The sequence below is a fragment of the Streptomyces sp. ISL-43 genome, assembly GCF_018614195.1.
Classification (GTDB): domain Bacteria; phylum Actinomycetota; class Actinomycetes; order Streptomycetales; family Streptomycetaceae; genus Streptomyces.
In genome coordinates this window covers 1-57,671 of sequence record NZ_JAGGOT010000061.1, presented here as the reverse complement: position 1 = coordinate 57,671, position 57,671 = coordinate 1, and the positions used below count along the sequence as shown (strand labels likewise).

The 57,671-nt window shown below is 71.3% G+C and carries 44 protein-coding genes and 4 pseudogenes; 29 read left to right on the top strand and 19 right to left on the bottom strand.

Annotated elements, in window-relative coordinates; all coding sequences use genetic code 11:
• Positions 1-96: 96 nt before the first annotated feature.
• Positions 97-669: pseudogene (locus J7F03_RS42445) on the top strand (dsDNA nuclease domain-containing protein); the annotation flags it as partial.
• Positions 670-729: 60 nt separating this feature from the next.
• Here the strand turns inward: J7F03_RS42445 and J7F03_RS31835 are convergent.
• The 4 genes from J7F03_RS31835 to J7F03_RS31820 form a co-directional block, all read right to left on the bottom strand.
• Complete coding sequence (locus tag J7F03_RS31835) at positions 730-1,548, bottom strand: hypothetical protein (protein WP_214955656.1); 819 nt, start codon at positions 1,546-1,548, stop codon at positions 730-732.
• On the bottom strand, positions 1,545-2,078 hold the full coding sequence (locus J7F03_RS31830) for a SigE family RNA polymerase sigma factor (protein ID WP_214955654.1): 534 nt from the start codon (positions 2,076-2,078) through the stop codon (positions 1,545-1,547). The genes J7F03_RS31835 and J7F03_RS31830 overlap by 4 nt, the downstream gene beginning before the upstream one ends.
• 124 nt (positions 2,079-2,202) lie before the next feature.
• On the bottom strand, positions 2,203-3,108 hold the full coding sequence (locus J7F03_RS31825; protein WP_251072785.1) for an expansin EXLX1 family cellulose-binding protein: 906 nt from the start codon (positions 3,106-3,108) through the stop codon (positions 2,203-2,205).
• 150 nt (positions 3,109-3,258) lie between these two features.
• Positions 3,259-4,059, bottom strand: a complete 801-nt coding sequence (locus J7F03_RS31820; RefSeq protein WP_214955684.1) for a helix-turn-helix transcriptional regulator — start codon at positions 4,057-4,059, stop codon at positions 3,259-3,261.
• 182 nt (positions 4,060-4,241) lie between these two features.
• Here J7F03_RS31820 and J7F03_RS31815 point away from each other — a divergent pair, with 182 nt between their 5' ends.
• Complete coding sequence (locus J7F03_RS31815) at positions 4,242-5,021, top strand: phytanoyl-CoA dioxygenase family protein (RefSeq protein WP_214955681.1); 780 nt, start codon at positions 4,242-4,244, stop codon at positions 5,019-5,021.
• Positions 5,018-5,365 carry a hypothetical protein gene (locus tag J7F03_RS31810; RefSeq protein WP_251072784.1) on the top strand — a complete coding sequence of 116 codons (348 nt, stop codon included), beginning with the start codon at positions 5,018-5,020 and terminating at the stop codon, positions 5,363-5,365. The genes J7F03_RS31815 and J7F03_RS31810 overlap by 4 nt, the downstream gene beginning before the upstream one ends.
• Before the next feature lie 53 nt (positions 5,366-5,418).
• On the opposite strand, the pseudogene J7F03_RS31805 reads toward J7F03_RS31810, so the two are convergent.
• A pseudogene (locus tag J7F03_RS31805) lies at positions 5,419-5,775 on the bottom strand (sugar ABC transporter permease); the annotation flags it as partial.
• Between J7F03_RS31805 and J7F03_RS42805 the strand changes: the two are divergent.
• The 5 genes from J7F03_RS42805 (at position 5,750) to yicI (ending at position 13,887) form a co-directional block, all read left to right on the top strand.
• Positions 5,750-5,911 carry a hypothetical protein gene (locus tag J7F03_RS42805; RefSeq protein ID WP_374104417.1) on the top strand — a complete coding sequence of 54 codons (162 nt, stop codon included), beginning with the start codon at positions 5,750-5,752 and terminating at the stop codon, positions 5,909-5,911. The pseudogene J7F03_RS31805 and the gene J7F03_RS42805 overlap by 26 nt on opposite strands.
• Before the next feature lie 148 nt (positions 5,912-6,059).
• Positions 6,060-8,915, top strand: a complete 2,856-nt coding sequence (locus tag J7F03_RS31800) for a glycoside hydrolase family 3 C-terminal domain-containing protein (RefSeq protein WP_308380040.1) — start codon at positions 6,060-6,062, stop codon at positions 8,913-8,915.
• A 155-nt stretch (positions 8,916-9,070) separates the two neighbouring features.
• Positions 9,071-10,126: an acetylxylan esterase gene (locus J7F03_RS31795; RefSeq protein ID WP_214955651.1), complete on the top strand. Its 1,056-nt coding sequence runs from the start codon at positions 9,071-9,073 to the stop codon at positions 10,124-10,126.
• Positions 10,127-10,207: 81 nt separating this feature from the next.
• Complete coding sequence (locus J7F03_RS31790; RefSeq protein ID WP_214955648.1) at positions 10,208-11,608, top strand: GH1 family beta-glucosidase; 1,401 nt, start codon at positions 10,208-10,210, stop codon at positions 11,606-11,608.
• Positions 11,605-13,887 carry an alpha-xylosidase gene (yicI, locus tag J7F03_RS31785; RefSeq protein ID WP_214955646.1) on the top strand — a complete coding sequence of 761 codons (2,283 nt, stop codon included), beginning with the start codon at positions 11,605-11,607 and terminating at the stop codon, positions 13,885-13,887. The genes J7F03_RS31790 and yicI overlap by 4 nt, the downstream gene beginning before the upstream one ends.
• Before the next feature lie 118 nt (positions 13,888-14,005).
• On the opposite strand, the gene xylA is transcribed toward yicI, so the two are convergent.
• On the bottom strand, positions 14,006-15,178 hold the full coding sequence (xylA, locus tag J7F03_RS31780) for a xylose isomerase (protein WP_214955644.1): 1,173 nt from the start codon (positions 15,176-15,178) through the stop codon (positions 14,006-14,008).
• Between the two features lie 93 nt (positions 15,179-15,271).
• On the opposite strand from xylA, the gene xylB reads away from it, so the two are divergent.
• Positions 15,272-16,702 (top strand): xylulokinase, encoded by a 1,431-nt coding sequence (gene xylB / locus J7F03_RS31775; protein ID WP_214955642.1) that lies wholly within the window; start codon positions 15,272-15,274, stop codon positions 16,700-16,702.
• 13 nt (positions 16,703-16,715) lie between these two features.
• The gene (locus J7F03_RS31770; RefSeq protein WP_214955640.1) at positions 16,716-17,936 is read left to right on the top strand and encodes an ROK family protein; all 1,221 of its coding nucleotides are present in this window, start codon (positions 16,716-16,718) and stop codon (positions 17,934-17,936) included.
• Between the two features lie 52 nt (positions 17,937-17,988).
• On the opposite strand, the gene J7F03_RS31765 is transcribed toward J7F03_RS31770, so the two are convergent.
• The 4 genes from J7F03_RS31765 to J7F03_RS31750 form a co-directional block, all read right to left on the bottom strand.
• Positions 17,989-18,690, bottom strand: coding sequence for a FadR/GntR family transcriptional regulator (locus J7F03_RS31765; RefSeq protein WP_214955638.1), 702 nt, complete (start codon positions 18,688-18,690; stop codon positions 17,989-17,991).
• An 87-nt stretch (positions 18,691-18,777) separates the two neighbouring features.
• Positions 18,778-19,821 carry an ABC transporter permease gene (locus tag J7F03_RS31760; RefSeq protein ID WP_214955636.1) on the bottom strand — a complete coding sequence of 348 codons (1,044 nt, stop codon included), beginning with the start codon at positions 19,819-19,821 and terminating at the stop codon, positions 18,778-18,780.
• 2 nt (positions 19,822-19,823) lie between these two features.
• Entirely contained in the window at positions 19,824-21,476 is a 1,653-nt protein-coding gene (locus tag J7F03_RS31755; RefSeq protein ID WP_214955634.1) for a sugar ABC transporter ATP-binding protein, read from the bottom strand.
• 141 nt (positions 21,477-21,617) lie between these two features.
• Positions 21,618-22,667, bottom strand: a complete 1,050-nt coding sequence (locus tag J7F03_RS31750) for a sugar ABC transporter substrate-binding protein (protein WP_214955632.1) — start codon at positions 22,665-22,667, stop codon at positions 21,618-21,620.
• Positions 22,668-23,154: 487 nt separating this feature from the next.
• Here J7F03_RS31750 and J7F03_RS31745 point away from each other — a divergent pair, with 487 nt between their 5' ends.
• The 12 genes and pseudogenes from J7F03_RS31745 to J7F03_RS31690 all read left to right on the top strand — a co-directional run bounded on the left by J7F03_RS31745 (position 23,155) and on the right by J7F03_RS31690 (position 33,540).
• Positions 23,155-24,006 carry a fumarylacetoacetate hydrolase family protein gene (locus J7F03_RS31745; RefSeq protein ID WP_214955630.1) on the top strand — a complete coding sequence of 284 codons (852 nt, stop codon included), beginning with the start codon at positions 23,155-23,157 and terminating at the stop codon, positions 24,004-24,006.
• A gap of 14 nt (positions 24,007-24,020) precedes the next feature.
• Positions 24,021-25,358: an L-fuconate dehydratase gene (locus J7F03_RS31740; RefSeq protein WP_214955628.1), complete on the top strand. Its 1,338-nt coding sequence runs from the start codon at positions 24,021-24,023 to the stop codon at positions 25,356-25,358.
• Positions 25,355-26,113 carry an SDR family NAD(P)-dependent oxidoreductase gene (locus J7F03_RS31735; protein WP_214955626.1) on the top strand — a complete coding sequence of 253 codons (759 nt, stop codon included), beginning with the start codon at positions 25,355-25,357 and terminating at the stop codon, positions 26,111-26,113. The genes J7F03_RS31740 and J7F03_RS31735 overlap by 4 nt, the downstream gene beginning before the upstream one ends.
• Entirely contained in the window at positions 26,110-27,186 is a 1,077-nt protein-coding gene (locus J7F03_RS31730) for an aldo/keto reductase (protein ID WP_214955624.1), read from the top strand. Before J7F03_RS31735 ends, J7F03_RS31730 begins: the two co-directional genes overlap by 4 nt.
• Positions 27,183-27,494, top strand: coding sequence for an L-rhamnose mutarotase (locus J7F03_RS31725; protein ID WP_214955622.1), 312 nt, complete (start codon positions 27,183-27,185; stop codon positions 27,492-27,494). Before J7F03_RS31730 ends, J7F03_RS31725 begins: the two co-directional genes overlap by 4 nt.
• Positions 27,491-28,399, top strand: a complete 909-nt coding sequence (locus J7F03_RS31720) for an amidohydrolase family protein (RefSeq protein WP_308380039.1) — start codon at positions 27,491-27,493, stop codon at positions 28,397-28,399. The genes J7F03_RS31725 and J7F03_RS31720 overlap by 4 nt, the downstream gene beginning before the upstream one ends.
• The gene (locus J7F03_RS31715) at positions 28,390-29,130 is read left to right on the top strand and encodes a (Fe-S)-binding protein (protein WP_214955620.1); all 741 of its coding nucleotides are present in this window, start codon (positions 28,390-28,392) and stop codon (positions 29,128-29,130) included. The genes J7F03_RS31720 and J7F03_RS31715 overlap by 10 nt, the downstream gene beginning before the upstream one ends.
• Positions 29,127-30,641, top strand: coding sequence for a LutB/LldF family L-lactate oxidation iron-sulfur protein (locus tag J7F03_RS31710; protein WP_214955618.1), 1,515 nt, complete (start codon positions 29,127-29,129; stop codon positions 30,639-30,641). The genes J7F03_RS31715 and J7F03_RS31710 overlap by 4 nt, the downstream gene beginning before the upstream one ends.
• Complete coding sequence (locus J7F03_RS31705) at positions 30,638-31,273, top strand: LUD domain-containing protein (protein WP_214955616.1); 636 nt, start codon at positions 30,638-30,640, stop codon at positions 31,271-31,273. Before J7F03_RS31710 ends, J7F03_RS31705 begins: the two co-directional genes overlap by 4 nt.
• 38 nt (positions 31,274-31,311) lie before the next feature.
• Positions 31,312-31,500 (top strand): annotated as a pseudogene (locus J7F03_RS31700) (glycosyl hydrolase); the annotation flags it as partial.
• Positions 31,501-31,744: 244 nt separating this feature from the next.
• The gene (locus tag J7F03_RS31695) at positions 31,745-32,989 is read left to right on the top strand and encodes a transposase (RefSeq protein WP_251072788.1); all 1,245 of its coding nucleotides are present in this window, start codon (positions 31,745-31,747) and stop codon (positions 32,987-32,989) included.
• Positions 32,989-33,540, top strand: a complete 552-nt coding sequence (locus J7F03_RS31690; RefSeq protein ID WP_214955611.1) for an RICIN domain-containing protein — start codon at positions 32,989-32,991, stop codon at positions 33,538-33,540. The genes J7F03_RS31695 and J7F03_RS31690 overlap by 1 nt, the downstream gene beginning before the upstream one ends.
• A gap of 90 nt (positions 33,541-33,630) precedes the next feature.
• Here the strand turns inward: J7F03_RS31690 and J7F03_RS31685 are convergent, their stop codons facing one another.
• Complete coding sequence (locus J7F03_RS31685; protein WP_214955609.1) at positions 33,631-36,474, bottom strand: glycoside hydrolase family 3 C-terminal domain-containing protein; 2,844 nt, start codon at positions 36,472-36,474, stop codon at positions 33,631-33,633.
• 322 nt (positions 36,475-36,796) lie between these two features.
• Here J7F03_RS31685 and J7F03_RS31680 point away from each other — a divergent pair, with 322 nt between their 5' ends.
• The 7 genes and pseudogenes from J7F03_RS31680 (at position 36,797) to J7F03_RS31650 (ending at position 46,713) form a co-directional block, all read left to right on the top strand.
• On the top strand, positions 36,797-38,470 hold the full coding sequence (locus J7F03_RS31680) for an extracellular solute-binding protein (RefSeq protein WP_214955607.1): 1,674 nt from the start codon (positions 36,797-36,799) through the stop codon (positions 38,468-38,470).
• Entirely contained in the window at positions 38,470-39,528 is a 1,059-nt protein-coding gene (locus tag J7F03_RS31675) for a sugar ABC transporter permease (protein WP_214955605.1), read from the top strand. The genes J7F03_RS31680 and J7F03_RS31675 overlap by 1 nt, the downstream gene beginning before the upstream one ends.
• Entirely contained in the window at positions 39,525-40,451 is a 927-nt protein-coding gene (locus tag J7F03_RS31670) for a carbohydrate ABC transporter permease (RefSeq protein WP_214955603.1), read from the top strand. Before J7F03_RS31675 ends, J7F03_RS31670 begins: the two co-directional genes overlap by 4 nt.
• 80 nt (positions 40,452-40,531) lie before the next feature.
• A pseudogene (locus J7F03_RS31665) lies at positions 40,532-41,743 on the top strand (WD40/YVTN/BNR-like repeat-containing protein); the annotation flags it as partial.
• Positions 41,743-43,710 carry a beta-galactosidase gene (locus J7F03_RS31660; RefSeq protein WP_214955600.1) on the top strand — a complete coding sequence of 656 codons (1,968 nt, stop codon included), beginning with the start codon at positions 41,743-41,745 and terminating at the stop codon, positions 43,708-43,710. The pseudogene J7F03_RS31665 and the gene J7F03_RS31660, both read left to right, overlap by 1 nt.
• Positions 43,707-46,004 carry a glycoside hydrolase N-terminal domain-containing protein gene (locus tag J7F03_RS31655; protein WP_214955598.1) on the top strand — a complete coding sequence of 766 codons (2,298 nt, stop codon included), beginning with the start codon at positions 43,707-43,709 and terminating at the stop codon, positions 46,002-46,004. The genes J7F03_RS31660 and J7F03_RS31655 overlap by 4 nt, the downstream gene beginning before the upstream one ends.
• Entirely contained in the window at positions 45,997-46,713 is a 717-nt protein-coding gene (locus tag J7F03_RS31650; protein ID WP_214955596.1) for a hypothetical protein, read from the top strand. Before J7F03_RS31655 ends, J7F03_RS31650 begins: the two co-directional genes overlap by 8 nt.
• A 108-nt stretch (positions 46,714-46,821) precedes the next feature.
• Here J7F03_RS31650 and J7F03_RS31645 read toward each other — a convergent pair whose 3' ends face one another.
• The 8 genes from J7F03_RS31645 to J7F03_RS31615 form a co-directional block, all read right to left on the bottom strand.
• Complete coding sequence (locus tag J7F03_RS31645; protein ID WP_214955595.1) at positions 46,822-47,838, bottom strand: LacI family DNA-binding transcriptional regulator; 1,017 nt, start codon at positions 47,836-47,838, stop codon at positions 46,822-46,824.
• A gap of 184 nt (positions 47,839-48,022) precedes the next feature.
• Complete coding sequence (locus tag J7F03_RS31640; protein WP_214955592.1) at positions 48,023-49,777, bottom strand: cellulase family glycosylhydrolase; 1,755 nt, start codon at positions 49,775-49,777, stop codon at positions 48,023-48,025.
• A gap of 81 nt (positions 49,778-49,858) precedes the next feature.
• A complete protein-coding gene (locus J7F03_RS31635) occupies positions 49,859-51,370 on the bottom strand; it encodes a glycoside hydrolase family 43 protein (RefSeq protein ID WP_214955591.1) in 1,512 nt (503 codons plus the stop codon).
• Positions 51,371-51,515: 145 nt separating this feature from the next.
• Positions 51,516-52,433, bottom strand: a complete 918-nt coding sequence (locus tag J7F03_RS41515) for a glycoside hydrolase family 36 protein (RefSeq protein ID WP_251072782.1) — start codon at positions 52,431-52,433, stop codon at positions 51,516-51,518.
• Complete coding sequence (locus J7F03_RS41510; RefSeq protein WP_251072781.1) at positions 52,333-53,061, bottom strand: glycoside hydrolase family 36 N-terminal domain-containing protein; 729 nt, start codon at positions 53,059-53,061, stop codon at positions 52,333-52,335. The genes J7F03_RS41515 and J7F03_RS41510 overlap by 101 nt, the downstream gene beginning before the upstream one ends.
• 16 nt (positions 53,062-53,077) lie before the next feature.
• A complete protein-coding gene (locus J7F03_RS31625; protein ID WP_214955590.1) occupies positions 53,078-55,063 on the bottom strand; it encodes a beta-galactosidase in 1,986 nt (661 codons plus the stop codon).
• Between the two features lie 395 nt (positions 55,064-55,458).
• Positions 55,459-56,565, bottom strand: coding sequence for a ricin-type beta-trefoil lectin domain protein (locus J7F03_RS31620; protein WP_214955589.1), 1,107 nt, complete (start codon positions 56,563-56,565; stop codon positions 55,459-55,461).
• Between the two features lie 109 nt (positions 56,566-56,674).
• Positions 56,675-57,671, bottom strand: a 997-nt coding sequence (locus J7F03_RS31615) for a non-reducing end alpha-L-arabinofuranosidase family hydrolase (protein WP_214955588.1), incomplete at its 5' end; no start/stop codon positions are given.

Below are 57,671 nucleotides of genomic sequence, written 5' to 3'. Positions count from 1 at the left end.
CCCGCGGATGTGGGACGTCCTCAGCGAACTGGCCCACGCGATCTTGCAGGACGGCGGACTCCCGCGAGTGTGGCCTCCGCGCAGACCGGTGGACTCATGCGGGTACGGGACGGACGGCACGGTCACCCTGGCCCTGCCCGATGGGGACGGGGAGCTCCCGCGGGTGTTCGACGGACATTGAGGTCGGCTGCGACGAGCGGCGCGGCGGGCTCCCGCGCGTGCGGGGGTAGACGCTCCTGGGCGCCGCCTCCGGGGGTGTGTTGCGGCCCTCCTGCTCGATCGTTGCCCTTTGGCTGTGATCGAGTAGTTACGGAGCGCACGGTTGCTGTGGTGGTTGTGGTGATCTTCCGCCGCTGGCCTTGTGGCCGTGTCTCCGGCGGTGGGATGGGGGTGGGGGTGGTGGATGCGGATGTGGCCGAGTCGGCAGAGGGCTTCGAGGACGAAGAGTCTGACGAAGAGTTCGTTCATCGGATCTTCCGCATGGCGCCGCTGGAGGATTCTGGGTCGGACGCTCTGGGCAACTATCGCTACCAGGCCGAGGTCGCCGCCCAGATGTGCCTTGCGCTGGTCACTCAGGACGTTGTCGAGTCGGTGGTGTGCGAGTGGCACGAAGACTTAGTGGTCTCCTACGCGGACGGATCGGTCGAACTTGTATCGGTGAAGCACCGTGGAAAGCGGCGGGCGGCGGTCCGCGCCGTTCCACCCACGGGCCGGCTAAGCGGCACGGCCTCATCGTGCCGGCGGGAAGCCGCCCCAGACCGAGAGCGTGCCGCGGGGACCGTTGGCGTCGACGCGGTAGCCGTCGTGCTCGGCCTCGCGCTCGCCGGCGGCGTGGTTGTACTGGCCGGCGAAGACATGCTGTCCGGCCGGTACCGTACGGCCCGGCTTGAGGATCCAGCGGTAGACCACCGCTCCGTCCTCGTGCTGCACCGTGACGGTGAAATCCTCGGCGGGCATCGTCCGCCAGCTGCCGGTGCTCTGCACTGCGCCGGTCTGCCTGATGCGCAGTTCCACGGTGAGTGCGGTGAGCGGCTGGGTGGACTTGAGGGTGATGTTGCTCTGCGTCCAGAAGGTGTTGCTGTTCGCGCCCAAGGAGCCGGCCGACGACAGAGGCCCTTCCTGGACGTGCGCGCCGCCGGGCTGCGCCGAGCCCGTGGCGCCTGACGCCGAAGGGCTGGGGCCCGTCGGGGACGAACGGTCCGGTGTGGTCGGGCGGCCGGTGGCGGGCGCCGATGGTGTCGACCGTGTCGACGGTGTCGACCGGGGATTCCCGGACGGCGCGGACGGCGCGGCGGGGGTGGCCGAGACGTCCGGCTGGGCCGGCGGGGACTGGACGATGGCGGCGACGGCGAAACCACCGACGGCCAGAGTGCCGGCCGCGGCGAGGGAGGCGAGTGCGATCCTGGGCCAAGACCTCGCGCGCGAAGACTCGCGGTGACGGACGGGGGCGCCGGACATGCCGCGTTCCACGCGTGCCAGGATCCGGGCACGGTCGGGCTGGTGGGCCTCGGCGGCCGCGCGCAGCCGCCCGGTGAGTTCCTCGTTCAACGGCTCCTCCTCCCCGCCAACAGTTCCCCGGCCGCTCCTGTGCTGCCCAGCATCCGTTCCAGCTCGGCCATCCCCTTCGAGGTCTGGCTCTTCACCGTACCGACCGATATTCCGAGCGCCAGAGCGGTGTCCTTCTCCGACAGGTCGAAGGCGTGCCGCAGGACCACGCAGGTCCGCTTCCGGAACGGCAACCGGGCGAGAGCCGTACGCACGTCCACCACGGCGGCCACGTCCGGACCGTCCAGCGGCTCCACACCGCGGGACCAGAACAGGGCGATCCGGCGGCGCTCGCGAACCGCGCTGCGGATCCGTGACCGCGCCAGGTTGGCGACCACGCCACGGGCGTAGGCGAGCGGGTACTCGGCCTGGCGCAGCCGGTCCCAGCGCTGCCACAGTGCGATCAGGGCGTCCGCGGCCAGATCGTCGGCGCCGTCCGCCTCGCCCGTCAGGAGATGGGCGAACCGGGCGAGTTCGGCGTAGTGGCGTTCGAAGAAGTCGTGGAACTCCGCGGACGCGTCATCGAGGACCATGTCCGTTGGTCGTCCCCTTCGCAAATGTGTGCGTTAACATCCGAGCGGCAGCGTACCAGTGCCCGGTCGGCCAGGGCGCTCCGATGCGGCGTACCCCGGCTCCGCTACCCCGCAGCGTCCGGTTTCAGTGCGCGGCGAACTGGACGCGGGTCGGTTGTGCGACGTTCGGCAGCAGCGCGGTCCCGTCGACCGTCAGCTGCTCTCCGTAGATGTCGGTGATCCTTATCGCGCCGCCGCATCCGCTGCCGTCGACGGAGAGGAAGTAGTTGTAGTCGGTACGGGGCAGTCTCTGCCAGCCCTTTCCGGTGCGTACCTCCAGTCGTGCGACCGGATTCCGGTGGTCGATCACCTGGATGCCGCACCAGTGGGGGCTGGACCCGGTCTTGTACCGGAGGGAGAGGGTGTCGGACGTGCGGGGGCTCAGCAGGGTCCAGGTGATCGGGACACGGCCGGCCTTGAGATCGGCCAGTTTCGCGAAGGCCTGTTCGCTGAGGTCCAGTTGTCCGGGTGCGCAGGGCAGCGGGCATTCGTTGGTGATCCGGACGGTGATCGAGGCGCCGTTCGCGGCGCGGACGCGCACGTACGCGCCGCACGCCCTGGACGACTCGTAGTCGGTGGTGTTCATCGCCGCGATCATGAGATCGTCGCTCGGGCCGAACAGGCAGGCGCCGTTGCCGTCGGCGGCGGCGTAGGCGGTGGCGACGCCCTTGTAGGTGGTCCCGGGCTGGATGCGTCCCGGCGACGGTTCCGGGTTGGACGCCGCCGGTGGGGTTGCCTTCGCCGAAGGCTGCGGCGCCGCGCTGGTCGTGCCGACGGCGGTGGCGGTCGCGGGGGCCGGGGTCTCCGCAGCGGGCGAGCCGGACGCCGGGGGCGCGGGGCTCGTCGGGGCCGCGGGCGCGACTCCCGCCCGGGTGGCGGCGGGTGGTGCGGCCACGCCGGCCCCGGCCTCGGCCTTGGGGCCGGGGAGCATGGCTGTCACCAGGCAGACGAGGACGCCCGCGGTGGTCAGCGCCACCGTCGTTCCCACCATCAGCCTGTGTCTGTGCCTGCGCTGCCGCGCGGCCTGCCGTGCAGTCTGCATGTCCGTCCGTTCGAAGATTCGGGTCGAGGTGCACTCCTTGGTTGCCGCCGGATGCGAATGGGTTGCCGCAGGATGCGAAAAGGTTGCCGAAGGGTCCGCTCACGGGGCGGGGGAGTGCGGGGAAGGGGGCTGGGCGCCGCGGATGCCGCGCGGAGAGGCTCCGAGTGCGCGGCGGCAGGCCTTGTTGAACGCCTGCAGGTCGGGAATGCCGACCGACGCGGCGACGGCGGGGACGGAGAGCGTGGTGGCCTGCAGGAAGTGGCGCGCCCGTTCCATGCGCCGGGCCCGGATGTAGCCGACGACCGTCTCCCCCGTCGCGGCGCGGAAGAGCCGCGTCAGGTGGTTGTGGGAGACGCCGACCGCCGCCGCGATGTCCGGCACCCTCAGCGGCTGCCCCAGCCGTGCCTCGACGAGGGCCACGGCGGCTGCGACCGCCGGATGAACGGCCCGTGCGTTCCGCTCCCTCGGAGGGGCGAGCTGGGCGACCCGCCACAGGGCGGCCCACACCTCGGCAGCGGCCCGTGCCGGGGTGTTCGGCCAGGCGGCCAACGCCTGCTGGAACTGGGCGGTGAGCAGGGCGAGATCGGGGCCGGCGTCCTGGACCACCGGAACCTGGCGGGGGATTCCGCCTGAGCCCAGGCGGAGGTGCACGTAGAGGTGGGGGGAGCGGCCGCGGTAGTGATAGCGGACCTCGGCTCCGGGCGGAACGAGGCTGACCCGGCCGGGGCGGATCGCGTACGGAGTGCCATTCACCGTCAAGTCGGCCTCGTAGTCGTACAGATGGAGCTGCCAGAGGTCCGGCAGTGAGAACACGTCCACCTGTCCGCCCGGCCCGTGCACGCCGATGCCGACGGCGGCGAGAGCCGGGGGCTCGTCAAGGTGGGCGAGGGCCGTGCGCATGGTCACCTGTTCTACCACTGTGCCCGCAAGCCCGCTTCGGGGTCGCGACCCTCGAGCCCGCGTGCCGGGCACCGTGGTGAGAATCGACCACTGGAGGGTGAACGTGGCCCACGCGGCGCGCGGCCGGCGGGCCTAGCGTGAACGTCGTGAAGAACAGACAAGAACTACTCGATTCCGTGTGGATGGCGCGGTTCGTGGCGCGCGGGTCGCTGCGACTGGACGCGGCGGTCCCCGCCGAAATGAACACCGAGGGCTTGGCGGTACTGGCCGAAGGTGTGCCGCCGGTGCGGTACGGGACGCCGCTGTCCGAGGCCTATGCGGAGGGATCCTTCGTCCATCGGCTGCTGGAGCTGCCGCAGGTGGCAGGGACCCTGCACAGCCTCGTGGGCCCGGAGCCGTGGGTGGACCATCACTTCGTGCACACCCGGGAGCCTCACGGCGGCGAAGCGCAGCCGCTGCACGGGGACGCCATCATCGACGTCCGGCCGGACGCCTTCGACGTGCAGTTGATGTACTTTCCGCAGGCGGTGACGCTGGAGATGGGCGGAACGCTCACCGTGCCGGGCAGCCACCTCCGGCGGATCAATGAGTCCGACACCGGCCGCTACCAGAACCTGCGCGGCCAGGACCGACTGGTCTGCCCGGCCGGGACGGTGGTGTTTCTGCACCACGGTCTCTGGCACGGGGGCCGGCGCAACGACAGCGACGCGATGCGCTACATGTTCAAGATCCGCTTCAATCCCAGGGTGCGTCAACAGCGCCTGTGGAACACCTCGGACCTCGACGACCCACAGGTGGCGGCGGAGCTGGACACGATGTTCCCGTGGTACGAGGGGGCGACCGGCCGGCTGGAGCGGTACAACCGCATCCTGCTGTGGCGGGTGCTGACCGGCGACGAGGACTTCGACCTCGACCACTGGGTGACCAGGGTCTCCAACCGCCCCGCGGAGGCACAGGCATGACGACCGGAGCGATCCTCCCCGAGCGGGCGCAAGGCGCCGCGCCGGTGCTGCGGCAGCAGGTGCTGGTCCTGTACTTGGCCACCTCGGCGCTGGACGCCCATGTCGTGGGCTGGTCGCTGTACGACGGCACGGGCCGCACGTCGCCGACCACGGGCGACGGCGACGAGCCGCCGTACGAGTCGGGGGTGGCGGCGCTCCGGGCGGGCTGGCGGCTGATCCAGGCCGCTCAGCTGATCCCGCCGTACCCGGGTCATGAGTACGACGTCTCCTTCCTCAAGCACGAGTTCTTCTTCGAGCGGATCGTCGACGCGCGAGCGGAGCCGCAGGAGGAGGGCTCCCGGTAGGCGAGTCGTCCCTCCTCCTGCGGGCGGCGGCGCCGAGCCGAGGAGGGGCAGGGTCAGCCTCCGGCCTTGCGCTTGTTGTAGACGTCGAAGCCGATGGCCGCCAGCAGTACCAGGCCCTTGATCACCTGCTGGTAGTCCGTGCCCACGCCGACCAGTGACATGCCGTTGTTCAGTACGCCCAGCACCAGACCGCCGGTGAGCGCGCCGATGACGGTTCCCACACCGCCGCTCGCGCAGGCCCCGCCGATGAAGGCGGCGGCGATCGCCTCCAGCTCGAAGTTGATGCCGGCCTGCGGGGTACCGGCGTTGAGCCGCGCGGCGAAGACCATCCCGGCCAGGGCCGCGAGGACGCCCATGTTCACGAAGGCGAGGAAGACGACCCGCTTGCTCTTCACCCCGGACAGCCTGGAACAGCCCGGCCGGCAGCGGCTCCAGCCCGTACGATGCGGCCCGCCGCCGTCCGCGCACCTCCTGGAGGATCGCGACGACCAGCACCACGAGGCCCAGCAGCAGGACGTGTCGAAGCGCTTAGATTCCGTGGCGTAGCCCGCCCGCAGGATATGGGTTCTGCAAGAGCCTGAATCAATGCAACAACTGCTTGCGCCAGGGACAGTTGCCAGTGACACTCGTTCATGTCAGCGTCGAAGCGCTTCGATGAATGGTCATGATGCCCAGCCTGCCGAGGGGTTTTCACGTGAGTTCCCTGTCCGCGACCGCAGCCGATCTGCCTCCTTTCCGCAATCCGGCGCTACCGCTGCGCAAGCGTGTCGACGACCTGCTCGAACGGCTCACGATCGAGGAACGGATCGCGATGCTGCACCAGTGCGCACCGGCGGTCCCGCGCCTCGGCGTCGGCTCCTTCCGAACCGGCAGCGAGGCCCTGCACGGGGTCTCCTGGATGGGGGTGGCGACCGTCTTCCCGCAAGCCGTCGGCCTCGGCGCAACCTGGGACGAGGAACTGGTGCACCGGGTCGCCGAGGCGGTCTCGACCGAACTGCGCGCCTTCCACCACCACCGCCCGCCCGTCCTCGGCAGTGCTCCCCACAGCCTCCAGGCCTGGGCGCCCGTGCTGAACCTGCTGCGCGACCCGCGCTGGGGGCGCAACGAGGAGGGTTACTCCGAGGACCCGGTGCACACCGGCCGTCTCGGGGAGGCGTACTGCCGCGGCCTGTCCGGCGACCACCCGGCCTACCTGCGGGCGGCCCCGGTGCTCAAGCACTTCCTCGCCTACAACAACGAGGACGACCGCTGCACCACCTCCTCCGGGCTGCGCCCGCGCGTGCTGCACGAGTACGACCTGGCCGCCTTCCGCCCCGCCGTCGCATCCGGCGCCGCGACCGGCGCCATGGCCGCCTACAACCTCGTCAACGGCCGTCCCTGCCACGTGAGCCCGCTCATCGAGGCGGAACTGCGCCGTTGGGCGGAGCCGACCGGCCACGAGCTGTTCGTGGTCAGCGACGCCGAAGCCCCGTCCAACCTGGTCGACCCGGAGGAGTACTTCGACGACCACGCCGAGTCCCACGCGGCGGCGCTCAAGGCGGGCATCGACAGCTTCACCGACCACGGCGAGGACAGCGCGCCGCCGGTCGGCCGACTGCGCGAGGCCCTGGAGCGCGGCCTGATCGACGAGGCCGATGTGAACCGTGCCGTCGGGCGGCAGCTCGAACTCCGCTTCCGGCTCGGTGAGTTCGACCCCCAGCTGGACCCTTACGCCGCCATCGGGCCCGAGGTCATCGACTGCGCCGAGCACCGCGAGCTGGCGCGGCATGCCGCGACCGAGTCGGTGGTGCTGCTCAAGAACGACGGCCTGCTGCCGCTCGACGCGGCACGGACGCCGCGGATCGCCGTCATCGGCCCACTCGCCGACACGCTGTGCGAGGACTGGTACAGCGGCACCATGCCCTACCAGGTCAGCGTCACCGCCGGACTCGCCGAGGCGCTCGGTGTCCACGGAGGCGAGGTGGTCTGCGAGGAGGGCGCCGACCGGATCGAGCTGCGCTCCACGGCCACCGGGGAACTGCTGGGCAAGACCGCCTTCGACGCGGCCGACTGGGGCCGCGGCGTACTGACCCTGCGCGCCGCCGACACCGGCCGCTACCTGAGCCTCAAGGGCGACGACTCGTTGGTGGCCGACCAGGAGGTACTCAAGAGCTGGGAGGTCAACGAGACCTTCCGGTTCGAACCGGCCGGGGACGGTGCGGTGCTGCTGCGCTCCGTGCTCACCGGACGCTACGCCGCCGTGGACCCGGCCGACGGCCGGGTGACCGTCACCGCCTTGACCCCGGACGCCGCCGAGCGCTGGCAGCGGGAGCTGCTGCGCGACGGCGCGGCCCGGGCGCGGGCGGCAGCGGAGACGGCCGACGCGGTGGTCGTCGTCCTCGGCAACCACCCGATGGTCAACGGCCGCGAGACCGAGGACCGCGCGGGCATCGACCTGCCGGAGACGCAGGAGGCACTGCTGCGAACGGTCGCGGCCGTCTGCCCCGAGACGGCGCTGGTGGTGATGAGCAGCTACCCGTACGCCGTCGACTGGGCCGACGAGCACCTGCCCGCCGTGGTGTGGACCTCCCACGGCGGGCAGGAGACGGGCCACGCGCTGGCCGCGGTGCTGCTCGGGGAGGCCGAGCCCGCCGGCCGCCTGCCGCAGACCTGGTACCGGGGCGAGGACCCGCTGCCCGACCCCCTCGACTACGACATCATCAAGGCCGGGTGGACCTACCAGTACCACCGGGCCGCGCCCCTCTATCCCTTCGGCCACGGGCTGTCCTACACCGACTTCGCCTACCGCGACCTGAGAATGTCGCAGCCGTCGATCGGCCAGGACGGCTCGGTGGACGTCACGGTGACACTGGCCAACACCGGCCGACGGACGGGCAGCGAGGTGGTCCAGCTCTACGTCCGGGCGCTGGACGCCCGCTACGAGGCCCCCCGGCGGCGCCTCGCCGACTTCCTGAAGGTCCGCCTGGAGCCGGGCGAGAGCCGGGAGCTGAGGTTCTCGCTCCCAGCCGACCGGCTCGCCCACTGGTCCACCGCGACCGGCGCCTTCACCGTCGACCCCGGCGGATACGAGATCACCGCCGGCCGCTCCGCGGAGCACCCGGTCCTCACCGCACGCCTCACGGTGACCGGGCCGGCCCCCGAGCCCCGCGTGGTCGTCGGGCGTCGAACCCTGACCGTCGACTTCGACGACCACGCGGACACCACCATCGTCGACGCCACCCGCACCAGCGGCGACGCGGTGACTCCGGCCGATCCGGCGCGGCCCGCGACGCTCCTCTTCCGCGATGTCGACCTCTCCGGGGCGGTCCGGGTGGAGGCCGAGACCGCCCTCGAGAACGCGGGTTCCGGGGAGGCGCGGCTGGAACTCCGGGCCTGTGACCGGCTGCTGGCCGAGATCGGTGTCCCGGTCACCGGCGACCGCTACACGTGGACGACCGTCGCCGCCGAGCTCGCCGCTCCGCCGGCCGGCGTCCACGACCTGCGGCTGACGCTGCACGGCGGCTTCCGGCTGGCCGCCTTCAGCTTCACGACGTCCGGCGGGACCGCCTGAGGCCCGCACCCGCGAGACCGGCGGCCCGTCCGGGGGGGCGGGCCGCTACCTCTCCCCACACCAGTGCCCGGACCTGCGGGGCGCGGCTCCCTGCGGCCGCCAAGCTGCTCCGCCACCTCGTCACCTCGTCAGCTCTCCGACCGGAGGAAGCCACCATGCCGCTCACCGATATAGGCGTGGACGAACTCGTCCACTACCGACCAGAGTCGTCCGATCCGATAGATTTCGACGCCTTCTGGCAGCGGACCCTTGCCGAAGCCCGGTCGCACGGCGGAGCGGTCAAGGTGGAACGGGTCACCGCCCAGCACCTGCTGCACACCGTCGAGGTCGACGACGTGCGCTTCCCCGGGTGGAACGGCGAGCCGGTGGCCGCCTGGCTGCTGCGCCCGCGCAACGCGGCCGGACCGCTCCCGGTCGTCGTCACCTACATGGGCTACGGCGGCGGTCGGGGACTGCCCACCGACCACTTGGTCTGGTCCGCCGCGGGCTACGCCCAACTCGTCGTGGACAGCCGGGGCCAGGGCCACGACACCCCGGACCGGGGCGTGGGCGACGGTACGCAGTGGGTCGAGGGCTTCATGACCCGCGGCATCGACTCTCCCGACCACTACTACTACCGGCGACTGATCACCGACTGCGTGCGGGCCGTGGACGCGGTCGCGGAGCTGCCCGGACTCGACGGCCGTCGGATCGTGGTGGCCGGAGGCAGCCAGGGCGGCGGTCTGGCGCTCGCCGTCGCCGGTCTCGCCGGGGACCGCGTGGCGGCGTCGATGCCGGACGTCCCGTTCCTGTGCCACTTCCGCCGCGCTGCCGAGATGTGCGGCGACGGCCCGTACCAGGAGATCGCCAAGTACCTGCGCTGGCACAGCCGCCACCGCGTGGAGCCGGCCTTCGCCACCCTCGACCACTTCGACGGCGTCCACTTCGCCCGGCGGGCCACCGCGCCGACGCTGTTCAGCGTGGGCCTGATGGACCCCGTCTGCCCGCCCTCCACGGTCTACGCCGCCTTCAATCACTACGCGGGCGAGGACCGCACCATGACCGTGTGGCCGTTCGGCGACCACGGCGGCGGCTGCGGCTCCAACCCGCCCGTCCAACTGGCCTGGCTGCGCGAGCGCGGCCTGGCGCCGGAGCTCTGCCCCCCCCCGGCACCACCGGACCGGGCAGACCGCGCGCGGGCGGCCCGCGCGCCCGGCCGCCCCTCGTACTGAGCCCCGCGCGCCCCGGCCGCCCCACGCACTGAGCGCCGCCCCCGAGACCGAGGAGCCCGACAGACCCATGAAGTACCGCCCATGAGCACCCCGGCCTTCCCGGAACTGCCCGCCGGGTTCCGTTTCGGTGCGGCGACCGCCGCCTACCAGATCGAGGGCGCCCACGACGAGGACGGCCGCGGTCCGTCCATCTGGGACACCTTCAGCCACACCCCCGGCCGTACGCTCGACGGTGCCACGGGCAATACGGCCTGCGACCACTACCACCGCCACGGCGAGGACGTCGCCCTGCTGCGCGGGCTCGGCGCCGAAAGCTACCGCTTCTCGATCTCCTGGCCCCGCCTGCTGCCCCGGGGCACCGGACCGGTCAACCCCAAGGGCCTGGACTTCTACGACCGCCTGATCGACGACCTGCTGGCCGCCGGAGTAGCCCCCGCCGTCACCCTCTACCACTGGGACCTGCCCCAGACCCTGGAGGACCGCGGCGGCTGGCGCGTCAGGGAGACCGCCGAGGCGTTCGCGCAGTACGCGGCCCTCGCGGCCGAGCGCTACGGGGACCGGGTGGAGCGCTGGATCACCCTCAACGAGCCGTACTGCTCCGCCTTCGTCGGCTACGCCGAGGGGCGGCACGCGCCCGGCGCCGAGGAGGGCCGCGGCGCGCTGGCAGCCGCACACCACCTGCTGGTCGGCCACGGCCTCGCGGTACGGGAGCTGCGCGCCGCGGGCGCCCAGGAGGTCGGGATCTCACTCAACCTCGACCGCATCCATCCCGCCTCCGCTCTGCCCGAGGACCGAGCGGCCCTGCGCCGCGCCGAGGTCCTCCACAACGAAGTCTGGACCGAGCCGCTCCTCGCCGGCCGCTATCCCGCCCACGAGGCCGAGACCTGGGGCGGCCTCGCCGACGGTCCCTGGCGGCTGCCGGGCGATCTGGAGCTGATCGGCGCCCCGCTGGACTTCCTCGGAGTCAACTTCTACCGCCCGATCACCGTCGCCGCCGCGCCCCACCGCGCGAACGACCCCGCACTGCGCACCGCCGTGGACATCGGTGTCACCGAGCTGGACCCGTACGGGACCCGGCACACCACCATGGGATGGCCCGTGGTCCCGGACGCGCTGACCGAGTTGCTCCTCGGACTGCGCGCCCGCTACCCGGAGAGTCCGCCGGTCTGGATCACCGAGAACGGCTCCGCCGAGGTGGACACCGCCGGCCCCGACGGACGGGTCCACGACACCGAGCGGATCGACTACCTCGCGGACCACCTCGCCGCCGTCGCGGACGCCATCCGCGCGGGGGTGGACGTGCGCGGCTACTACGTCTGGTCACTGCTGGACAACTTCGAGTGGGCGCGCGGCTACGGCCGGCGCTTCGGCCTGGTCCACGTCGACTACGACACCCTGACCCGAACGCCCAAGGACAGCTACCACTGGTACCGGGGCCTGATCACCGCGCACCACGCGCGGACGGAGGAAGCGACCCGATGAAGTTCACCGACGGCTACTGGCTGATGCGCCCGGGCGTCACCGCGCGTTACGCCACCGAGGTCGCGGACGTCCAGGCGGACGAGCACCGGATGACCCTCTACGCACCGGTGAAGCACGTACGCGGCCGCAGCGGCATGCTCAACAGCGCGCTGCTGACGGTCGAATGCTGGTCGCCGGCCGAGGGCGTGATCGGGGTCCGCGTCACCCACCACGCCGGTACGGTGCCGCGCGGGCCGGAGTTCGCGCTGCCCGGCGCTCAACCGGATGTGGGAAAGGTGTTCCGGGACGGCCCGGTGGTCGAGCTCCGTGCGGGTGAGCTGTCGCTGCGCGTGGACACCTCCCAGCCGTGGCACCTGGAGTTCACCGCCGACGGGCGGATGCTGACCTCCGTGGGAGAGCGCGGCACCGGCTTCGTCACCGACGCCGCCGGCCGGCACTTCATGCTCGGGCAACTCTCACTGGGCGTGGGAGAGTCGGTGTACGGGCTGGGGGAGCGGTTCACCCCGTTCGTCAAGAACGGGCAGGTCGTGGACATATGGCAGGCCGACGGCGGCACCAGCAGCGAGCACGCGTACAAGAACATCCCCTTCCACCTGACCAACCGGGGGTACGGGGTCTTCGTCAACCACCCCGGCAAGGTCAGCTACGAGGTCGGCTCCGAGTCGGTCGGCCAGGTGCAGTTCAGCGTCGAGGACCAGTCGCTGGAGTACTTCGTCGTCCACGGCCCGACCCCCAAGCAGATCCTGGAGCGCTACACGGCCCTCACCGGCCGCCCCGCCCTGCCCCCGGCCTGGGCGCTCGGCCTGTGGCTGACCACCTCCTTCACCACCGACTACGACGAGGCCACCGTCAACCGCTTCGTCGACGGCATGGCCGAGCGCGGCATCCCGCTGAGCGTCTTCCACCTCGACTGCTTCTGGATGCGCGAATACCAGTGGTGCGACTTCGAGTGGCACTCGGACACCTTTTCCGACCCGGCCGGCATGCTCGCCCGCCTCAAGCAGCGGGGACTGCGGATCAGCGCCTGGATCAACCCCTACATCGCCCAGAAGTCGGCGCTGTTCGCCGAGGGCATGCGCGAGGGCTACCTGGTGCGCCGCCCGGACGGCAGCGTGTGGCAGTGGGACCTGTGGCAGCCCGGCATGGCCCTGGTGGACTTCACCAACCCCGCCGCCCGCGACTGGTACACCGGGAAGCTGCGCACCCTGCTGGACCAGGGCGTGGACTGCTTCAAGACCGACTTCGGCGAGCGCATCCCCACCGACGTCGTCTGGCACGACGGCTCCGACCCGGAGCGGATGCACAACTACTACACCCACCTCTACAACCAGGCCGTCTTCGAGCTGCTGCGGGCGGAACGCGGCGAGGGCGAGGCGCTGCTCTTCGCCCGCTCCGCCACCGCCGGCGGCCAGCAGTACCCGGTCCACTGGGGCGGCGACTGCGAATCGCACTTCAACGCCATGGCCGAGTCACTGCGCGGCGGGCTCTCCCTCGGCCTGTCCGGCTTCGGCTTCTGGAGCCACGACATCGGCGGCTTCGAGGGCACCCCGACCCCGGCCGTGTTCAAGCGCTGGGTGCAGTTCGGCCTCCTCTCCTCGCACAGCCGCCTGCACGGGAGCAAGTCCTACCGCGTCCCGTGGGACTACGGCGAGGAGGCCGTCGAGGTCACCCGGGAGTTCACGCTGCTCAAGCACCGCCTCGCTCCCTACCTCCAGCGCGCCGCCCAGCAGGCCCACGCCACCGGCATCCCCGTCATGCGCGCCATGGTGCTGGAATTCCCCGACGACCCCGCCGCCGCCGCGCTCGACCGGCAGTACCTGCTCGGTGACGACCTGCTCGTCGCCCCGGTCTTCACGGACGACGGCACCGTCGACTACTACGTGCCGGAGGGAACGTGGACGAACGTCCTGACCGGTGCTCAGATCACCGGTCCGCGCTGGGTCCGCGAACAGCACGGCTTCCACACCCTGCCGCTGCTGGCCCGCCCCGACTCGGTCATCCCGCTCGCCGCCGACGACCAGCACCCCGTCTCCGCCTGGGCGGACGGCGTCGAACTGCGGGTGCACGCCTTCGCCGACGGCGCCGAGCGCACCGTCGTGATTCCACGCACCGACGGCCCCGGTGAGACGGCCCGCTTCAGCCTGCGCCGTCAGGGCGACCACCTCCACGTGAGCACCGACAGTCCGCATCCCTGGCAGCTGCGGTTCGGCGGACCGGCCGGAACCGTTCACGCCAGGCCCGCCGGCACCCTGGAGGCCTCCCTCGCCTACCCGGCCTGAGCCGGCCGGGCCGGTCGGGCGGTCGATCGGTCGGTCGGTCGGTCACCGCCCCCTGGCGGTTCCCGCATGGCGGAGCCGGGCCGTGGAACGTAACGGCCCGGCTCTTGGGTGCACCGGCTCAGCGGGCGCCGAGGAGGTGTTCGAGGGCGAGCTGGTCCAGCTGTTCGAAGGCCATGCCGCGGCGGGCGGCGGCGTCGACGTCGAACGCGTCGAAGGCGGACGGGTCGGCCAGTAGCCCGGCCAGGCCGTCCTCGGCGGTGGGGAGGGCCAGTTCGGGCAGCCGGGAGGCGGCGAGCGCGGCCTGGACCTCCGGATCGGACCGGAAGGCGCGGGCACGCTCCGCCAGGAGCAGGTAGTTGCGCATGCAGCCGGCCGCCGAGGCCCAGACGCCGGCGGAGTCCTCGGTACGCGGCGGCTTGAAGTCGAAGTGACGGGGGCCGTCGTAGCCGGCCGACTCCAGAAGGTCGACCAGCCAGAAGGCCTGGCGCAGGTCGCCCGCACCGAAGCGCAGGTCCTGGTCGTACTTGATGCCGGTCTGGCCGTTGAGGTCGATGTGGAACAGCTTGTCGTGCCAGAGGGCCTGGGCGATGCCGTGCGGGAAGTTCAGCCCGGCCATCTGCTCGTGGCCGACCTCCGGGTTGAGGCCCACCCGCTCGGGCCGCTCCAACTCGTTGATGAACGCCAGGGCGTGGCCGATGGTGGGCAGCAGGATGTCGCCGCGCGGCTCGTTGGGCTTGGGTTCGATCGCGAAGCGCAGGTCGTATCCCTGGTTCTCGACGTACTCGCCCAGCAGGTCGAAGGCCTCCTTCAGCCGGTCGAGGGCGGTGCGCACGTCCTTGGCCGCGCCCGACTCCGCGCCCTCGCGGCCGCCCCAGGCGACGTAGACCGAGGCGCCGAGTTCCACGGCCAGGTCGATGTTGCGGATCGTCTTGCGCAGCGCGTACCGGCGCACGTCCCGGTCGTTGGCGGTGAAGGCGCCGTCCTTGAACACGGGGTGGGTGAAGAGGTTGGTGGTGGCCATCGGCACCTTCAGCCCGGCCGTGTCCAGGGCGGTGCGAAAGCGCTTGACCGTCTGCTCGCGTGCGGCGTCCCCGGCGCCGAAGGGGATCAGGTCGTCGTCGTGGAAGGTGACGCCGTAGGCGCCGAGTGCGGCCAGCCGCTCCACGGACTCGACCGGGTCGAGGGCGGGTCGGGTGGCGTCACCGAAGGGGTCCCGGCCCTGCCAGCCGACGGTCCACAGGCCGAAGGTGAACTTGTGCGCGGGGGTGGGGACGAGCGGGTCGCTGGTCATGAGGCGCTCCGGATCTGGGCCGAGGGCTATTTGTAATGACGAAAAACAAATTAGTATGCCGAGACGCCAGAAGGAACCCCACCGGAGGAACGCATGTCTGCTCAGCGTGTCGTGATCGGTGTCGACAGCTCGACCCAGTCCACGAAAGCCCTCGCCGTCGACATCGACACGGGCGCCGTCGTGGGCGAGGGCCGCGCCGCACACACCGTCAGTGAGGGGGCCGGCCGGGAGAGCGACCCCGAGCAGTGGTGGCGGGCGCTCGGCGAGGCGGTGGCGCGGACGGGCTGCGCGGATCGCGCGGCCGCCGTCTCGATCGCCGGCCAGCAGCACGGCCTGGTCACCCTGAACGCGGCCGGACGGCCGGTCCGGCCGGCGCTGCTGTGGAACGACGTCCGCTCCGCCCCGCAGGCCGCCGAGCTCACAGCCGCCGTCGGCGCGGCAGAACTCGCCCGCCGCACCGGAAGCGTCCCGACAGCCGCCTTCACGGCCACCAAATGGGCCTGGCTGCGGGCGAACGAACGTGCCGCCGCCGACCGCGTCGCGGCCGTCCGGCTTCCCCACGACTACCTGACGGAGCGGCTGACCGGTGAGGCGGTGACGGACCGCGGTGACGCCTCGGGAACCGGCTGGTGGGGCCCGGACGGCTACGACCAGGACGTCCTCGGCCGGATCGGCCTCGACCCCGGGCTGCTGCCGCAGGTCCTCCCGCCGGGCGCCCCGGCGGGCGCCGTCCGAGCCGGTATGCCACTGCGCCGGGGCGCGCTGGTGGCCACCGGGACCGGTGACAACATGGCCGCCGCCCTCGGGCTGGGCCTCACACCCGGCCGTCCGGTGCTGAGCCTCGGCACCTCCGGCACCGTCTACGCCGTCGGCCGCACCCGGCCCGCCGACCCGGGCGGGACCGTCGCCGGCTTCGCCGATGCCCTCGGCGGCTGGCTGCCGCTCGCCTGCACGCTCAACTGCACCCTCGCCGTCGACCGCTTCGCCGCGCTCGTCGGCCGCGACCGCGAGGACGTCGAGGGAGGCGGCACGGTGGTGGTACTTCCCCATCTGGACGGTGAGCGCACTCCCGACCTCCCGTACGCGTCCGGCCTGGTCCACGGCCTGCGCCACGACACCACGCCGGGACAGCTCCTCCAGGCCGCCTACGACGGCGCCGCCCAAGCCCTGCTCGCTGCCCTGGACGACGTGCTGCGCGCCGGAGGCGAGAACCCCGCCCCCGACGAACCCCTGCTGCTGATCGGCGGCGGAGCCCGCGGCAGGGCCTGGCAGCGGACCGTCCTGCGGCTGTCCGGCCGAGCGGTTCAGGTGCCCGAGGCCCGGGAACTGGTCGCGCTCGGGGCCGCCGCCCAGGCCGCCGCACTGCTCACGGGTGAGCCCGCCGACGCTGTCGCCCGGCGCTGGCGGACCGCCGGGGGCCGGGTACTGGAGCCCGTACCCCGTGACGACGACACGCTCGAACGGATCACCAGTACGCTGCGGCGGGCGCGGGCCCTGCAGGAGGCCCCGCCCGCACAACGATAGGAGGGTCGGCTCCATGGCGGGGATCGGGAGGGCGAGCGGTGGCGTGGAGGCCGCGCCCGCCTCACAGCAGGGGATGCGCCGGCAGAACCTCGCGGTGGTGATCGGCGCGGTCGCCGCGCACGGCCCGCTCTCCCGGGCGGACGTCGCCGGGCACACGGGCCTGACCAGGCCGGCCGTCTCCTCCATGGTCGACGAGCTCATCGGTCGCGGAGCTCTGACCGAGACGGAGACCGCGCCCAGCGGACGGGTCGGCCGCCCCGGACGGGCGCTGGCCCTGAACGATCGGGGGCCCGCGGGCCTCGGCCTGGAGATCGGAGTCACCCATCTCGCCGCGTGCGTCGTGGACCTGCGCGGTGAACCCCGGGTCTGGCGTCGCGTGGAGCGGGCCAACGCGGGCCGGCCGGCCGGGCAGGTGCTGGCGGAGGCCGCCGCGCTGGGCGCCGAGGCGGAGTCCGGGGCCGCCGCCCTCGGGCTGCGCGTCGAGGGCCGCGTACTGGCCGTGCCGGGGGTGGTGCCGAACGAGCCGCGCGGGCTGGTCGAGCGTGCGCCCAACCTCGGCTGGCACGCCGTCCGCCTCGCCGACCACTGGCCCGACCCCGACACCGTGCCGGATCCGGAGAACGAGGCCAACCTCGGGGCGCTGGCCGAGTACTGGCACACCGAGCAGGCCGCGCAGACCTTCGTACACGTCTCCGCCGAGGCCGGCATCGGTGCCGCCCTCGTCATCGACGGGCAGCTGTTCCGGGGCGCCCGCGGCTTCGCGGGCGAACTCGGCCACCTGCCCGTCCACCCGGAGGGCGCCCCCTGCGCCTGCGGGGCACGCGGCTGCCTGGAGCAGTACGCGGGCGAAGCGGCCGTGCTGCGCGAGGCCGGGCTGGCGGACGTCGCCGACCCGGTGGCCCTGCTGGCCGAGCGGGCGGGCGCAGGGGACGCCGCGACCCTGCGCGCCCTGGACCGGGCGGGACGGGCCCTGGGCCTCGCCCTCACTTCGGCGGTGAACCTGATCGACCCGGACGCCCTCGTCCTGGGCGGCGCCTACGCCGAACTCGCCGACTGGCTCCTCCCACCGGTACGCGCCGAACTGGCCGCCCGCGTCACCGTCCGGCCCTGGACCCCGGAGGCGGTGCGCCGCTCCGCCCTGGGGCGGCGCGGACCGGTCCTGGGCGCGGCATGGTCGACCGTCCGGCAGATCATCGCCGATCCCACCCGGCTGCCTGCCCCTCCCGCACCGTGACGACGGCGTGTCGGCGCCACCGGTGCGCGGTGGTTGAGGGAAGACCGGGCGGTCAGTCGTCGATCGCCCGCAGCGGGTCGTCGTTCAGACTGGCGGCCAGCCACTGCTCCACGGCCGTGATGTGGACGGTCGCGGCGGAGGCGGCCAGCAGGGCGTCGCGTGACTGGAGCGCGCGGAGGATCTGCTCGTGGTCCTGGTGGGCGTTGTCCAACGCGTGACGGGTCCGGCTGCCGCGGACGATGCGGACGCGCTGGGTGCGGGTGGAGAGTACCCGCAGGAGCATCGACAGCACGGGGTTGCCGACGGCTTCGACGATCCTGAGATGGAAGGCGATGTCGTGGGCGACGAACTCCTCCACGGTGGTGGCGGCCCGGGACCTGTCGAGGATGTCGCGCAGTTCCCGTAGGTCGTCCGGTGTCAGCAGGGCAGCGGCGAGTCCGGTCGCCTGCGGTTCCAGCAGACGGCGTACCTGGACCAGTTGCAGGGCCGTGTGGCCCTGGGAGACATCGGCGGCGAAGGAAAGGCTCTCCAGCAGGAGATGGGGCTCCAGGCTGGAAACGTACGTCCCATCGCCCTGACGGGTGATCAGGATGCGCATGGCCGTCAGCGCCCGGACGGCCTCGCGCAGCGAATTCCGGGACAAGCCGAGTTGTCCGGCGAGGATCTCCTCCTTGGGCAGGCGGGATCCGGGCGCGAGTTCGCCGTCGAGGATCATCGCCTTGATCTTGTCGATCGCCTCGTCCGTCAGTGCCACTTACGTGCCTCTCAGTGCCGGGTGGGTGCGGGGCGGTGGCTGGGCCGGACCCGGACCGGGGCCTGCGCAGCCGCATGCGGGACGTGGCTATTCCTGCTTCTCGCCGGACGCGAACCGGGAGATGACCAGGGCGACGATGATGATCGCGCCATTGAGGAACTGGTTCCACAGGGGCGGTACGCCCGCCAGCGTCATGACGTTGACGACGAGCTGGAGGGTGAGGATGCCGGTGAGGGCGCCGAAAACGGAACCCTTGCCGCCGTTGAGGCTCACTCCGCCGATGACGGTCGCGGCGAAGACCTGGAAGATCCAGCCGCTGCCCTGCGTGGCGGAGATGGAGCCGTAGTGCCCCGTATAAAGTATACCGGCGAACGCGGCGAGCACGCTGCCGAGGACGAGGACGATCCACACGACGCGGTCGACGCGGATGCCCGCGGTACGGGCGGCCTCGGCATTGCCGCCGATCGCGTACAGCGCCCGGCCGTGCCGGAGCCACGCCAGCACACTGCCGCCGACCGCGAAGAGCAGCGCGCACACCCAGATCGCGGCGGGCACGCCCAGCCAGGACGCCCTGCCCAGGTAGGTGAAGGACGAGGGCAGCTCGACGATGGACTGGCCTTCGGAGAGGGCGACTTGCAGTCCGCGCAGCAGCGTCAGGGCGCCGAGGGTGACGATGAAGCCGTTGAGGCGCAGCTTGAGGATGAGGAAGCCGTTGACGGCACCGATCAGCGCCCCGACCAGCAGGCAGAGCGGGACGGCCGTCCACTCGGGGAAGAGGCCGAGTCCGGTGAACCGGCCCCCACTCGCGGGCAGGATCAGCCACACGGCGATGACGGGAGCCACGCCGATGGTGGACTCCAGGGACAGGTCCATCCGGCCGGCGATCAGGACGAAGGTGGTGGCGAGCACCAGCAGGCTCAGCTCGGTGGACTGCTGAGCCACACCGATCAGGTTGTCGGCGGTGAGGAAGGCCGGCGAGACGATGTACCCGATCAGGCCCAGGACGAGGATCGCCGGGACCAGGGACAGTTCGCGCAAGCTCCCGAGGCCGATCCGGCGGCGGGCGGTGTCCGCCGCGGCCGGCGCCGCCGTGCCCGGTGCGTGCTCGGTGAGTTCTGTGGTGGCGGACATGGCTACCTTCCGTGCTCGTCTGCGCCGGATGAGGCGGATGAGGCGGGTGGGGCGGATGCGGGAGACGTGGTGGCGGGAGACGCGGGGGCTGGAGACGCGGTGGCGGGAGCCGGGTCGCCGGCGACGCCCTCGATGGCGGCGACGAGGTCCTCGTCCTTCCATCCCTGGTCGAACTCGGCCACCACCCGCCCGTGGAACATGACGACCACCCGGTCGCAGACCTTCAGGTCGTCGAGCTCGTCGGAGACGATCAGCGCGGCCTTGCCGCCGTCCGCGACCTGCCGGATCCTGCCGAGCAGGAACTCCTTGGACTTGACGTCCACACCGTTGGTGGGGCGGATGGCCACGAGGACGTGCGGATCGGTGGCCAGGGCGCGGGCGACGACGACCTTCTGCTGGTTGCCGCCGGAAAGGGCGGACACCGGGGTGGCGGCTCCGGGAGTCTTGATGTCGAGGTCCCGGATCATGCGCCGCGCGAAGGTCCTGGTGCGGGCGGGCAGCACGGTGCCGAACGGGCCGAGCTGGTCGGTGACGGTGAGCGTCGCGTTCTCCGCCACGCTGCGGTTGGTGACCAGCCCCTGGTGGTGGCGGTCCTCGGGGACCAGACCGACGCCGGCGGTGAGCGCGGACGGCACACTGCCGGTGCGCACGGCCTTGCCGCCGACCGAGATCCGGCCGCCCTTGGCGCGGTGCAGACCGGCGACCGCCTCACCCACCTGCACGTTGCCGCTGGCGGTGGCGCCGGCGAGCCCGACGACCTCGCCGGAGCGTACGGAGAGGGAGACGCCCTCGAAAGCACCGGGCAGCGTCAGGCCGTCGATCGCCAGGAGTTCCGTCGAGTCTGCCCGCGTGCCCGGGGGGCGTGCGGCGCCGGCGGTGACCGCGGAGGCGGACTCGCCGGTCATGGCCTCCACCAGGGCGGGACGGCGGAGTTCGGTGACGGGCGCGGTGAGGATGTGGGCCGCGTCGCGGTAGACCGTGACCGTGGTGCAGAGGTCGTACACCTCTTGCAGGTGGTGGGAGATGAAGAGGAAGGCGACACCCTGGCGCTCCAGGTCGCGGAGCTTGCCGAAGAGACGGCCGATGCCGCGGCCGTCGAGCTTCGCGGTGGGCTCGTCGAGGATGATGAAGCGGGCGCCGAACGACAGGGCCCTGGCGATTTCCACGAACTGCCGCTGCTCGACGGTGAGGTCCCTCGCCCGGGCGGCAGGGTCGACGTCGACGCCGTACCCGCCGAGGAGCTCCTCGGCGCGTCGGCGCAGCTGCTTCCAGCGGATGGGCCGCAGCGGGCCGCCGCTCTGCCGGTTCAGGAAGAGGTTCTCGGCGACGGTCAGCTCACCGATGATCGTGGAGCGCTGGTAGACGCAGGCGACGCGGGAGCGCCAGGCGTCGGTGTCGCCGAAGGCGGGGGCCGCCTCGCCCGAGAAGCGCAGCGCTCCGGTGTCGGGCTGCGAGAGGCCGGTGAGGATGGACACGAGCGTCGACTTGCCGGCGCCGTTGCGACCGACCAGGGCGTGCGACTCGCCCGGGGCGATGGAGATGTGGGCGTCTCGCAGCGCGACGGTCGCGCCGAACCGCTTGCTGATGCCGGTCGCCTCGGCCACCGGGGCCGGGGTGCCGGGGCCGGTCGCCGGGGCGGTCGCGGTGTCCGCCATGGTGGATACCGTCCTTCGTGTACGGAGGCTGGGGCGCCGAGGTGCGTAGGGCGTGCACCCGGGGCTGCGGGGAGAGGTGGCGATCGGGGGACGGGGGGGTGTCCGTTGCCGACCGCGCGCGGGGCGGGCGTACGCCGGTCATCAGCCGAGGTTGTTGCCCCACAGGGTCGTGTCGTCGACGTTGTCCTTGGTGACCAGCGGAGCGGGGAGCTGGTCCTCCAGGCCGTTGGGCAGCTTGATGATGGTGGAGCCGTGGTCGGTCGCACCCGGCTGGAAGGTTTTGCCCTCGGCGGCGGCCTTGGCGTAGTACAGCGCGTACTTGGCGTAGAGGTCGGCGGGCTGGGAGACGGTGGCGTCGATCTGGCCCTTGCGGATGGCGTCGAACTCCTGCGGGATGCCGTCGTTGGAGACGATGCTGATGTGGCCCTCCTGCCCGGCGGGCTTGAGCAGGCCCTTCTGCTCCAGCAGCGCGAGAGTCGGCTGCAGGAAGACACCGCCCGCCTGCAGGTAGATGCCGTTCAGGTCCGGGTGCTGCGCGAGCAGGCTCTGCAGTTTGGCGGAGGCCACGTCGCCCTTCCAGTCGGTGGGCAGCTCGAAGACCTTGATGTCCGGGAACTTCGTCTTCATGCACTCCGCGAACGCCTGGGAGCGGTCGCGGCCGTTGATGGAGTCGAGGGCCCCCTGGAACTCGGCGACCTTGCCCTGTCCGCCCAGCTGCTTGCCGAGGAACTCGCACGCCTTGGTGCCGTACGCCCTGTTGTCGGCTCGGACGACCATGTAGACGGCGCCCTTGTCGGGCCTGGTGTCGACGCTGACCACCGGGATCTTCTTCGACGCGAGGGTCTCCAGGGTGGAGGCGACGGCGCCGGTGTCCTGAGGCGCCATGACGACGGCCTTGGCGCCCGTGTTCTGGAACACCTGCACGTTGGCGACCAGCTTGGTGACGTCGTTCTGCGAGTTGCTGAGCGGCAGCGCGTTGATGCCATCGGTCTTGATGCCGTTCTTCACGTACTGCGCGTACGAGTTCCAGAAGTCGGAGTCGGAGCGGGGCAGGTCGATGCCGATGGCGGACTTGTCGCCGCCCGAGGCGGCCGAGCCGGGGCTCTCGCGGTTGCACGCGGTGGCGAGGGCCAGCATCGCGAGGACGGAGGTGGCGGCTGCGGCGGTGGAGCGGATGCGAGTGGGCTTCATGGCCGTGTTCTCTCCTTGAGCAGGGGCGCGGCGACGGTGGCAGGGGGCGGCGTACGCGCCGTGCGAAAGGCGGCGGGGCGCCGGACGAGGCGGCGGTACGCCGGGACGACGCACCCAGCGATCCGGCCATTCCTCCGATGTATCTGGGACGGGACGTTACGACGACGTTGCCGACGTTGACAAGAGTCCGCGACGGGCTTGATGTGCCGGGCCGTCGCGCCGCAGAGCGTCGTGGGATCGCTGGGTCCCATCTGACCGCGTCTGATGTCCAATTGCTCGCAGGAAACGGCGCTTCGGGAGGACGTGCTCCGTACGGCTCCGGAAGAGTCGCCCTTCGAGAGCATCGACGGCAGCGGCGAGGAAATACATCCGAGGAATCCATTGTCAGCCGCGATCTCCGCGCCTAATGTCGCTGTGGCCCGCGATACATCCGATGACTGGCGGACCGAAGACGAAACCGAAACCCGCTCGCCAAGGGAGCTGCCCGGTGAAACTGCTACGAGTCGGATCCCCAGGTGAAGAGCGGCCCGCGGTACGCGTCGACGACGGTCGGCTGCTGGACCTGTCCTCCGTGACCCGGGACATCGACGGTGGCTTCCTCGCCTCCGGGGGAATCGACCGGGCCCGCGCGGCGGTCTCGGCGGGGGAGCTGCCCGAACTGGACCGGGACGGCCTGCGCACCGGGTCGCCCGTCGCCCGTCCCGGCAAGGTCGTCTGTGTCGGCCTGAACTACCGCGATCACGCCGCCGAGACCGGCGCGGCGATTCCCCCGCGTCCGGTGGTGTTCATGAAGGACCCGGGCACGGTCGTCGGCCCGTACGACGAGGTGCTGATCCCCCGCGGATCGGTGAAGACCGACTGGGAGGTCGAACTCGCGGTCGTCATCGGCCGCCGGGCGCGCTACCTGGACGGACCGGATGCCGCGCGGGCCGTGATCGCGGGGTACACGATCAGCCACGACGTATCGGAGCGCGCGTTCCAGCTCGAGTACTCGTCGCAGTGGGACCTGGGCAAGTCCTGCGAGACCTTCAACCCGCTCGGCCCGTGGCTGGTCACCGCCGACGAGGCCGGCGACCCGCAGGACCTCGGCCTGCACCTGAGCGTCAACGGTGTGAAGCGGCAGGACGGTCACACCAGCGGCATGATCTTCGCGGTCGACCACATCGTGTGGTACCTGAGCCAGTACATGGTCCTGGAACCGGGCGACGTGATCAACACCGGTACGCCCGCGGGCGTGGCCCTGGGTCTTCCCGGCACTCCCTACCTGCGCCCCGGCGACACGGTCGAGCTCTCCGTCGACGGCCTCGGCAGCCAGCGCCAGACCTTCACCCAAGCGTGAAAGGCAGCACCGACTTGACTACATCCTCCGCCCGGATCACCGCCGTCGACACCTTCGACGTCCGCTTCCCCACCTCGCGGGAACTGGACGGTTCCGACGCGATGAACCCGGACCCCGACTACTCCGCCGCCTACGTCGTCCTGCGCACCGACGCCGGCGACGGGCACGAAGGACACGGCTTCACCTTCACCATCGGACGCGGCAACGACGTCCAGGTCGCCGCGATCGACGCACTGCGGCCCCATGTCATCGGCCGCTCCGTCCAGGAGCTCTGCGCCGATCCGGGATCGGTCAGCCGCGATCTGGTCGGCGACAGCCAGCTGCGCTGGCTCGGCCCCGAGAAGGGCGTGATGCACATGGCGATCGGCGCCGTGGTCAACGCCGTGTGGGACCTGGCGGCCAAGCGGGCGGGCAAGCCGCTGTGGCGGCTGCTCGCCCACGCCTCGCCGGAGTGGCTGGTCTCCCAGGTCGACTTCCGCTACATCGCCGACGCCCTCACCCCCGAGGAAGCCCTCACGCTCCTCCGCGAGGGCCGCAGGGGGCTCGCGGAACGTGAGGCCACCCTGCTGGAGCGCGGATATCCCGGCTACACCACCTCCCCCGGCTGGCTCGGCTACACCGACGACAAGCTCACCCGGCTGGCCAAGCAGGCCGTGGCCGACGGCTTCACGCAGATCAAGCTCAAGGTCGGCGCCGACATGAGCGACGACATCCGGCGGCTGCGCACCGCCCGTGCCGCCGTCGGTGACGGCATCCGCATCGCCATCGACGCCAATCAGCGGTGGAACGTACCCGAGGCGATCAGGTGGACCAACGCGCTCGCCGAGTTCGACCCGTACTGGATCGAGGAGCCGACCAGCCCCGACGACGTCCTCGGCCACGCGGCCGTACGACGGGCCGTCGCTCCCGTGAAGGTGGCCACCGGCGAGCACGTGCAGAACCGGATCGTCTTCAAGCAGCTCCTCCAGGCCGGCGCCATCGACGTCCTCCAGATCGACGCGGCGCGGGTCGGCGGCGTCAACGAGAACCTCGCGATCCTCCTGCTCGCCGCGAAGTTCGCGGTGCCGGTGTGCCCGCACGCCGGCGGAGTGGGGCTGTGCGAGCTGGTGCAGCACCTGTCGATGTTCGACTACCTGGTCCTCTCCGGAACCACCGAGAACCGCGTCATCGAGTACGTCGATCACCTCCACCAGCACTTCACCGATCCGGTGGTGATCCGGGACGGCCACTACACCGCGCCGCTCGCCCCCGGCTTCTCCGCCACCATGCGTGCGGAGTCCATCGCCGAGTACCTCTACCCGGACGGCACGTTCTGGGTGGCCGACCGCGCCGCGCAGGAGGAAGTGGCATGACCGAACTGACCGGCCTCAAGGCCCTCGTCACGGGCGGTGCGTCCGGCATCGGGCTCGCCACGGCCCGCGCGCTGGCGGCGCGCGGCGCGGCCGTCGCCGTACTCGACCTCGATCCGGAAGCCGTCCGCGAACCGCTGCTCGGACTCAAGGCCGACGTCGGCGACGACGCCTCCGTACGCGCCGCCGTGGAGGAGGCGGCCGCGCGGCTCGGCGGCATCGACATCCTCGTCAACAACGCGGGCATCGGCGCCGTCGGCGCCGTCGAGGACAACCCCGACGAACAGTGGCACCGCGTCCTGGACGTCAACGTCATCGGCATGGTCCGCACCACCCGGGCCGCCCTGCCCCACCTGCGCCGGTCCGCGCACGCCTCCGTGGTCAACACCTGCTCCATCGCGGCCACCGCCGGACTGCCGCAGCGCGCCCTGTACTCCGCCAGCAAGGGCGCCGTGCTGTCCCTCACCCTGGCCATGGCCGCCGATCACGTCGGTGAGGGCATCCGGGTCAACTGCGTCAACCCCGGCACCGCCGACACCCCGTGGGTGGCCCGGCTGCTCGACGCCACCGACGACCCCGAGGCCGAACGGGCCGCTCTGGCCGCCCGCCAGCCCATGGGCCGGCTGGTGACCGCCGACGAGGTGGCGGCCGCCATCGTCTACCTGGCCGGTCCGGCCGCGGCGTCCGTCACCGGCACCGCGCTCGCGGTGGACGGCGGCATGCAGGGACTGCGGCTACGCCCGGGGGCCCGGTCGTGAGGACCAACAGGCTGGGCGGCAGCGCGGCAGCGGTCTCGGAGCTCGCCCTGGGCTGCGCGGCCCTCGGCAACCTCTACCACCCGGTCACCGACGAGGCCGCCCACGCCACGGTGGAAGCCGCCTGGGACGCCGGCGTCCGCACCTTCGACACGGCCCCCCACTACGGACTGGGCCTGTCGGAACGGCGGCTCGGTGCCGCCCTGCAGGGCCGCCCCCGCGACACCTACACCCTCTCCACGAAGGTGGGCCGGCTCCTCGTACCGAGCGCGCGGGGCGGCCCCGGGGACGAGACGGACCACGACCTCGCCCACGACCTCGCCCACGACCTCGCCCACGACCTCGCCCACGGCTTCGCCGTCCCGGCCACCCACCGCCGCATCTGGGACTTCAGCGCCGACGGAGTGCTGCGCTCCCTCGAGGCGAGCCTGGAACGCCTCGGCCTCGACCGCGTCGACATCGCCCTGCTGCACGACCCGGACGACCACGCCGAGCAGGCGCTGCGCGAGGCGTACCCGGCCCTGGAGCGGCTACGCCGCGAAGGCGTGGTCGGGGCGATCGGCATCGGCATGAACCAGTCCGCCCTGCCCACCCGCTTCCTGCGCGAGACCGACATCGACGTGGTGCTCCTAGCCGGCCGCTACACCCTCCTGGAACAGGACGGGCTCACCGGACCGCTCCCGGAGGCGGCCGCCCGCGGCCGCAGCGTCGTCATCGGCGGAGTGTTCAACTCCGGGCTGCTGACCGCTCCCCGGCCGGGTGCCACCTACGACTACGCGCCGGCCCCGCGGCCGGTGCTCGACCGGGCACTGCGGCTGCAGGCGGTGACCGAGCGCCACGGCGTGCCGCTGCGGGCCGCCGCGCTGCGCTTCCCCTTCGGCCACCCGTCCGTGGCGAGCGTCCTGACCGGCGCCCGTTCCCCCGAGGAGGTGCGCGACACCGTGGAGCAGCTGCGGCGCCCGATCCCGGACGCCCTGTGGGACGAGCTGCGCGCCGAGGGCCTGCTGGACCCGGACACCCCCGTACCCGTCACCGCGCCCGGCGGGGCAACCCCGTCGCGGAAGGAGCCGTCGTGAAGGTCGCCCTGCACACCAAGGTCCGCGCCGACCGCGTCGAGGAGTACGACGCCGCGCACCGGCAGGTGCCCGAGGAGCTGACCGCCGCCATCCGCGCCGCGGGGGTGAGCGAGTGGACGATCTGGCGCAGCGGCACCGACCTGTTCCACGTACTGGAGGTCGAGAACTACCAGGCGATGACCGCCGAACTCGAGAAGCTGCCGGTCAACATCGCCTGGCAGGCGCGGATGGCCGAGCTGCTGGACGTCGTCCACGACTACTCCGCGCAGGGCTCGGACGCCTCGCTGCCGGTGGTGTGGGAACTGTGACCGGGGCGGACCACGGGCCGGGAATCGTGGACGCCCACCACCACGTCTGGGACCTGTCCGTGCGCGACCAGGACTGGATCACCGGTCCCGAACTCGCCCCGCTGCGCAGGGACTTCTCCCTAGCCGACCTGACACCGCAGGCCCGCGCGGCCGGCGTCGCCGCCACCGTGCTGGTGCAGACGGTCACGGCGGCGGAAGAGACCCCCGAGTTCCTGGCCGTGGCCGAGCGCAGCGACCTGGTCGCCGGGGTCGTCGGCTGGACCGACCTGACCGCGCCCGACGTCGCCGACACCCTCGCCGGGCTGCGCGCCGGCCCCGGTGGGGCACACCTGGTGGGGATGCGCCACCAGGTGCAGGGCGAGCCGGACCCCCACTGGCTCGTGCGCCCGGAGGTACTGCGCGGCCTGACCGCGATCGCCGAGGCGGGGCTCGTGTACGACCTCGTGGTGAAGCCGCACCAGCTCGCGGCCGCCGCCCTGGCCGCGCGGCGCCTGCCCGGCCTCACCTTCGTCCTCGACCACCTCGGCAAGCCGCCCATCGCGTCCGGCGAACTCGCGCCCTGGGCGGAGCGGATCAGGCACCTCGCCGCCCTCCCCAACACCATCTGCAAGCTCTCGGGCATGGTCACCGAGGCCGACTGGGCCTCCTGGACGGTCGATGACCTGAGGCCGTACGCCGACACCGTCCTGGACGCCTTCGGCCCCGGGCGGCTGATGTTCGGCTCCGACTGGCCCGTCTGCCGGCTCGCCGCCACCTACGCCGAAGTCGTCGCCGCCGCCGGCGACGTAACGGCCGGGCTCAGCCCGGCCGAACGCCGCGACGTCTTCACCGGCACGGCCGTGCGGACCTACGGCCTGACCCTCACCGCGCCCCCGGTACCGCCCCAGGAAACCCCATGCGCATAGCCCTCTTCATCACGTGTTTCAACGACACGATGTTCCCCCGCACCGGCCGGGCGGTCACCGCACTGCTGGAACGCCTCGGCCACACCGTGGAGTTCCCGCAGGGCCAGACGTGCTGCGGCCAGATGCACTTCAACACCGGCTACCGGCCCGAGACCCTGCCCATGGTGCGCCGCTTCGCCGAGGTCTTCGCGGGCTACGACGCCGTCGTGGCTCCCTCCGGGTCCTGCGCGGGCATGGTGCGCGACCATCACCGGGTGGTGGCCGCCCAGTACGGGGACGCCGCCCTCACCGAGGCGGTCGAGCGAGTGGCCCCGACGGTGTACGAGCTGTCGGAACTCCTCGTCGACGTCCTCGGCGTCACCGACGTCGGCGCGTACTTCCCGCACCGCGTCACCTACCACCCGACCTGCCACTCGCTGCGCATGCTGCGCGTCGGCGACCGGCCGCTCGGGCTGCTGCGCGCCGTGAAGGGCATCGACCTCGTCGAACTGCCCGCCGCCGAGTCCTGCTGCGGCTTCGGCGGCACCTTCGCGCTGAAGAACGCGGACGTCTCCAACGCCATGCTCGCCGACAAGATGCGCCATGTCCTCGGCACCGGGGCCGAGTTCGTGTGCGCGGGCGACAACTCCTGTCTCACGCACATCGGCGGGGGCCTGTCGCGCCTGCGTACCGGCGTCGGCACGAGGCACCTGGCCGAGATCCTGGCCTCCACGGAAGGGAACGTACGGTGAGCGGTGCGGACAACGTCGTATGGCTGGGCACCCCGCCCTTTCACCAGGCGGCGCGTACCGCGCTCGCGGACACCCAGTTGCGGGCGAACCTGCGCCGGGCGACCGGCACCATCAGGGACAAGCGCCTGGCGGTCGCCGCCGAACTGGAGGACTGGGAGGAACTGCGGGAGACGGCCGCGGCCGTCAAACGCCACACCCTGCGCCATCTCGACCACCATCTCCTGCGCTTGGAGAAGTCGGTGACCGCCGCGGGCGGAGTGGTCCACTGGGCTGCGGACGCCGCCGAGGCCAACCGCATCGTCACCTCCCTGGTGCAGGCGTCCGCCGGCAGTGACACCGAGCAGCCCGAAGTCGTCAAGGTCAAGTCGATGGCGACCCAGGAGATCGGCCTCAACGAGGCGCTCGCCGAGGCCGGCATCCGCGCCTACGAGACCGATCTCGCCGAACTCATCGTGCAGTTGGGCCGCGACCGCCCGTCCCACATCCTGGTGCCGGCCATCCACCGCAATCGCTCCGAGATCCGGGAGATCTTCCGGAGGGAGATGGGGGAGTGGGGAAGGCCGGCTCCCGAAGGGCTCTCCGACGATCCCCGCGATCTCGCCGAGGCGGCCCGGCTCCACCTGCGGGAGAAGTTCCTGCGCGCCAAGGTGGCCGTCTCGGGTGCCAACTTCGCCGCCGCCGACACCGGAACGGTGGTGGTGGTGGAGTCGGAGGGCAACGGACGGATGTGCCTGACCCTGCCCGAGACGCTGATCACCGTCATGGGCATCGAGAAGGTCCTGCCGTCCTTCGCCGACCTGGAGGTCTTCCTCCAGCTCCTGCCCCGCTCGTCGACGGGCGAGCGCATGAACCCGTACACCTCCCTGTGGACCGGCGTCACCGAAGGCGACGGCCCCAGGAACTTCCACCTGGTGCTCCTCGACAACGGCCGCACGGCGACGCTGGCCGACGACGTGGGCCGCCAGGCCCTCGCCTGCATCCGCTGCTCGGCGTGCCTGAACGTCTGCCCGGTGTACGAGCGCACCGGCGGCCACGCCTACGGGTCCGTCTACCCCGGCCCGATCGGCGCCGTACTGACCCCGCAGCTCGTGGGCATCGAGAACGCGGCCTCGCTGCCCTTCGCCTCGACCCTGTGCGGCGCCTGCTACGACGCCTGCCCCGTGAAGATCAACATCCCCGAGGTGCTGGTCCACCTGCGCGCGGAGGCCGTGGAGGCAGGGCGGCGCAGCAGACGCCTGCCCACCACCGAGGCGCTCGCCATGAAGGCCGCGGGCGCCGTCATGTCCTCCCCGGGGCGACTGGCGGCGGCCCAGAAGCTCGCCGCCCTCGGGGCCCGGCTGGTGGCCCGTGACGGCCGGATCGGCGCCCTGCCGGGTCCGTTCGCCCGCTGGTCCGAGAGCCGGGACACGCCCCTGCCGCCCCGGGAGACCTTCCGTGCCTGGTGGGGCCGGACGAGAACACCCGTGAACGGGGACAGCCCAGCGACGGCGGAGGGGAAGGGAGAGCGATGAACGGCCGCGAGACCGTCCTGAGAGCGGTACGGGGAGCCCTGGCCGGCGTGCCCGGATCGGAGAACCCCGACGACATACCGATCCCGCCCACTCCACGCGCCGACCACGCCGGACCGGACGTGGTCGGGCTGTTCGCCGAACGTGCCGGCGAGTACCGAGCCACGGTGGTCCGGGTTCCGGCGGCCGAGGCGGCGGCGGCCGTCGGGCGCGCGCTGGCCCGCACCGGGGCACGGACCCTGGTGGTGCCGCCCGGGTTTCCCGAGGACCTGCTCCCGCAGGGCCCCTGGTCGCGACGGGAAGACGCTCCGCCGCTGACCGTGGGACAACTCGACGGGGCGGACGCCGTGGTCACCACCGTCGCCACCGCGATCGCCGTCACCGGCACCGTGATCCTCGACCACGGACCCGGCCAGGGGCGCCGGGCCCTCACCCTGCTGCCGGACCAGCACGTCTGCGTGGTCCGGGCGGACCAGATCGTCCCGGACGTGCCCGAGGCGCTGAGCCTGCTCGACCCCCGCCGGCCGCTCACGCTCATCTCCGGCCCCTCGGCCACCAGTGACATCGAGCTGGACCGCGTCGAGGGCGTCCACGGGCCCAGGACGCTGGACATCGTCCTGGTGCAGGACACGTAGCGCCCGGCGGGGTGCCCCGCCACCCGCTCACTGAACAGCTCGCCTCCTGGATGGCCACCCACGCCGACAGCATCCACGGCACCAGCGGCAGCCCCTTCGCGGCCGAGGCGTCCTGGGGCAGGATCACCAAGAAGAACGGCAAGCTCTTCGCCCACGTCTTCACGTGGCCGACGGGCGGCACCCTGCAGATCCCGGCGGTCCACAACACGATCAGCCGCGTCTACCTCTGATCTCGCCCAGTCCTCCCCTGTTTACGGGGGAGGTGAAGGGCGTTCTTGGCTCGGAGGCGCGGAGTGCCGGAGTTCTCTGCGTCTGTGGGGTGACGGTCGGCACGCGTGTCTGAATAGCGGTTTCATTGTAGTGATATACGGCGAACGATAGCTTTGTTGTGTGAGTGTGGAACTTGTGTATGAGAAGCGTCAGTTCGGGCATCGTGCCCGGCTGGCGCTGACCTCTGCCCAGGTTCGGCTCATGGACGATCAGGCGCATGCGGCCCGCGCCATGTGGAACTGTCTGCATGACTGGTGGACGATGCTCCCGAAGGAGAAGCGCTCTCTGGCCGCCGCTGATGCGGCGATACGGCAGGCACGCAAAGACATCGACTGGCTCGGCGCGCTTCCCGCGCAGTCCGCGCAAGCCGTGTTGAAGACGTACTTCCAGGCGTGGAAGAACTGCTGGGACGGTCGTGCTGGCGCCCCGAATTTCAAGGGTCGGTTCCGCACGGTGATGTCCGTGGATGTTCCGCAGGGACGGGACCTGAACATCGTCCGCGTGCACCGCCGGTGGGGGCAGGTCAACATTCCCAAAGTGGGCCGGGTCCGGTTCCGGTGGACTAAGGACCTGCCCGTGGGTAAGCATGCCAACGCGGAGAACCGGATCACCGGGGCGCGGCTGATCAAGGACGCGCTCGGCTGGCACATCGCCTTCCGTGTCCAGACCCTTGAGGTCAAGCCCCGGCCGCACCAGGGGCCGGAGGTCGGCATCGACGTGGGCGTCACCGTGCCCATCGCTCTCTCGGACGGTGAGACGTATGAGCACGGCGAGTGGCTGACGGAGAGGGAGAAGGCGAAGCTCCTGCGCCTGGAGCAGCGCGCCGCACAGCGTAAGCAGTACCGCAAGCCCGGCGAGCGCGCCAGCCGCCGGCTGCACCATACCTACGACCAGATCGCAGGGCTCCGCGCGAAAGCCAAGCGCAGGGCCCTGGACTGGCAGCATCAGACGACCACCATCATCGCCCGCAGCTACGGCACGGTCGTGGTCGAAGCACTCACCATCACGAACATGGTCAAGTCCGCCAGGGGAACCATCGAGGAGCCGGGAAGGAACGTCGCCCAGAAATCCGGGCTGAACCGGGCGATCAGCGGGGAGGCGTGGGGCCGGACGGTCACCATGCTGACGTACAAGACCGCCCGGCACGGCGGCACCCTGCACAAGGTCCCCGCCCCCCACACTTCCCGGCGATGCTCCGCGTGCGGCTTCATCACGCCCGGGAGCCGGGAGTCCCAGGCCGTGTTCGTGTGCAAGAACCCGGACTGCGGCTGGTCAGGCAACGCCGACCACAACGCAGCCCGGAACGTGTTGCACCTGTACCGGATGGGCCTCGCGCTCGTCCCGGCTGCCGGGAGGGCAGTCGTCAGGCGTGCCAAGCGCGTCAAGCCCGCTGCCGCAAGGTATGCAGGAATCTCCCTGCTTCAGCCGGGAGAGCACTTCAATTGATGAACAACCCCTCGGTGTCGCTCGCCCACACGGTCAGCGGCGGCCAGATCAACGTCAGCGTGCCGGCCACGGCGCCCAACGCGAACGACTCCGTGGTCTGCGTGGAGGTCAGCGGCATGCCGGCGGTCCTCGCGGGCGGCGTCTACCGGCTGGTCAGCGCGCACAACGGCAAGGCCCTCGACAACGCCAACATCACCACCGAGGGCGGCCAGGTCGCCCAGTGGACCCCCAACGGCGGCACTCCGCAGCAGTGGACGGTCACCGACCTGGGCCACGGCTACTACAAGCTGGTCTGTGTCCGCAGCGGCAAGGCCCTCGACGACAACGGAAGCACCTCCGACGGCGCGGTGCTGGTCCAGCGCACCGACGGCGGCGGTCAGGGCCAGCAGTGGGCGGTCGCCGCGCTGGGCGGGGGTGCGTTCCGGCTCACCAACCGGCACAGCGGAAAGGTCCTGGACAACGGCTACGCGAGCGGGGACGGAAGCCCGGTCATCCAGTGGTCCGCCAACGGCGGCCCCGCGCAGAACTGGAACCTGACCAAGATCGCCTGAGTGCCCCCGGGTTGGCGTGCCGCGTGCGCACGCCAACCCGGCTCATGGGTTCCCCATCGATGCGACCTCGGACGACAGGACCTCAGGGCCTCAGACGGAGAAGCTGACCCGCGCGAGCCGCACCGGGCCACGCAGTCCGAGGCGGACTTCGTGCACACCGGCCGCCACGGCGGCGGGGGCGCTCACCGTGGCGTAGTCGTAGGGCCCGGACGTGCCGGGGGACAGCGCGAGCACCGCCAGGACCGGACCGTCACCCAGCGAGAGTTCGACCGTGCCCTCACCCGCCGCCTCCACCGTGGTCCCGGCAGCCCCCTTCGCGAAGTCGCAGTCACGGAACACCAGCTCGCCCCGCCGGCCGGCCACGGGGGTGACGGAGTCACCCGAGGTCTTCGCACGGTCCACGATCTCCGTGTCGCTCTGGTCGTCGAAGTCCACCGCGTCCAGGCCGCCCGCCATGACCGGCCGGGGGACGGACGGCTCGCCGTCGAGGTCGACCGTCCGAGCCAGGCGGACGTCCTCGCTGGACGCTCCGACGAGGATCTCGTAGGGGCCCGGTTCCACCCGCTGACGTCCCTGCGCCACGTCCCAGAACGCGAAGGCAGGCATCGGCAGCCGGAAGGCGATCTCCGTGACCTCGCCGGGCGCGAGCGTCACACGCCGGTGCGCGGCCAGTTCCCTGCGGGGCCGTGGCACCGACGGCTCCACGGCCCGGGTGTAGAGCTGGGCGACCTCGTCCGCGGCGACGTCACCGGTGTTGGCGACGGTGAAGGACACGTGCAGTGTCCCGTCCTCGACGCGAGTCCTGAGGCCTTCGTAGGAGAAGGACGCGTACGACAGGCCGTGGCCGAACGGGAAGAGAGGCCTGCCCTCGAAGTAGAGGTACGTCTGGCGGCCGCCGATCACGTCGTAGTCGAGCAGGCCGGGCAGGTCGGAGTCGTCGGCGTACCAGGTCTGCGGGAGGCGGCCGGCGGGGGAGACGTCGCCGGCCAGGGTCCTGGCCAGGGCCGTGCCGGCGGCCTGGCCGCCGTGGGCCGTCCACAGCAGCGCCGGCACCTCCGCGTGATCGACCGCGTACGGGTACGCGGACACCAGCGCCAGCACCGTGTTCGGGTTGGCCGTTCGGGCCGCGCGCAGGAGGCGCTCCTGGTGGGCGGGGAGGGCCAGGGTCGTACGGTCCTCGGTCTCGCGTCCGTTGATGTGCGGATCGTTACCCGCGACCACCAGGACCACGTCCGCTTGCGAGGCGACCTCGTGCACCGCGTCCTCGCCGCTTTCGACGACGACGACTTCGAACTTCTCCCCGTTCTCCTCGGCAACCTTGAGGCCGTCGGCGGCGACAGAGACGAGGTGACCCGTGGCGATGTGCCGAAGGAGGTGCCCGTTCTCGTGCGGTTCCAGGCGGAACGTCTCCTGGACGACCCAGCCTCCGGGCTGGTCGGCGGAGGCCCGGACACGGCCGTCCTCGGCGACGGAGAGGTAGCGGCCGTCGGGGGCGCGCAGGGTCAGCACGCCCTCGCCCCAGTCGATGAGGGAGAGTTCGCTGCCGGTCGCGTCGGTGGTGAGCGGGGGCAGGTCCGTCCGGCCCGCGAGCAGGGCCGGGTCGAGGGCGCCTTCGGCGCCGCGCACCTCTTCGTCGGTGTCCGCCTCGGGGACGTGCAGGAAGGTTCCGGCCGAGGTCTTCAGCAGGATCCGGTCCACCCCCTCCGCGAACTGCACGCGCTCCGGGCCGAACCGCTCGTACAGGCCCGCCAGCGGCGTGGAGCGGTGCAGGAGCGTGCCGCTGTACCAGTCGAGCTTGCACTCGTCGGCGAGCGGGCCGACCACCGCGAGCCGGGTGCCGGGCGCGAGCGGCAGCAGACCACCGCTGTTCTTGAGCAGTACGACCGCCTGCTCGGCCGCCTCCTGGGCGAGGGCCCGGTGGGCGGGGGTGTCGAAGTCCGTGGTGAGCGCGTGCGGGTCGTACTCCGGGTCGAACTCGCCGAGGCGGAAACGGACCGAGAGCTGGCGGCGGACCGCCGCGTCGATGTCCGGCTCGGTCAGCAGGCCCTGCTCCAGAGCGCCGCGGACTCGGGCGGTGATCTGCGAGCTGTCGGTGCCGTGGTCGGTGAAGCTGTCGACGCCGGCCAGCAGCGCGGCGGCCGTCGCCTCCTCGTGGGTGTCGAAGTAGTGCTCGGAGTCGACCAGGTTGGAGGGCGCGCCCGCATCCGAGCAGACCAGCAGCTCCTCCTCGGTCCAGGTGCGCAGATGCTCTCGCAGATACGGCGAGACGTGGTTCGGGCGGCCGTTGACCAGGTTGTACGCCGGCATCACGCCGGCCACGGCGCCCGCCTCGACCGTCTCGCGGAAGGCGCGCAGGTCGTATTCGTGCAGGACGCGCGGGCGGACCGAGGAGGACGTGACGTCACGGCCCGTCTCATTGTTGTGGGCCAGCCAGTGCTTGAGGACGGGGGCGGTGCGCCAGTACGTCGGATGCTCGCCGCGCAGGCCGTGCGTGTAGGCGGTGGCGATGGCCGAGGTGAGCTTCGGGTCCTCCGAGTAGCCCTCCTCGTTGCGGCCCCACAGAGGGTGGCGCAGCAGGTTCACCGTCGGCGCCCAGACGTTCAGCCCCACGCGGTCGTCGCGGGCGCGCATGGCCCGCGCCTCCTTGGACACCGCCTCGCCGACCCGTCGTACGAGATCCGTGTTCCAGGTCGCGCCCAGGCCCACCGCCTGCGGGAAGACAGTGGCCGGACCCATCCAGGCCACGCCGTGCAGGGCTTCTTGGCCGGTGCGGAACGCGGCGACGCCGAGCCGCTCCACGGCAGGCGCGAACTGGTGCAGGAATCCGATCTTCTCGTCGGGGGTGAGCCGTGACAGGAGGTCGTCGATGCGCTTCGCGACAGGCAGCTGCGGATCGCGGGAAGGCGGTGCTGTGTGCGGCGTGTGTGCGGACACCTGGGATCCCCCTGAGATGGAGCGTGAATGTATTCGAAGCGCTTCGATGCTCATCAGACACCAGGGTGAGTGTCAAGGGATCAGCGCCGTTACATCAAGCAGGACATACAGAGAGTTCCCCACCAGGCCTTGGAGGAATCTCGGAAGCGACCCTTGTGCGCCTCTGGGTGTTCACTTAACCTCACTGCAACATCGAAGCGCTTCGACAGCGAATCGCGTCGCAGTCGTTGGATGACCGCTTCAGCTCCGTCAGTTCCAGTCACGACACCGAGCCCGACGGCCGACCGCCGGGTGTCCAGGTGCGCCATGAAGGGTTGACGCAATGACGCCGAATGCCGCCTCCTCCGGACCGAGCCGGAGAAGCTTCCTCGCCTCCACGGCGATCGCCACCGCAGCGGTGGCCGGGGGAATGCCGCTGCTCACCGCCTGCGGCGGTTCGGACAACAAGTCGCGAGCGGGCAACACGTCGGGCAAGGCCGCCGACAAGCTGATCCCGACGTACGTCGCCAGCACGCTCGCCAAGCCGGACCTTCCGTCGAAGAACGGTTCGGCAGCCGGCTACACCGCCAAGGTCGACCTCGCGGCCCTCGCCGCCTCGGTCCCGGACAAGCTCGGCACCGGCGCCTCCTTCAAGATCATGTCCCCGCTCTGGGGCACCCCGCCGAATCCCGACTGCGCCTACTACACGGGGCTCGACGCCGTCGCGGGCACCAAGGTCACCTGGCAGAACCAGGACGGCAACACCTACGGCGAGAAGCTCGGCGCCGTCCTCGCCTCCAGCTCCATCCCCGACATGATGGTCGTGCCCAGCTGGGAGCTGGTCGGCAAGATCGCGAACGCGGTCACCGCGAAGTGCATGGACCTCGGCCCCTACCTGGCGGGCGACAAGGCCAAGAAGTACCCGAACCTCGCCGCGATCCCCTCCGATTCCTGGCGCATGAGCATCTTCGGCGGCGCGCTGCGCGGCATCCCGATGCCCTCCGCCGCCGCGAGCGCCATCGTGCCCTACTACCGCAAGGACATCTTCGACGCGAAGGGCTACTCCGTACCCAAGTCGGCCGAGGAGTTCCTCAGCTGGGCCAAGGACGCCACCAGCGCCAAGGCCAAGGTCTACGCCTGCGGTGACATGACCTGGGTCACGGCCGGCATCTTCGGCGTCCGCCCCTCCGGGCCGCTCGGCTGGAACATCGGCGACGACGGCAAGCTGACCTACCGCATAGAAGCGCCCGAGTATCTGGAAGCCCTGGAGTGGAGCCGCAAGCTCTTCGACGCCGGCGTGGTCCACCCCGACGACAAGGCGCGCTCCGGCGACGCGGCCCAGCGGTTCACCGCCGGTCAGATCCTGGTCTTCAACGGCGACATGTCCGCCTGGTACGTCAGGGCCGCCGAACAGGCCCCGTCCAACCCGGCCTTCCAGATCGAGGGCATGGACATCTTCGGCGCCGACGGCGGCCGCCCGACGATGTACGCGTCCTCGCCCGCCACCATCTGGTCGATGATCCGCGAAGGCGCCTCGAAGGAGACCGTGGAGAACGCGCTGGCGGCCGCCAACTTCGCGGCCGCGCCCTACGGCACCAAGGAGCGGATGCTCGTGGACTACGGCGTCGAGGGCACCCACTACACGGTCAAGGACGGCGTCCCGGTCAAGAACGACCAGGGCAACTCCGAGGTGAACAACGCCTGGTCGATGCTGGCGGCCCCCGCTCCCTACTTCGCCCACCCCGACCATCCCGACATCGCCCGCAAGCAGGTCGAGTGGCAGCAACGGATGGGGGCCGACCTGAAGAAGACGACCACGTACGGCATGAACATCGTCGAGCCGACGAACTACGCCAACCTCTCCAGCCAGTTCGGCCAGCTGGAGATCGACTACGTGCGGGGCAACAAGAAGCTGTCCGACGTGCAGGCCGCCATCTCCACCTGGAGGTCCTCCGGCGGCGACAAGCTGCGCGACTGGTACAAGGAGCTCATCGACAAGAACGGCAGCGGCAACTGATGTCCATCACGGCAGGGAGCCGGCCCGACAGGACGCGTCCCCCCGCGGCCGCCGAGGAGCCGGCGCCCGCGGTCGACACCGCGGCGGCGAAGGGGCGGGCGCGGGCGCCGCGCGGGACGGGCGGGGCCGGCAAGGTTCCCTGGCGGATCCGGCTGCGCCGCGACCGCACGCTCATCCTGATGACCTTGCCCGTCATCGCCCTGCTCCTGCTCTTCAACTACGTCCCGCTGCTCGGCAACGTCGTCGCCTTCCAGGACTACGATCCGTACGTCTCCAGCAACGGCATCACGGCGATCTTCCACAGCCCCTGGGCAGGCGTGGAGCAGTTCTCCCGGATGGTCGACGACCCGCTGTTCTGGAGCGCCACGAAGAACACCCTCGTCCTGTTCGCGCTCCAACTCGTGCTCTTCTTCCCGATCCCCATCGCCCTCGCGCTGCTCATCAACAGCGTGGTCCGGCCCCGGGTGCGGGCCGTGGCGCAGGCGATCATGTACCTGCCGCACTTCTTCTCGTGGGTCCTCGTGGTCACCGTCTTCCAGCAGGTCTTCGGCGGCGCGGGCATCATCGCCCAGACCCTCCAGGACCACGGGTGGAGCGGCTTCGACCTGATGACCAACGCGGACCTGTTCAAGTACCTGGTCACCGCGCAGGCCGTGTGGAAGGACGCCGGCTGGGGGATCATCGTATTCCTCGCCGCGCTGGCCGCCGTCAGCACCGATCTGTACGAGGCGGCAGCCATGGACGGCGCGGGGCGCTGGCGGCGCATGTGGCACGTGACGCTGCCCGCGCTGCGCCCGGTGATCGCGCTGCTGCTGGTCCTGAGGGTGGGTGACGCGCTGAGCGTCGGATTCGAACAGTTCCTGCTCCAGCGGGACGCGGTCGGACTCGGAGCCAGTGAGGTCCTCGACACCTACGTGTGGAACATGGGCATCCAGAACGGCGACTTCAGTTACGCGGCCGCCGTCGGCCTGGCCAAGGGCCTCATCGGCGTCTGTCTCGTCCTGGGCGCGAACAAGTTCGCTCACCTGCTGGGCGAGCGGGGGGTGTACAAGAAGTGAGTCTCAATACGCAGCTCATCCGCAGCCTCAAGGCTCCCGCCCGCCCCGTGTGGGAGGAGCCGCCGAGCAAGGCGGGACTCACCGTCAAGGGCGGGTTCCTCCTGCTCGCCTGCCTGGGGGTGCTCGGTCCGCTGTGGATCGTGATCGTCACCAGCCTCTCTCCCAAACCCGTGATCGACCAGGTCGGCGGCCTCGTCGTCATCCCCCGGGGCATCACCTTCGTCAACTACACCGAACTGCTCAGCGGTGGCCAGGTCAGCCGGGCGATCACCGTCTCGGTCGGTGTCACGCTCGTCGGCACGCTGTTCTCGATGGCGGTGTCGGTGCTGGCGGCCTACGGCCTGTCGCGGCCCGGGAGTCTGGGCCACCGGTTCTTCCTGATGACCATCATGGCGACCATGTTCTTCGGGGCCGGGCTCATTCCGACGTACCTTCTGGTGCAGTCGCTGGGCCTCACCGACACCTACCTCTCGCTGATCCTGCCGAGCGCGGTCAGTGTCTTCAACATCCTCGTCCTACGGGCCTTCTTCATGGGGATCTCACCCGAACTCACCGAGTCGGCCCGCATCGACGGCGCCAGTGACCTGCGCATCCTGCTGTCCATCATCATGCCGCTGTCGCGCGCGGTGCTGGCCGTCATCTCGCTGTTCTACGCGGTCGGCTACTGGAGTGCCTGGTTCAACGCCTCCATCTACCTCACCGACCAGGAGATGATGCCGCTGCAGAAGGTGCTCATCCAGCTGGTCCAGAAGAACACCGAGGCGCCGACCGGCCTTCAGCAGGCGGTCCGCACCGGACAACTCTCCTCGCTGGGACTGCAGATGGCCGTCATGGTCCTCGCGCTGATCCCCGTCGCGATTGCCTCCCCCTTCGTCCAGCGGCACTTCAAGAAGGGCATGCTCACCGGAGCCGTCAAGGGCTGAAGCCCTGTGGTCCCGCGCCTCTGATCCCGCTCGGCCTCCCCCTTTCGTCAAGACCGAGGTATGTCATGAGCACGTTTCCGCTCGTCGTGTCCACCAACAACCGCTGGGCCGAGATCGACACCCTCTTCCGTTCCACCGACGGCGGCCGCACCTGGAAGTCCCTGAAGGACGGGGCCGTCCTCGACGTCTCCGAGACCCCCTACCTCAAGTGGGGCAAGGAGGAGCCCAAGTTCGGCTGGTGGATCCAGGCCGTCGGCCTCGACCCGTTCGACTCGGAGCACATCGTCTACGGCACCGGCGCGACCCTGTACGGCACGCGCGACCTCAAGCGCTGGGCCCCGCAGGTCCGCGGACTGGAGGAGGCGTCCGTGGTGGCGATCGTGTCGCCTCCGACGGGAGAGGCCCACCTGATCAGCGGTTCGCGGGACATCGGCGTGCTCTACCACGAGCGGCTGACCGCCTCGCCGTCGCGCGGCTTGGCCACGAACCCCGTGTTCGGGTCCTCCATCGGACTCGCCCAGGCCACGGCCAAGCCCTCGTACGTCGTGCGCACGGGCTCGGGCGACCAGGGCAACGGTGCCTGGTCGAACGACGGCGGAAGGACCTGGGCGCCCTTCGCGTCGCAGCCGGCCGTCGCCAGGGACGCGCCCGGGCCGATCGTCACCAACGCCGACGGCAGTGTGCTGCTGTGGTCCCTCGCGCACGGGGACGGCACCGTGTACCCGGCGCACCGCTCGGCGGACCACGGCGCCACCTGGGCCGAGGTCGCCTCCCTCCCGAAGGGCGCGGTCCTGGTCGCGGATCCCGTGGACCCGACGTGCTTCTACGCCTTCGACACGAGCACCGGCACGCTCCACGCCAGCACCGACAGCGGCCTGACCTTCAGCGCCCGGGCCACCGGCCTGAGCTCGGGTGACGCCGGGTTCCAGCTGGCCGCGGCCCCGGGACGCTCCGGCGACCTGTGGCTCAGCGCCAAGGCGAACGGGCTCTACCGCTCGACCGACGGCGGCGCCGGCTTCACCGAGGTCGCCGGCTGCCGGGCCTCGCACACCCTGGGCTTCGGCAAGGCCGCCAAGGGTGCCTCGTACCCGGCGATCTACATGGCCGGCGGGATCGAGGACTTCAACGCCGTCTACCGTTCCGACGACGAGGCCAGGACCTGGACGCGGATCAACGACGACCAGCACCGGTGGGGCTGGACCGGCGCGGCGATCACCGGCGATCCGCGCGTCCACGGCCGGGTCTACCTCGCCACCAACGGGCGCGGCGTGCAGTACGGGGAGCCGGTCTGATGCCCGGTCTGAGTGACGTGACACGAGGCCGTCTGCTCTTCGGCGGCGACTACAACCCGGAGCAGTGGCCCGAGGAGACCTGGCACGAGGACGTCCGGCTGATGAAGGCGGCCGGGGTCAACTCGGTCACCCTCGGCGTCTTCTCCTGGTCGATGCTGGAACCGGAGCCCGGTGCCCGGGAGTTCGGCCGCCTCGACACGCTGATGGACCTGATGCACGAGAACGGCAGCGGTGTCGTCCTCGCCACCCCGACCTCCTCGCCCCCGCCCTGGATGGGCCGGCTGCACCCGGACACCCTGCCCGTCACCGAGGACGGCCGCACCGAGTGGTGGGGCGGCCGCCAGCACTTCTCGCACTCCAGCGCCACCTACCGGCGCTACGCCGCCGCCATCACCGAGGACCTCGCCGCCCGCTACGGCGGCCACCCGGCCCTGACGATGTGGCACATCAACAACGAGTACTGCACCTTCGACTACGGCGACCAGGCCGCGGCCGGATTCCGCCGCTGGCTGCGCGGGAAGTACGGCACCCTCGAAGCCCTCAACGAGGCCTGGGGCTCCGCCTTCTGGAGCCAGGGCTACGACACCTGGGACGGCATCCTGCCGCCCCGCCTGCCCCACTACATGCGCAACCCCACCCAGGTGCTGGACTTCCGGCGCTTCACCTCCGACGCGCTCCTGGAGTGCTACGCCGCCGAGCGGGACATCGTCCGCCGCCACACCCCGCACGTGCCGGTCACCAGCAACTTCATGCCGCTGTGGATCGGCCAGGACGCCTGGCGCTGGGCGGCGGAGGAGGACGTCGTCTCCGTCGACATCTACCCGGATCCGCGCGACCCGCTGGGCGCCCAGAGCGGCGCCCTCGTCCAGGACATGACCCGCTCCCAGGCGCGCGGGCCGTGGATGCTCATGGAGCAGGCCGCCGGGCCCGTCAACTGGCGGGGCGTGAACCACCCCAAGCCGCGGGGTCTGGGCCGGCTCTGGTCCCTGCAGGCCGTGGCCCGGGGCGCCGACGCCGTCTGCTACTTCCAGTGGCGCCAGTCCCGGCAGGGCGCGGAGAAGTTCCACTCCGGCATGGTCAGCCATGCCGGAGAGGAGGGCCGGACCTACCAGGAGGTCAAACATCTCGGCGCGGAGCTGGAGCGGATCGCCTCCGAGGTGACCGGCCGCAACATCACCGCGGACATCGCGGTCCTGCACGACTGGCACGCCTGGTGGGCCGGAGCCCAGGACGGCCGCCTGTCCCGGCAGGTGGAGTACCCGGACGTCCTGCGCGCCTGGCACCGAGCCCTGTGGCAGGCGCACCTCACCACCGACTTCGCCCATCCCGAGCACGACCTGACGCCCTACTCCGTGGTCGTCGTGCCGCAGCTGTACGCGCTCACGGACACGGCCGTCGACAACCTCCTCGGCCACGTCCGCCGGGGCGGCACCCTCGTCTGCGGCTTCCAGACCGGCGTCGCCGACGAGGACGACCGGGTCCGCGCCGGCGGCATGGATCCCCGGCTGCGGGAGCTGTTCGGGATCCGCACCCTGCACGAGTGGTGGCCGCTGGACGCGGGGGAGACCGTCACCTGCGAGGGCTTCAGGGCGTCCCTGTGGTCCGAGGAGCTGGAGGGCGACGGCACCGCCGAGGAGACCGTGCCGTACAAGGGCGGTGAACTCGACGGACTGCCCGCCGTCCTGCGCAAGGGCCGGGCCTGGTACGTCTCCACGCTCCCGGAGCCGGAGGCGCTGCGCGACCTGCTGGCCCGGATCGCCGACGGCGCGGGCGTCCGGCCGGTGCTCGACGGCCTTCCCGAGCAGGTCGAGGCCGTCCAGCGGGGCGGGGCGCTGTTCGTGCTCAACCACGGCATCGAGCCGGTGACCGTCGAGGTGCCCGGCACCCACCACGACCTCCTGACCGGGACGGACGTCACCGACCGGGTGACCCTCGGCCGCTACGGCGTGGCGGTGCTCCGGCCATGACCGCGGTCAACGGGCCCGTCCACGGCACGTGGGAGCCGCACCCGGCCACCCGCTGGGAGGACGGCTTCCTGAGCGGCAACGGCCATCACGGAGCCCTGGTGTTCGGTGATCCGAACGCGGAGCGGGTCGTCGTCACGCACCACACCCTGGTACGGCCGAGCGGGAACGGCCCGCACCGACGGCCGCCCCGGCTGGCCGCCGAACTCCCCGGGCTCCAGGACCGCCTCCTGGCAGGCGACCGCACCGCCGCGGAGGGTTTCACCGACGGCCGTCCGCACCAGTGGGTGCAGCCCTTCCACCCGGCCTTCCAGGTCAGCCTGGTCCGGCCCGCCGCCGAAGGCGGCGACGGGGGTGACGGGCATGACGGGGGTGACGGTGGCGGCGGTGGCGACTACCGCCGTGACATCGACTTCACGACGGGTGTCGTACGGGCGGCCGGCGCCGGATGGACCAGCCGGGTCTTCGTCTCCCGCGCCGACGACGTGATCGTCCAGCACGTGACGGCGCCGCCCGGGGTCACCCTCGACATCTCCCTCGACCACCGGCTCCCCGGAGCCCCCGCCGCGCTGGCCGTCGGCCACGGCGCCATCGTCACCCCCGAGGGCGCCCTGCTGAGCCTGCGCGCCCGCTACCCGGAGGGCGACCGCGCCTTCACCGGAGTCACGCTCGTCGTGGCCACCGGTGGCAGGACGGCCCTCGCCGCGCCCCGCGTGCACGTCGAGGGCGCCCCGTCCGTGCTGCTCCTCACGCGCGTCCGGCGGCACACCGGCGAACTGGACGTGACCGCGGAGGGCCGCGCCCTGCGCGACCTGCCCCTGGACTACGACGCGCTCCTCGACCGCCACGCCGCCCTCCACCGCCCCGCCTACGAACGCGTCACCCTCGACCTCGCCGCCGACCCGGCCGAACGGGCCCTGCCGGGCTCGGAGCTGCTGAAGCGCCCGCGTGATCCCGCTCTGCTGGAGCGGCTGTTCGCGGCCGGCCGCTACCACCTGCTGTCCTCCAGCGGCCTCTTCCCGCCCCGCCTGACCGGCCTGTGGACCGGCGACTGGAACACGGCCTGGTCGGGGGCGTTCACCAACGACGCCAACCTCAACCTCCAGACCGCCTCCGCCGCGGCCGCGCATCTGCCCGAGGTCACCGAGGCCCACGCCGCGCTGATCCAAAGCCAGTTGCCCGACTGGCGCGACAACGCCCGCGCGGTCTTCGGCGCCAGGGGCGTGGTCGCCCCCGCCCACACCGACGGCGAGTCCGGCCACTCGTACCACTTCAGCCGCGAGTACCCGCTGCACCTGTGGACCGCGGGCGCCGACTGGCTGCTGGGGCCCCTCGTCGACCACGACGAGACCCACGGCGTCCGCGACCCGCGCACCGCCGCCGCCCTGGCCGAAGTCGCCCTGTTCTACGAGGACTTCCTCACTCGCACCGATGACGACGGCCGGCTCGTCGTCGTCCCCTCCTACTCACCCGAGAACCGCCCCGCGGACGCGAGCTGGGTGACGGTCAACGCCGCCATGGACCTCTCGGCGGCCCGGCACGCCCTGCGCACCGCGGCCGACTACCACCCGGACGCCCCGGACGCCGACCGCTGGCGCGCCCTCGCCGACCGGCTCCCGCCGCACCGGATCAACGAGGACGGTGCCTTGGCCGAATGGGCCTGGCCGGGCCTGGCGGACTCCTACGACCACCGCCACCTCAGCCACCTCTACGGAGTCTGGCCGCTCGAGGAGATCACCCCGTACGACACCCCCGGCCTGGCGGCCGCCGCCCACCGCGCCCTCGAACTGCGCGGCGCCGAGAACGACTCCGCGCACGGCCATCTCCACCACGCGCTCATCGCGGCCCGGCTCCGGGACGCCGGACGCCTCGCCCACGCCCTCGGCCAGGTCCTGGACGGCGACTTCTTCCACGCCTCCCTGATGAGCGCGCATTACCCGAACCGCGACGTCTACAACGCCGACGCCGCGCACACCCTGCCCGCCGTGCTGATCGAGGCGCTCCTCCAGTCGACACCCCACCGACTGGTCCTCCTGCCCGCGCTGCCGCCGTCCCTCCCGGCGGGCCGGCTCACGGGCGTACGCACGCGGTTCGGCGCCGAGGTCGAACTGACCTGGGCGCCCGGCCGGGCGACGGCGGTTCTGAAGCCGGCCCGCACGGTCCGTATCGAAGTCAGAACTTCTTCCGGCGACGCGGAGTCGATCGATCTCGTTGCCGGAGAGGACCACGTCCTCAGTACCGGGACGTGGTATTCCCCCCACATTTCCCCCCACCCGTGGAAGGGACACCATGGTTGACCGCACGATAGGCAAGATCACGATGGCGGTGCTGGCGCCGGCGCTGGCGCTCGGTGCCACCATCGGCCTGGCCGCCGCCCCCGCTTCGGCAGCAGTCTGGAACTCCTGCGACCAATGGGGCAACACGATCCTGAACGGCTACAAGCTCTACAACAACATCTGGGGCTCTGGTGCGGGCAGCCAGTGCTTCTGGGCCAACTCCGGTACCGGCTGGGGTGTCTGGGCCAACCACCCCAACACCGGCGGCATCAAGTCCTACCCCAACTCGACGAAGACGATCAACAAGACGATCGACTCCCTCGGCTGGCTCACCAGCACCTACAACGTCAGCGTCCCGTCGTCCGGCGCGTACAACACGTCGTACGACATCTGGGACACCGACCACCAGTACGAGATCATGCTCTGGGTCAACCACAACGGAGCCGTCGGCCCGATCGGTACCTGGCAGGCCAACGTCGCACTCGGCGGCCACAACTGGAACGTCTACAAGGGCACCAACGGGTCGAACCAGGTGTTCTCGTTCCTGCGGACGTCCGACTCCAACTCCGGCACCGTGGACGTGAAGCCGATCCTCAACTGGATCGCGTACACCAAGGGCTGGATGCCCGGCAACGAGACCATCGGCGACGTCCAGTTCGGCTATGAGATCACCTCCTCGTCCGGTGGCCTCAACTTCAACACCAACAACCTGACCATCAACGGCGGCTGACCCGGCACATCAGGGCCGAGGCCGGTCCGCGTCCCTTCTCGGGAGCGCGGCCGGCCTCGGCCCGCAGTGCGCTGTGGGAGTCGTCCACCGCCGGACGAAGCCGTCGGGTCAGGAAGCGGCGGAGGGCGCCGGCCCTGTACTCTCCCGCACCGTCAACTCCGGTGCGATGAGGATGACTTCATCGGTGCCGCGGTCGTCGAGCTTGGCGACCAGACGCTCCACGGCGTGCCGGCCCATCTCCTGCGCGGGGATGGAGACCGACGTGAGCCGCACCGAGGCCTGTACGGCCACCTGGTCCGGGCAGACCGCGACCACCGACACGTCCTCGGGCACGGCGCGGCCCTGCCGGCGCAGCAGGGCGAGCAGCGGCTCGACCGCCTGCTCGTTCTGCACGACGAACCCGGAGGTGCCCGGGCGCTCGTCGAGGATGCGGGCGAGGGTGACGGCCATCGCGTCGTAGCCGCCCCCGCACGGCCGGTGCAGCATCCTGATGCCCAAGTCCCGTGCCCGCAAACGGAGTCCGTCGAGGGTGCGCTCGGCGAAGCCGGTGTGCCGTTCGTAGACCGCGGGGGCCTCGCCGATGACGGCGATGTCGCGGTGGCCGAGCGTCGCCAGGTGCTCGACGCACAACGTGCCGGTGGCCTTGAAGTCGAGGTCGACGCAGGTCAGCCCCGAGGTGTCGGCGGGCAGTCCGATCAGGACGGACGGCAGGTCGGTGCCGCGTAGCAGCGGCAGACGCTCGTCGTCGAGTTCGACATCCATCAGGATCATCGCGTCGGCGAGCCCACTGCCGGTGACGCGGCGGACGGCGTCGGGACCCTCCTCGCCGGTCAGCAGCAGCACGTCGTACCCGTGCGTCCGGGCCGTCGTGGCGACCGCGATGGCGATCTCCATCATCACCGGCACGTACATGTCGGTGCGCAGCGGAACCATCAGCGCGATGATGTTCGACCTGCTGCTCGCCAGGGCCCGCGCGCCGGCGTTCGGGTGATATCCCAGCTCGTGGATGCTCTCCTCGACCCGTAGCCGCGTGGTCGTGGAGATGGACCGCTTGCCGCTGAGGACATAGCTCACCGTGCTCGCCGATACTCCGGCGTGCCGGGCGACCTCGGCGAGGGTTACCATCCAGCTCTCCCAGCTTTGTGAAACGCTTCGACAGTGTGCGCGTATCGTTTGCGCGTGAAATGTACGCCGACCCTATCGTCAGCCCTGGGTGCGTGTCCATCTGTGCGTCGAAGCGCTTCGACGCACACGCGAGCCTGCCCTGGCCGCCCGGGGGAGCGGGCGGCCAGGGCGAGGGTGCGGCAGGTCAGGCGACCGTGCCGGTGACCGTGCTTGCGGACTTGGTGACGTGGTAGGTGACGGTGGCGCCGCTGTAGAAGTGGAAGACCAGCGTCGCCGGTTCCCCGTCGCGGAGCGCGTTGAGGAACTCGGGGGTCAGGATGATCGTGCCGTTCGGGTAGTCCGGTGAGAACGCCTTGTTGAACTCCTGGTACGGGGTCCAGCTGGTCTGGCCGGCGTTGGTGCCGTCGGCGTACGTGGCGTGCGTGGTCGCCAGGTCGTTGCCCCGGTACTGGGTGGGGACGGTGAACGAGCCGGTGGTGCCGGTGGCGTCCGACAGCACCGGAACGTCGTTGGTGACGATGTCGATGTTCCAGGGCAGCCCACTGGTGAACCGGGCCTGGAGCGTCGAGTTGACGCCGTAGGCGCGGTTGCCGACCAGGCGGGTCAGCGCCTTGGCGGAGAAGGTCAGCTGGTTGCCGGAGACGGTGTAGTCCCGTCCCGCGACCAGCCTGGTGTCGCCCTGCCACACCCCTCGGAAGTAGGTGCCGTTGAGGTTCAGGGTGAGCGACTTGGCGGTGACCGGGCTGGACTTCGGCACGAAGACCTTGTCGAAGGAGGCCGTGCCCGAACGGGTGGTCCAGCTCGACTTGATCGCGGCGAACAGGGCCGGGTCGCGCCACTGCAGGGTCTCGCGGTTCAGGTAGGCGAACGGGTCCCACAGCGCGGTGGTGATGCCGTACTTGCGCGCCCCGTAGCCCACGTGCTCGAAGTACTTCAGCGCCTCGCCCCGCTCGACGCGGGAGGGGTTGAAGTGGTTCGGGTAATCGAGCAGACCGTACTCGCCGAGATAGAGCGGGATGCCCTTGGCGACGAGGGTGCGGTGCATGTTGGCGAAGGAGTCCTCCAGGTGCTTCTGCGCGACGGCGTCGTACAGGGTGCCGCCCGCGACGTTCACGCTGAACGGGTACCAGCTGTAGAAGTGCACCTGCGCGATGAGCTGACGGTCCTTCAGCCCGGCGATCGTGGTGTACAGGTTGTCCAGGTGGACCTGGTCACCACTGCCGCCCGGCGTGGTCAGCGACAACATGCGGCTCGCGTTCGCGCCGCCCGAAGCGCGGACCACGGAGTGGAACGAGGTCTGCAGTTCGTGCAGGTAGGTGACCTTCTGCGCGTCCGTGGCGTTGGCGAAGCTCGGCTCGTTGATGCCCTCGAAGATCAGAGTGCGCGGCGCGTCACGGAAGGTCGTGGAGATCTGCGACCAGGTGGAGTTGAACCGGGCCATCACGTTGTCGTGGTCGCTCGTGATCTTCTCGACCCACATCCACGAGTCGTGGTGGACGTTGAGCACCACGTACAGGCCGTCGGCCAACGCCCAGTCGACGAGCTGCTTGACCCGGGCCATGTAGGCGGCGTCGACGGTGTACGGCGCGGTGGTGGACTGGTGGTCGGTCCAGGTCACCGGGATGCGGACGCTGCGGAACCCCTGCGCGGCGATGGTGTCGAACGTCGCCTTGGTGGTCTGCCCGTTGCCCCAGGACGACTCGTTCGGGAAGGCGTCCAGGGTGTTGCCCAGGTTCCAGCTGGGCTGCATCTGCGCGACGGCGTCCATCGGGTTGTCCGGAACCCGGACCACCGGCCGCGAAGGCTTCCGGTGGCCGTCGGGCGCGGCCAGCGCGGTGCCGCCGGCCAGCCCCAGCATGACGGCGAGCGCCAGCAGCAGGGCGGCCAGCCTGCCCGGGCCCCGGCTGCGGTGCTGCGCGGGGTGCCGTATGTCCTTCATGTGTCATGCCTTTCGGTCGGTCTGCGGGTGATGGCCGGCCGGTGAGGAACGTGTCAGCCGGACTCAGGGAGGGGGCTTGGTTCAGCCGTCGACGGGCTCGTAGTCGAACCAGTCGAAGTGGACGGTGCCTTCCGCGGCGTACATGCCGATGACGCGTCCGGTGAAACCGCCGGCGACCTCGGTCGACAGGTAGCGGCCGTCGAGGGCCGCGAGCTCGGTGAACGTGCCGTCGGGCCGCTCGACGCCGAGGGAGACGACGTCAGGTCCGGTGCACGGTCCGTGCGGCGGCGGCTCTGTGATCGTGACGGCGAGCACCACCGGCCCGGCGGGCACGGACCGAGCGGCCACGACCGTGCGCAGGGGGCCGACGCGCGCGATGACCCGTACCTCCGTACCGGACGCCTCGATCGCGTAGTGGTGCTGCTCGTCGAGCCGGACGGCAAGGCCGCCGCGCCCTTGCGACGGGTCGGTCAGGGTCCGTGCCCGGCACGCGAGGTGCTGCTGGCGGCGGCCGGTGAACACCACGTCGGGTTCGTCCAGGGAGCCGCCCCGCGCGCGCAGGGTCAGCCAGCCGGGGCGCTCCTTCGTGGTGCAGTGTTCGGCGGGCCGGTCGCGCAGGGAGATCCAGGACGGCCGCAGTTCGGCGAGCTCGAAGTCGTCCCACTGCTCCTCGACCGGGCCGGGGGACAGCGGCCACGGGAGCTCGGGCAAGTCCAGGGCGACCTCGCCGACGACCGGCCAGTCGTCCACCCAGGTCACGGGAGCCAGGAAGGTCTCCCGGCCGAGCACGTGCCAGCCCGGCGTGCCGCCGCCCGGCCGGACGCCGAGCAGCACCATCCACCAGGAGCCGTCGGGCCCTTGGACGAGGTCGGCGTGCCCGGTGTTCTGGACGGGGTGGTCGGTGCCGCGGTGGGTGAGGACCGGGTTGGCCGGGCACGGCTCGAACGGGCCGGCAGGCGTGCGGCCGCGGGCGATCGACACGGCGTGACCGCGTTCGGTGCCGCCCTCGGCGATGAGCAGGTACCAGTAGTCGCCGATCCGGTACAGGTGCGGCGCTTCCGGGGCCTTGGCGCCGGGCCCGCCGGACCAGACCCTGTGCGGTGTTCCGTACGTCTGCCCGGTGGACGGGTCGATACGGACCTGCGAGCCCCCGGCGACCGTGCACCAGCAGGTGCCGTCCTCGTCCCAGACCAGGTCGGGATCGATGCCGGGGACGTCCGGCGCCCAGATGGGGTCCGACCACGGTCCGGCGGGGTCGGTGGCCGTGACGAGCAGGTTGCCGCCGCCCTCGCTGCAATTGGTGACGATCAACCAGAAGCGGCCGTCGTGGTGGCGCAGGGTGGGGGCGTAGATCCCGCCGGAGGACGACATGGAGACGGGCAGCCGCAGTTGCTCCGGCCGGTCCAGGGCGTTGCCGATCTGGGTCCAGTGCACCAGGTCACGGCTGTGGAAGAGGGGTACCCCGGGGAAGTACTCGAAGCTGGAGCAGGCCACGTAGTAGTCGTCGCCGACGCGGCAGACGCTGGGGTCGGGGTGGAAGCCGGGGATCACGGGGTTGGTGGAGCGGTGGTCCGGCTGGGGCAGAGGGGGCACCCGATGGGTCCTCTCGTCGATGCGTGATGCGTGATGCGTGATGCGGGCGTGGGATGGGGTGGGGTGGATCAGAGCCCGGGAGCGCCGGGGTCCGTGGAGGTGATGCGGAGCAGGACGGCGGACGGCGCGGCGGGCAGGGTCAGCCTCAGCTCGGCCGTGTCGGGCATCCAGCCGGTAACGGCCCGGCTCGCCGAGGGGTAGAGCAGGTCGACGCGGGCGGCGGTGTCCCGCAGGTGGGGCAGGTGAAGCGTCGCCGTGGCGTCGGTTCCGGGGCGGCGCCAGGCGGTGAGGTAGGTGAGGGCGGGAGTGTGCAGGGCCAGGGCGATCCAGGGGTCGTCCCAGGCGGGAAGGCCCAGTGGCCAGGACGGCACGGCTCGCGGCAGGTCGGCGCGGAGGCCGCGATGGCCGCGTAGAGGTGGAGGTTCTGCTGGTCGCTGGTGGACTGCAGCCGCATCCGGGAGAGCATGGCGTCGTCCCAGCGCATGCCGCCGGAGGCGCAGTTCTCCACCACCAGGTGCGGATACCGGTCGAGGACGCCGTCGAGCCAGTCGAGGTGCGCCCGGTTGTGGCCGAGCAGGCCGGCGCCCGGGGTCTCGCCGGGGTGGGCGCTGGTGCCGGAGCCGGGGTCGATGTCGTGGTCGAGTTTGAGGTAGCCGACGCCCCACTCGCCGACCAGGCGGTCCACGACCTGGTCCAGGTGGGCGCGGGCGGCGGGGTGGCGCAGGTCCAGGTGGTGCCGGCCGGCCTCCGTGACGCGGGCGCCGTCGCGGCGGAAGAACGCCTCGTCGGGCAGGGACTCGGCCATCGGGCTGCGTACGCCGATCACCTCCGGCTCCAGCCACAGGCCGGGAACCATGCCGCGCTCCCGGATGCGGTCCAGCACCTCGTGGATCCCGCCCTCCCCGGGGAACCGGGAGGCGGCGGGCTCCCAGGCGCCGACGGTGGTCCACCAGCCCCCGTCGTCATCGTCGTACCGGCCGGCGTCGATCACGAAGTACTCCGCGCCCGCGTCGGCCGCCGCGTCGATGAGCGGAAGCAGCTTCTCGGTGGTGGGGTCGCCCATCAGGCTGCCCGTTCAGGGCGAAGCCGGCCCGGCCGTGCGCCTGGACCACGCGTCCGCTCTGGGCCGGTGTGGTCAGGCGCGCGGGCTGTCGCCGCCAGCGGCATTCGGTGAGCCAGTCGTTCTCCGCCAGCAGCAGGTCCGCGGTGTCGAAGGCGGCCGGGTTCCGGGGGGTGAGGCAGCCCACCACGAGCGAACTCACCGACTCCAGGTGCAGCGTGACCTGCCCCTCGTTGCGCAGGGTCACCTCGCTGCGGAGCACGGGGACGCCGTCTGGTGAGCGGTAGGTCACCTCCGCCACCAGGCCGGTCTCCGGGTCGTGGAGGTGCACGGTCAGCGTGTGCCGGACGCCGTCGCGGGCCGCGTGGTGGGACCGGTGGCGCAGACGCCCGCCGAGATCGGTGCCCACGAGGAGGTCGCCCGACCAGCCACGGCCGTGACCCGCGGCCGTCACCTCCACCAGGGGCAGGGACGCACCGGGGATGCTCCGTGCCTCGCCGGGCAGCCCGAGGTGCGTGAGGCGCGGACTGCCGTTGTCATCGAGGACGATCTGCAGGTGAAGGGCGTCGTGCCCCCAGTGGAAGGTTCCTTGTTCGTTGGGCATGGCGGGCATGGCGGGCCTGGCGGTCATGGCGGCCCTTTCGAGGTCAGAGCCCGCGCAGAACAGCGCAACCGCCGGGCGGCAGTTCGTGCGCGAGGGCATCGGTGAGCAGGTCGTGGGCGGGGACCGGCAGGGGCACGGCCTCGGCGTTGTGGTTGAGCAGGATCTGCCAGTGGCGGCCGTCGGGTGCGTGCCGGGTGACGGCTTCGACACCGGCCGGAAGGCCCGGCACGTCCGGTTCGACACCGGCCTCCTTCAGCAGGCGGCCGACCAGGGCGCCGTAGTCGGCGTCGTCCAGGCGGGTCGAGAGGTACCAGCCCTGTCCGGTGCCGGAGCGGTGCCGGGTGAGGGCGGGGCTGCCCGTGAGCATGCCGTGGGTGTAGGTGGCGAGCGTCTGCGCGCCCTCGGTGCGCAGGGACTCGCTCCAGACCGTGCCGTGCGACCCGTCCGACAGGGTGACGCGTTCGTCCGTCCGCAGCGGCCGGTGCTCCTCGACGCGGATGCCCAGCGCCTCGCGCAGCGGGCCCGCGGGATAGCCGCCCAGCCGGGCGTGCACGCGGTCGTCGACGAATCCGCTCGCGTGCTGGACGAGGAGCGTGCCGCCGCCCTCGACGTAACGGCGCAGGTTCTCGGCGCCCTTGTCGGACAGCAGGAACAAGGACGGGGCGATGACCAGCCGGTAGCCGCTCAACTCGTGCTCCGGGTGGGCGAAGTCGGCCGTGACGCCGGCGTCCCACAGCGCCCGGTGCGCCTCGGCGAGCGGCGTGTGGTAGTCCAGCCGGGCGGAGGGCAGACCGTCCGCCTCCAGCGCCCACATGGCGTCCGGGTCGTCGAGTACGGCGACCGGCGCGGTGACCGTGGATCCCGCCAGCTCGCCGAGCCGGGCGACCGCCTCGCCCGTCCGGGTGACCTCGCGGAAGATACGGCTGTCGGGACCCGCGTGCGGCAGCATCGCCGAGTGCCAGGTCTCGGCACCAGCCCGGGACTGGCGCCACTGGAAGAAGAGGGCCCCCTCCGAACCGCGCGCGATGTGGCCGAGGCTGTGGCGCAGGATCTCGCCGGGCTCCTTGCCGAGCACCTGGTCGCCGTCGTAGACGGTGCTGGTGCCCTGTTCCATCAGCAGCCACGGGCGGCCGCCGGCCAGGGAGCGGGAGCGGTCGGCGTAGAAGGCGACGTGGGCTGCGGAGTCCGGGCCCGTCTCGGACGGGTACTGGTCGGAGGTGACGACGTCGAGTTCACGCGCGAAGGCCCACAGGTTGAGCCTCAGGTAGTAGGGCAGCATCAGGTTCGTCGTCACCGGGCGGTCGCTGTACGCGCGGATCGCGTCGCGCTGTTCGCAGTACGCGGCGATGATCTCGTCGCCCCAGAAGCGGTGGAAGTCCACCGTCTGGCCGGGGTTCTTGTGGTAATTCGTCGCGCGCGGCGGCAGCACCTGCTCCCAGGAGGTGTAGCGCTGGCTCCAGAAGGCCGTTCCCCAGGCCTCGTTGAGGGCGTCCAGCGAGCCGTGGCGGGCGCGCAGCCACACCCGGAACGCGGCGGCCGCGTGGTCGCACCAGCAGAGCGTGCCGTACTCGTTGTGCACGTGCCACAGCGCGAGGGCGGGGTGGTCGCCGTACCGCTCGGCGAGCGCGGAGGCGATCCGGCGGGCCGCGCTGCGGTAGGAGGGGGAGGCGAGGCAGTACGTGTCGCGGCTGCCGTGGACGAGGCGGGTGCCATCGGCCCGGACCGTCAGCGCATCGGGATGGGCCAGGGTGAACCAGGGCGGCGGGGAAGCGGTCGGGGTGGCCAGGTCGACGGCCACACCGTTCGCGTGCAGGCGGTCGATGTGGGCGTCGAGCCAGGTGAAGTCGTAACGCCCCTCCTCCGGTTCGAGCAGGGCCCACGAGAAGACGCCCACCGTGGCCAGGTTGACCCTGGCCCGGCTCATGAGCTCGTCGTCCTCCTTCCAGACCGGCTCGTCCCACTGCTCGGGGTTGTAGTCCCCGCCGAAGGCCAGGCCACCCAGGCGGTCGGTAATGCTGCGAGTCGTCATGACGGTTCCTCGGGTACGGAGAGTCGAGTCGTGCTCTGACGAAGCGCCAGAGCCGAGGGAAGCAGCACGAGGCGACGGGCCTTGCTACGGCGATCGTCGAAGCGCTTCACTTCAGGCGACAAAAAGTAACGGACAAGTTTCGTGTGAAACAAGGGCCTTTACCGCGAGAATGACTTCTGCTGGACCGTCGACGGCCTGTTAGGGCTGGTGAGGCGTCGAAGCGCTTCGACGCAGATGATTCAGATTCGGCTACAACCTCGGCGTGCGAGGGGTGCGCGAGGTGAACCCGGCGTCGGACATGCCGGACGGCGCGAGGTCCGCCGTACGACCACGCGTCGATTTCACGTTGTCCCGGGACCGGAGCCCGCAAGGGGCTCCGGTCCCGGGAGTGGGGGTCATCCGGCGGTCAGAGCGGTCCACTTCTGGTTGGCGCCGCCGTGGCAGTCCCACAGGTGGAGCTGCGTGCCGTCGGTCGTGGAGAAGCCCGGAACGTCGAGACAGCGGCCGGAGGCGGGGTTGCGGTAACCGCCGTTGTAGGGCTGCCAGATCTGGTTGGCGCCGCCGTGGCAGGCCCAGATCTGCACCTTGGTGCCGTTGGCGGTGCCCCCGCCGGCGGCGTCGAGGCATGTGCCCATGGAGCGCAGGGTGCCGCCGTCGTAGGCGGACCAGAGCTGGTTGGCGCCGCCGCCGCAGCCCCAGATCTGGACGGCGGTCCCGTTGGCCGAGTTGGCGCCGCCGACATCCAGGCACTTGCCGGTGGTGCCGGACTCCACGCGTGCGGCGGCGGGGGCGGGGTTCCGCAGCCACCCGGCGCTGTCCGCGGCCTGGATGCCCCGGTGGAAGGCGCTTGCCATCTTCTGGTAGCCCGCGTCGTTGGGATGCAGGGCGTCGGCCAGGTCCGCCGTGGTCAGGCCGCTCATGTCCACGTACGCGACGCGCTTGCCCGCTGCCTGTGCCTCGCTCACGATCTGAGGGATGGCCTGGTTGTACGCGGCCCTGTACTGCTCCTCCGAGCCGCTGGTGGACACGACCAGGGAGGCCACGAGGACGGTCGCGTCGGGGGCGGCGGCGGTGATCTGGTTGACCAGCGACTTCAGCCGCGCGGTGGCAGTGGTGGGCTGGTAGCTCCCGTTGAGGTCGTTGGTGCCGATCTCCAGCGTCACGACGTTGGGCCGGTAGCGCGTCAGCGAGGCGTCGGCGAGTGCGGCGATCTGGTCGATGCGGTATCCGGAGTGGCCTTCGTTGTCGGCGTCGGACATCGAACCGCCCCGCAACGTACCGACGAAGTCCAGCGGATGACCGTCCCCGGCAAGCTTGTCAAACAACGGACCCCGGTAGCCGTTGCCCGTACTGCTCCCCACTCCCCAGGTGATCGAGTCGCCCAACGGCATGACCCGCAGGGGCGTGGTCGAGGCGGCGGAGGCAGGGGTCACACCAACGGCTGCCACCCCGAGCGTGGCAGCGACAAGAGCGATATGGGGAAGAAACCAAGGCTTTCTCATGCAGGCGTCCTCTTCTGCGAGTGATTGCTCCATCAAAGGGACCGAACGCCGTTCCGTCGGCGGTCCGGCCCGTGGGGGGTGCGTGCGTGCTCGATGGTGGCCCGGGCGGTCAGCAGGAGGAGTTGGTCTGGGTGAGCAGGCCCATCCGCCAGGGCAGGTCGATGTAGCCGGTCTCGGCCTTGGGGTCTATGCCCTGGTAGACGTACTGCAGCCGGCACGGATTGATGGTCAGGGTCTGGTCGTTGCCGTCGCGGACCAACTCGCCGTGGCTGATGTCCTCGGTCCAGACGCCGCCCGGGAAGGTGACGTTGTTGCGGCCGGCGAAGGGTTCGTTCTCCGTGGCGGCCAGGGGGGTCCAGCTACCGGTGAGGCTGGACGAGGTGAAGGAGCGGAAATAGCGCCGGCCCGAGGTGTTGCCGATGGCCTCCTGGAGCAGCAGGTACTGGTTGCTGCCGGCGACCTTGTACACGTTGGTCGCCTCGAACAGGTTGTTCTTCGTGTCCGACATCACCATCTGGGTGTTCCCGTAGCCGTTCGGGAAGTTCGCCAGGCTCGTCTGGGCGCGGTAGATGTGCCCGTTGTCGTCACTGAAGAACAGGTGGCAGTCGGTGGTGTCGCAGATGACCCAGAAGTCGATCCACGTGCCCTTGCCCTTGTTGTCCTTGACGACCTGAGGCTCCTCGGACATGAGGAGGCGGGGCGCGGACCACGAGTGCGGGTCGGCCGGGTTCGTGCTGGTGGAGTAGGTGGGCGGACCGGTCTGGTAGACCATGTACCAGAGGTTCTGCGGCGCGAAGTAGAACACCTGGGGCGCGGCCCGGTAGCCGGAGCCCATGGGCGAGGTGTCGAGGTAGGTGTGCGGCGCGGAGGCGGCCTGGGACCAGTCGCCGAAGTTGAACTGCGCCAGACCCCAGCCGGACGGGCTGGCGGTGGTCGCGAAGGTCAGCCACTGGTTGTTGTGCCGCACGATCGAGAAGTCCTTGATCGCCGCCACGTCAGGGTGCCGGGCGTCCGGCTTCGGACCGGCCAGGACGCCGCTGGAGGACCAGCGGAACGTCGACGGCAGCGCGTTGCTGCCGCTGTCGACGCGGACGAGTTTCCACTGC

Coding starts and splice junctions, on each gene's coding strand:
- J7F03_RS31830 (WP_214955654.1), bottom strand. CDS start 2,078: ATGGTCCTCGATGACGCGTCCGCGGAGTTCCACGACTTCTTCGAACGC.
- J7F03_RS31825 (WP_251072785.1), bottom strand. CDS start 3,108: ATGGTGGGAACGACGGTGGCGCTGACCACCGCGGGCGTCCTCGTCTGC.
- J7F03_RS31820 (WP_214955684.1), bottom strand. CDS start 4,059: ATGCGCACGGCCCTCGCCCACCTTGACGAGCCCCCGGCTCTCGCCGCC.
- J7F03_RS31815 (WP_214955681.1), top strand. CDS start 4,242: ATGGCGCGGTTCGTGGCGCGCGGGTCGCTGCGACTGGACGCGGCGGTC.
- J7F03_RS31810 (WP_251072784.1), top strand. CDS start 5,018: ATGACGACCGGAGCGATCCTCCCCGAGCGGGCGCAAGGCGCCGCGCCG.
- J7F03_RS31795 (WP_214955651.1), top strand. CDS start 9,071: ATGCCGCTCACCGATATAGGCGTGGACGAACTCGTCCACTACCGACCA.
- J7F03_RS31790 (WP_214955648.1), top strand. CDS start 10,208: ATGAGCACCCCGGCCTTCCCGGAACTGCCCGCCGGGTTCCGTTTCGGT.
- yicI (WP_214955646.1), top strand. CDS start 11,605: ATGAAGTTCACCGACGGCTACTGGCTGATGCGCCCGGGCGTCACCGCG.
- xylA (WP_214955644.1), bottom strand. CDS start 15,178: ATGACCAGCGACCCGCTCGTCCCCACCCCCGCGCACAAGTTCACCTTC.
- xylB (WP_214955642.1), top strand. CDS start 15,272: ATGTCTGCTCAGCGTGTCGTGATCGGTGTCGACAGCTCGACCCAGTCC.
- J7F03_RS31770 (WP_214955640.1), top strand. CDS start 16,716: ATGGCGGGGATCGGGAGGGCGAGCGGTGGCGTGGAGGCCGCGCCCGCC.
- J7F03_RS31760 (WP_214955636.1), bottom strand. CDS start 19,821: ATGTCCGCCACCACAGAACTCACCGAGCACGCACCGGGCACGGCGGCG.
- J7F03_RS31755 (WP_214955634.1), bottom strand. CDS start 21,476: ATGGCGGACACCGCGACCGCCCCGGCGACCGGCCCCGGCACCCCGGCC.
- J7F03_RS31750 (WP_214955632.1), bottom strand. CDS start 22,667: ATGAAGCCCACTCGCATCCGCTCCACCGCCGCAGCCGCCACCTCCGTC.
- J7F03_RS31735 (WP_214955626.1), top strand. CDS start 25,355: ATGACCGAACTGACCGGCCTCAAGGCCCTCGTCACGGGCGGTGCGTCC.
- J7F03_RS31715 (WP_214955620.1), top strand. CDS start 28,390: ATGCGCATAGCCCTCTTCATCACGTGTTTCAACGACACGATGTTCCCC.
- J7F03_RS31705 (WP_214955616.1), top strand. CDS start 30,638: ATGAACGGCCGCGAGACCGTCCTGAGAGCGGTACGGGGAGCCCTGGCC.
- J7F03_RS31695 (WP_251072788.1), top strand. CDS start 31,745: ATGGACGATCAGGCGCATGCGGCCCGCGCCATGTGGAACTGTCTGCAT.
- J7F03_RS31690 (WP_214955611.1), top strand. CDS start 32,989: ATGAACAACCCCTCGGTGTCGCTCGCCCACACGGTCAGCGGCGGCCAG.
- J7F03_RS31680 (WP_214955607.1), top strand. CDS start 36,797: ATGACGCCGAATGCCGCCTCCTCCGGACCGAGCCGGAGAAGCTTCCTC.
- J7F03_RS31675 (WP_214955605.1), top strand. CDS start 38,470: ATGTCCATCACGGCAGGGAGCCGGCCCGACAGGACGCGTCCCCCCGCG.
- J7F03_RS31660 (WP_214955600.1), top strand. CDS start 41,743: ATGCCCGGTCTGAGTGACGTGACACGAGGCCGTCTGCTCTTCGGCGGC.
- J7F03_RS31655 (WP_214955598.1), top strand. CDS start 43,707: ATGACCGCGGTCAACGGGCCCGTCCACGGCACGTGGGAGCCGCACCCG.
- J7F03_RS31650 (WP_214955596.1), top strand. CDS start 45,997: ATGGTTGACCGCACGATAGGCAAGATCACGATGGCGGTGCTGGCGCCG.
- J7F03_RS31645 (WP_214955595.1), bottom strand. CDS start 47,838: ATGGTAACCCTCGCCGAGGTCGCCCGGCACGCCGGAGTATCGGCGAGC.
- J7F03_RS31640 (WP_214955592.1), bottom strand. CDS start 49,777: ATGAAGGACATACGGCACCCCGCGCAGCACCGCAGCCGGGGCCCGGGC.
- J7F03_RS41515 (WP_251072782.1), bottom strand. CDS start 52,433: ATGGGCGACCCCACCACCGAGAAGCTGCTTCCGCTCATCGACGCGGCG.
- J7F03_RS41510 (WP_251072781.1), bottom strand. CDS start 53,061: ATGACCGCCAGGCCCGCCATGCCCGCCATGCCCAACGAACAAGGAACC.
- J7F03_RS31625 (WP_214955590.1), bottom strand. CDS start 55,063: ATGACGACTCGCAGCATTACCGACCGCCTGGGTGGCCTGGCCTTCGGC.
- J7F03_RS31620 (WP_214955589.1), bottom strand. CDS start 56,565: ATGAGAAAGCCTTGGTTTCTTCCCCATATCGCTCTTGTCGCTGCCACG.